General features: G+C 43.5%; 47 protein-coding genes and 1 riboswitch (2 of these 48 running past the window's edge). Of the genes, 26 read left to right on the top strand and 21 right to left on the bottom strand.

What is annotated here, in order from left to right; genetic code table 11:
* From FE810_RS06180 to FE810_RS06155, 6 genes are all read right to left on the bottom strand, one after another.
* Window positions 1-876, bottom strand: partial view of a cupin domain-containing protein gene (locus tag FE810_RS06180; protein ID WP_138319160.1) — the 5' portion only. It extends 270 nt beyond the left edge of the window; only the first 876 of its 1,146 coding nucleotides appear in the window; it begins with the start codon at window positions 874-876; its stop codon lies beyond the left edge, outside the window.
* A gap of 689 nt (window positions 877-1,565) precedes the next feature.
* The gene (purB, locus tag FE810_RS06175) at window positions 1,566-2,933 is read right to left on the bottom strand and encodes an adenylosuccinate lyase (RefSeq protein WP_138319159.1); all 1,368 of its coding nucleotides are present in this window, start codon (window positions 2,931-2,933) and stop codon (window positions 1,566-1,568) included.
* Between the two features lie 13 nt (window positions 2,934-2,946).
* Window positions 2,947-3,564 carry a high frequency lysogenization protein HflD gene (hflD, locus tag FE810_RS06170; protein ID WP_138319158.1) on the bottom strand — a complete coding sequence of 206 codons (618 nt, stop codon included), beginning with the start codon at window positions 3,562-3,564 and terminating at the stop codon, window positions 2,947-2,949.
* Window positions 3,565-3,641: 77 nt separating this feature from the next.
* Window positions 3,642-4,772, bottom strand: a complete 1,131-nt coding sequence (gene mnmA, locus FE810_RS06165) for a tRNA 2-thiouridine(34) synthase MnmA (RefSeq protein ID WP_281278326.1) — start codon at window positions 4,770-4,772, stop codon at window positions 3,642-3,644.
* 500 nt (window positions 4,773-5,272) lie between these two features.
* On the bottom strand, window positions 5,273-5,734 hold the full coding sequence (locus FE810_RS06160) for an NUDIX hydrolase (RefSeq protein WP_281278325.1): 462 nt from the start codon (window positions 5,732-5,734) through the stop codon (window positions 5,273-5,275).
* Window positions 5,727-6,479: a pseudouridine synthase gene (locus FE810_RS06155; RefSeq protein WP_138319157.1), complete on the bottom strand. Its 753-nt coding sequence runs from the start codon at window positions 6,477-6,479 to the stop codon at window positions 5,727-5,729. Before FE810_RS06155 ends, FE810_RS06160 begins: the two co-directional genes overlap by 8 nt.
* Before the next feature lie 476 nt (window positions 6,480-6,955).
* On the opposite strand from FE810_RS06155, the gene FE810_RS06150 reads away from it, so the two are divergent.
* Window positions 6,956-9,187 (top strand): NADP-dependent isocitrate dehydrogenase, encoded by a 2,232-nt coding sequence (locus FE810_RS06150; protein ID WP_138319156.1) that lies wholly within the window; start codon window positions 6,956-6,958, stop codon window positions 9,185-9,187.
* Between the two features lie 490 nt (window positions 9,188-9,677).
* Here the strand turns inward: FE810_RS06150 and cspD are convergent, their stop codons facing one another.
* Window positions 9,678-9,902, bottom strand: coding sequence for a cold shock domain-containing protein CspD (gene cspD / locus FE810_RS06145; protein ID WP_138319155.1), 225 nt, complete (start codon window positions 9,900-9,902; stop codon window positions 9,678-9,680).
* Between the two features lie 220 nt (window positions 9,903-10,122).
* Here cspD and clpS point away from each other — a divergent pair, with 220 nt between their 5' ends.
* Both clpS and clpA read left to right on the top strand, forming a co-directional pair.
* Window positions 10,123-10,443, top strand: coding sequence for an ATP-dependent Clp protease adapter ClpS (gene clpS / locus FE810_RS06140; RefSeq protein WP_138319154.1), 321 nt, complete (start codon window positions 10,123-10,125; stop codon window positions 10,441-10,443).
* A 30-nt stretch (window positions 10,444-10,473) separates the two neighbouring features.
* Window positions 10,474-12,732, top strand: a complete 2,259-nt coding sequence (clpA, locus tag FE810_RS06135) for an ATP-dependent Clp protease ATP-binding subunit ClpA (RefSeq protein WP_138319153.1) — start codon at window positions 10,474-10,476, stop codon at window positions 12,730-12,732.
* Window positions 12,733-12,915: 183 nt separating this feature from the next.
* Here clpA and infA read toward each other — a convergent pair whose 3' ends face one another.
* From infA to ald, 5 genes are all read right to left on the bottom strand, one after another.
* Window positions 12,916-13,134: a translation initiation factor IF-1 gene (infA, locus tag FE810_RS06130; protein WP_011043571.1), complete on the bottom strand. Its 219-nt coding sequence runs from the start codon at window positions 13,132-13,134 to the stop codon at window positions 12,916-12,918.
* 85 nt (window positions 13,135-13,219) lie between these two features.
* Window positions 13,220-13,930, bottom strand: coding sequence for an arginyltransferase (locus FE810_RS06125; protein WP_138319152.1), 711 nt, complete (start codon window positions 13,928-13,930; stop codon window positions 13,220-13,222).
* A 139-nt stretch (window positions 13,931-14,069) separates the two neighbouring features.
* Window positions 14,070-14,783 (bottom strand): leucyl/phenylalanyl-tRNA--protein transferase, encoded by a 714-nt coding sequence (gene aat, locus FE810_RS06120; RefSeq protein WP_138319151.1) that lies wholly within the window; start codon window positions 14,781-14,783, stop codon window positions 14,070-14,072.
* Between the two features lie 13 nt (window positions 14,784-14,796).
* The gene (gene trxB, locus FE810_RS06115; RefSeq protein WP_138319150.1) at window positions 14,797-15,759 is read right to left on the bottom strand and encodes a thioredoxin-disulfide reductase; all 963 of its coding nucleotides are present in this window, start codon (window positions 15,757-15,759) and stop codon (window positions 14,797-14,799) included.
* 206 nt (window positions 15,760-15,965) lie between these two features.
* Entirely contained in the window at window positions 15,966-17,081 is a 1,116-nt protein-coding gene (gene ald / locus FE810_RS06110) for an alanine dehydrogenase (protein ID WP_138319149.1), read from the bottom strand.
* 140 nt (window positions 17,082-17,221) lie between these two features.
* Here ald and lrp point away from each other — a divergent pair, with 140 nt between their 5' ends.
* The 6 genes from lrp (at window position 17,222) to serS (ending at window position 24,207) form a co-directional block, all read left to right on the top strand.
* Complete coding sequence (lrp, locus tag FE810_RS06105; protein WP_370738918.1) at window positions 17,222-17,695, top strand: leucine-responsive transcriptional regulator Lrp; 474 nt, start codon at window positions 17,222-17,224, stop codon at window positions 17,693-17,695.
* Between the two features lie 215 nt (window positions 17,696-17,910).
* Window positions 17,911-20,472 carry a DNA translocase FtsK gene (locus FE810_RS06100; RefSeq protein WP_138319147.1) on the top strand — a complete coding sequence of 854 codons (2,562 nt, stop codon included), beginning with the start codon at window positions 17,911-17,913 and terminating at the stop codon, window positions 20,470-20,472.
* Between the two features lie 99 nt (window positions 20,473-20,571).
* Window positions 20,572-21,189, top strand: a complete 618-nt coding sequence (gene lolA / locus FE810_RS06095; RefSeq protein ID WP_246036955.1) for an outer membrane lipoprotein periplasmic chaperone LolA — start codon at window positions 20,572-20,574, stop codon at window positions 21,187-21,189.
* The gene (locus tag FE810_RS06090) at window positions 21,176-22,534 is read left to right on the top strand and encodes a replication-associated recombination protein A (RefSeq protein ID WP_138319145.1); all 1,359 of its coding nucleotides are present in this window, start codon (window positions 21,176-21,178) and stop codon (window positions 22,532-22,534) included. Before lolA ends, FE810_RS06090 begins: the two co-directional genes overlap by 14 nt.
* On the top strand, window positions 22,527-22,913 hold the full coding sequence (gene crcB, locus FE810_RS06085; RefSeq protein WP_138319144.1) for a fluoride efflux transporter CrcB: 387 nt from the start codon (window positions 22,527-22,529) through the stop codon (window positions 22,911-22,913). The genes FE810_RS06090 and crcB overlap by 8 nt, the downstream gene beginning before the upstream one ends.
* A gap of 13 nt (window positions 22,914-22,926) precedes the next feature.
* Window positions 22,927-24,207: a serine--tRNA ligase gene (gene serS, locus FE810_RS06080; RefSeq protein ID WP_138319143.1), complete on the top strand. Its 1,281-nt coding sequence runs from the start codon at window positions 22,927-22,929 to the stop codon at window positions 24,205-24,207.
* A 313-nt stretch (window positions 24,208-24,520) separates the two neighbouring features.
* Here serS and gap read toward each other — a convergent pair whose 3' ends face one another.
* The gene (gene gap / locus FE810_RS06075) at window positions 24,521-25,531 is read right to left on the bottom strand and encodes a type I glyceraldehyde-3-phosphate dehydrogenase (RefSeq protein WP_138319142.1); all 1,011 of its coding nucleotides are present in this window, start codon (window positions 25,529-25,531) and stop codon (window positions 24,521-24,523) included.
* 238 nt (window positions 25,532-25,769) lie between these two features.
* Here gap and gnd point away from each other — a divergent pair, with 238 nt between their 5' ends.
* From gnd to FE810_RS06030, 9 genes are all read left to right on the top strand, one after another.
* Window positions 25,770-27,299, top strand: coding sequence for an NADP-dependent phosphogluconate dehydrogenase (gene gnd / locus FE810_RS06070; RefSeq protein WP_138319141.1), 1,530 nt, complete (start codon window positions 25,770-25,772; stop codon window positions 27,297-27,299).
* Between the two features lie 37 nt (window positions 27,300-27,336).
* The gene (gene msrB / locus FE810_RS06065; protein WP_138319140.1) at window positions 27,337-27,720 is read left to right on the top strand and encodes a peptide-methionine (R)-S-oxide reductase MsrB; all 384 of its coding nucleotides are present in this window, start codon (window positions 27,337-27,339) and stop codon (window positions 27,718-27,720) included.
* Window positions 27,721-27,970: 250 nt separating this feature from the next.
* Window positions 27,971-29,419, top strand: coding sequence for a glyceraldehyde-3-phosphate dehydrogenase (locus FE810_RS06060; RefSeq protein WP_138319139.1), 1,449 nt, complete (start codon window positions 27,971-27,973; stop codon window positions 29,417-29,419).
* Window positions 29,420-29,675: 256 nt separating this feature from the next.
* Entirely contained in the window at window positions 29,676-30,191 is a 516-nt protein-coding gene (locus FE810_RS06055) for a peroxiredoxin family protein (RefSeq protein ID WP_138319138.1), read from the top strand.
* Window positions 30,192-30,382: 191 nt separating this feature from the next.
* Window positions 30,383-31,510, top strand: coding sequence for a M14 family metallopeptidase (locus FE810_RS06050; RefSeq protein WP_138319305.1), 1,128 nt, complete (start codon window positions 30,383-30,385; stop codon window positions 31,508-31,510).
* A gap of 115 nt (window positions 31,511-31,625) precedes the next feature.
* Window positions 31,626-33,104, top strand: coding sequence for an alanine/glycine:cation symporter family protein (locus tag FE810_RS06045; protein ID WP_138319137.1), 1,479 nt, complete (start codon window positions 31,626-31,628; stop codon window positions 33,102-33,104).
* Between the two features lie 77 nt (window positions 33,105-33,181).
* A complete protein-coding gene (locus FE810_RS06040) occupies window positions 33,182-33,505 on the top strand; it encodes a hypothetical protein (protein ID WP_138319136.1) in 324 nt (107 codons plus the stop codon).
* A 2-nt stretch (window positions 33,506-33,507) separates the two neighbouring features.
* Window positions 33,508-33,831 (top strand): YeaC family protein, encoded by a 324-nt coding sequence (locus FE810_RS06035; protein WP_138319135.1) that lies wholly within the window; start codon window positions 33,508-33,510, stop codon window positions 33,829-33,831.
* Window positions 33,828-36,650 carry a DUF349 domain-containing protein gene (locus tag FE810_RS06030; RefSeq protein WP_138319134.1) on the top strand — a complete coding sequence of 941 codons (2,823 nt, stop codon included), beginning with the start codon at window positions 33,828-33,830 and terminating at the stop codon, window positions 36,648-36,650. The genes FE810_RS06035 and FE810_RS06030 overlap by 4 nt, the downstream gene beginning before the upstream one ends.
* 418 nt (window positions 36,651-37,068) lie before the next feature.
* On the opposite strand, the gene FE810_RS06025 is transcribed toward FE810_RS06030, so the two are convergent.
* Window positions 37,069-37,359 carry a hypothetical protein gene (locus tag FE810_RS06025; protein ID WP_138319133.1) on the bottom strand — a complete coding sequence of 97 codons (291 nt, stop codon included), beginning with the start codon at window positions 37,357-37,359 and terminating at the stop codon, window positions 37,069-37,071.
* A gap of 227 nt (window positions 37,360-37,586) precedes the next feature.
* Here FE810_RS06025 and FE810_RS06020 point away from each other — a divergent pair, with 227 nt between their 5' ends.
* Window positions 37,587-37,832: a DUF2164 domain-containing protein gene (locus FE810_RS06020; protein WP_138319132.1), complete on the top strand. Its 246-nt coding sequence runs from the start codon at window positions 37,587-37,589 to the stop codon at window positions 37,830-37,832.
* Window positions 37,833-38,010: 178 nt separating this feature from the next.
* Here the strand turns inward: FE810_RS06020 and FE810_RS06015 are convergent, their stop codons facing one another.
* The 4 genes from FE810_RS06015 to elyC form a co-directional block, all read right to left on the bottom strand.
* On the bottom strand, window positions 38,011-40,494 hold the full coding sequence (locus FE810_RS06015) for an ABC transporter permease (protein ID WP_138319131.1): 2,484 nt from the start codon (window positions 40,492-40,494) through the stop codon (window positions 38,011-38,013).
* 38 nt (window positions 40,495-40,532) lie between these two features.
* Window positions 40,533-41,216, bottom strand: coding sequence for an ABC transporter ATP-binding protein (locus FE810_RS06010; protein ID WP_138319130.1), 684 nt, complete (start codon window positions 41,214-41,216; stop codon window positions 40,533-40,535).
* A 75-nt stretch (window positions 41,217-41,291) separates the two neighbouring features.
* On the bottom strand, window positions 41,292-42,545 hold the full coding sequence (locus FE810_RS06005; RefSeq protein ID WP_138319129.1) for an efflux RND transporter periplasmic adaptor subunit: 1,254 nt from the start codon (window positions 42,543-42,545) through the stop codon (window positions 41,292-41,294).
* Window positions 42,546-42,873: 328 nt separating this feature from the next.
* The gene (gene elyC / locus FE810_RS06000) at window positions 42,874-43,629 is read right to left on the bottom strand and encodes an envelope biogenesis factor ElyC (protein ID WP_171022275.1); all 756 of its coding nucleotides are present in this window, start codon (window positions 43,627-43,629) and stop codon (window positions 42,874-42,876) included.
* 223 nt (window positions 43,630-43,852) lie between these two features.
* Window positions 43,853-44,023: riboswitch (Lysine riboswitch) on the top strand.
* A 145-nt stretch (window positions 44,024-44,168) separates the two neighbouring features.
* Between elyC and lysC the strand changes: the two genes are divergently transcribed.
* Window positions 44,169-45,512: a lysine-sensitive aspartokinase 3 gene (gene lysC, locus FE810_RS05995; RefSeq protein ID WP_138319127.1), complete on the top strand. Its 1,344-nt coding sequence runs from the start codon at window positions 44,169-44,171 to the stop codon at window positions 45,510-45,512.
* Window positions 45,513-45,678: 166 nt separating this feature from the next.
* Here lysC and FE810_RS05990 read toward each other — a convergent pair whose 3' ends face one another.
* Window positions 45,679-46,161 carry a glutathione peroxidase gene (locus FE810_RS05990; protein ID WP_138319126.1) on the bottom strand — a complete coding sequence of 161 codons (483 nt, stop codon included), beginning with the start codon at window positions 46,159-46,161 and terminating at the stop codon, window positions 45,679-45,681.
* Between the two features lie 73 nt (window positions 46,162-46,234).
* Between FE810_RS05990 and FE810_RS05985 the strand changes: the two genes are divergently transcribed.
* The 3 genes from FE810_RS05985 to FE810_RS05975 all read left to right on the top strand — a co-directional run bounded on the left by FE810_RS05985 (window position 46,235) and on the right by FE810_RS05975 (window position 48,426).
* Window positions 46,235-47,113, top strand: a complete 879-nt coding sequence (locus FE810_RS05985; RefSeq protein ID WP_138319125.1) for an NAD(P)-dependent oxidoreductase — start codon at window positions 46,235-46,237, stop codon at window positions 47,111-47,113.
* Between the two features lie 57 nt (window positions 47,114-47,170).
* Window positions 47,171-47,569 carry a hypothetical protein gene (locus tag FE810_RS05980; RefSeq protein WP_138319124.1) on the top strand — a complete coding sequence of 133 codons (399 nt, stop codon included), beginning with the start codon at window positions 47,171-47,173 and terminating at the stop codon, window positions 47,567-47,569.
* A gap of 206 nt (window positions 47,570-47,775) precedes the next feature.
* Window positions 47,776-48,426 (top strand): DsbA family oxidoreductase, encoded by a 651-nt coding sequence (locus tag FE810_RS05975; protein WP_138319123.1) that lies wholly within the window; start codon window positions 47,776-47,778, stop codon window positions 48,424-48,426.
* A gap of 15 nt (window positions 48,427-48,441) precedes the next feature.
* Here FE810_RS05975 and sbcB read toward each other — a convergent pair whose 3' ends face one another.
* Window positions 48,442-49,872, bottom strand: a complete 1,431-nt coding sequence (sbcB, locus tag FE810_RS05970; protein WP_138319122.1) for an exodeoxyribonuclease I — start codon at window positions 49,870-49,872, stop codon at window positions 48,442-48,444.
* Between the two features lie 58 nt (window positions 49,873-49,930).
* Window positions 49,931-50,632: a DUF2982 domain-containing protein gene (locus FE810_RS05965; protein WP_138319121.1), complete on the bottom strand. Its 702-nt coding sequence runs from the start codon at window positions 50,630-50,632 to the stop codon at window positions 49,931-49,933.
* Between the two features lie 138 nt (window positions 50,633-50,770).
* Here FE810_RS05965 and FE810_RS05960 point away from each other — a divergent pair, with 138 nt between their 5' ends.
* The 3 genes from FE810_RS05960 to recB form a co-directional block, all read left to right on the top strand.
* Window positions 50,771-51,100: a DUF4870 domain-containing protein gene (locus tag FE810_RS05960; protein WP_138319120.1), complete on the top strand. Its 330-nt coding sequence runs from the start codon at window positions 50,771-50,773 to the stop codon at window positions 51,098-51,100.
* Window positions 51,101-51,378: 278 nt separating this feature from the next.
* Window positions 51,379-54,990: an exodeoxyribonuclease V subunit gamma gene (gene recC / locus FE810_RS05955; protein WP_138319119.1), complete on the top strand. Its 3,612-nt coding sequence runs from the start codon at window positions 51,379-51,381 to the stop codon at window positions 54,988-54,990.
* Window positions 54,980-57,671: the 5' portion of an exodeoxyribonuclease V subunit beta gene (recB, locus tag FE810_RS05950; RefSeq protein WP_138319118.1), read on the top strand. Its footprint extends 1,127 nt past the window's final position; the window shows 2,692 of its 3,819 coding nt (coding positions 1-2,692); it begins with the start codon at window positions 54,980-54,982; its stop codon lies off the right edge, out of view. Before recC ends, recB begins: the two co-directional genes overlap by 11 nt.

The following is a 57,671-nucleotide window of genomic DNA, read 5'->3' as shown; positions in this document are numbered from 1 at the left end:
GATGGAGATAGGATCGTCGGGCAACCCTACATCGAGGGCGTGATGGACACTCGTTAAATGTTGACCAAGAAAGTCTTCTAACATATCTTCATTATTTAACACATGCTGCATTTGATTTTTTATGTGTTGGAAGTCTTTTGTACTTAAATGTTCAGGACTGTCAGTGTAGCTACGTTGACTATCGTCAAGGCGTTTACCGTACAGGTCTTCATCAAGCATGTAATCGGCGAGTCCTCCAAACAATTCCTGAGGATTTGGCGCTTGAAAGCCTATGGAATAGTTCATTGCATTATCAATGGCCACGCCGTCGTGGGGATGGTGTGGTGGGATATAGAGTAAATCCCCAGCCTCCGTTGTAACATCAATACAACTGCTAAAAGCGGATACCTGCTTTAGATCTGGGTGTGGCAATAGGTTTTGTAATCCATGATCTGGTTTACCGACGCGCCAATGACGTTTACCACTACCTTGAATAATAAAAACATCGTACTGATCGAGATGAGGTCCAACACCGCCACCCGGGGTTGAGAAACTTACCATAACATCGTCTATGCGCCAATTGGGAATGAATCGAAATGGCGTGATGAGTGAATCAACATCTTCAAACCAGTGATTTACCGCTTGCACAAGCAAAGTCCAATTTTCGTCACCAAACGGTTCAAAATCGGGAATCGGACCATGTTCGACGTTCCATTCATTTCCTAAGCGCTGAACGATACGAGATTCAATCATATCTTCCATGGCGAGCCCAGCAAGCTCGTCCGGATCTACTGGATCATTAAAATCGGGAAATGCTCCCTTGATTAGTAATGGCTTTTTCTGCCAATACTGCTCAAGAAAAAGTTCAGGGGTAAGATCTTTCCATTCGATGATCATGGTTTTACTACAACATTAAAAATCAATGGCTATAGGATACACGTCAACGTTAAAAAAATCAGGGACGGAGAAGATATTTATGCCGTTAGCAATTATGCCAAAACCCGATTCGTACAAATGAATATTCAATTCAAGCAAAGACCGGCTTCTATCCGTAGAAGGCGACCTGTGCCTCAAATTACTCTTAACGCACGCTAACAAGACACCCACGCTAACAAGACACCCACGCTAACAAGACACCCACGCTAACAAGACACCCACGCTAACAAGACACCCATATCAATTGGGGCGGGCAATTTGGAGAATTCCACTAGGCATAGGAGGAGGGGGAATAGTTAATTCTTCTGCTGTAGAGCAGTTAAAATGTGCTATCTACGATTTTTGTTCGAATATACTCGGACGTTGTTCTTTGAGTTCTCCTTCTAATTAATCGCCTATTTGGTGAGAATAGGCCGATTTTTATGGTGGGTGTCCTGTTAAGGTTGAAAGCCTAACCCGGTGTTCAAGTGCCATTTTTGGGTATCTTGTTAGTGATGATTAGTGATTTGGTAGTGGAAATTTTTAAAGCGTGGTAGGTCGTTGAGTCTTTCGATTCTTTGTAACTAAGTCTGCATATGTGGTTGGGGGATCAGAGCATAAAAAAAGGCTATGATGATTCATAGCCTTTTCGTGATGTCATTTTTGACGATTTATAATTCGTCAATAAAGCTAATCGCACGACCGATATAGCTTGCCGGTGTCATGGCAATCAATTCGTCTTTTGCCTGTTGAGGCAATTCAAGATTTTCGATAAATGCACGCATTGATTCGCCGTTCACGCGCTTGCCTCGTGTTAACTCTTTAAGCTTTTCATAAGGCTTCTCGATACCGTAGCGACGCATAACGGTTTGTACAGGCTCTGCCAATACTTCCCAGTTTGAGTCCAGCTCGTTAAGTAGGCTTTGCTCGTTAACTTCCAGTTTACTGATACCTTTTAACGTGGCTTGATAAGAAATCAAAGAGTGCGCAAAACCCACACCCAGATTACGAAGCACAGTAGAGTCGGTAAGGTCACGCTGCCAGCGAGAAACAGGAAGTTTCTGCGCTAAATGGGCAAACAACGCATTGGCAATACCTAAGTTACCTTCTGAATTTTCAAAATCAATAGGGTTAACTTTGTGTGGCATGGTTGAAGAACCAATTTCGCCAGCAATGGTTTTTTGTTTAAAGTGACCCAGGGCGATATAGCCCCAAATATCACGGTCGAAATCAATCAAAATGGTGTTGAAACGAGCCACTGCATCGAAAAGCTCTGCGATGTAATCGTGCGGTTCGATTTGAGTGGTAAATGCGTTCCAGGTAATACCTAAGCTGTTAACAAAGCTTTCTGAAAACTCATGCCAATCTAACTCAGGGTAGGCAGATAAATGCGCGTTGTAGTTACCAACGGCACCATTGATTTTTCCAAGAAATTCAACCGCGGCAATTTGATCACGCTGACGTTTCAAACGCACGTAAACATTGGCCATTTCTTTACCCATTGTACTTGGGCTTGCTGGTTGACCATGGGTACGACACATCATTGGGATCGATTTGTATTCTATCGCTAGGTTCTTAATCTCATTTAAAATTTCATCAAGAACCGGTAACAAGACCAATTCACGACAATCTTTGAGCATTAATGCATGAGACAGATTATTGATGTCTTCTGAAGTACAAGCAAAGTGAATGAATTCAGACACTGCATTTAGCTCAGCATTATCCGCGACTTTTTCCTTTAAAAAGTACTCAACCGCTTTAACATCGTGATTCGTTGTCGCTTCAATATTTTTCACGCGCGCCGCATCTTCTTCACTGAAGTTTGCAACGATTGCATCTAAAACGGCATTTGCGTCGGCAGAGAATGCTGGCACTTCAGCAATCTCTGCAGTAGCAGCAAGTTTTTGTAACCAACGTACTTCAACCGTTACTCGGTATTTAATCAAACCGAATTCACTAAAGATCGGGCGTAAGGCTTTAACTTTACTGCCATATCGACCATCTACCGGAGAAATAGCACTGATGCTTGAAAGTTCCATATCAGGTTCCTAATTAATGTATAGACTTTAATAATTTTTGAGCTTCTGCCACTACCTGGCGTCGGCGAAATAAAATAACTCGGCGTTTACCGCCCATTTGTCGCCAAAGTACCGCAGCTCGGATACCTGACAGGAGCAAAGCACGAATACGGTTTTGGTTACCGACCTGCTTTAAAATTGATTGTTCACCAGCGATTTGGATGCGAGTTGCTAAAGGACTGATCACGTCAATATAAACATTGGCGAAATTGGCAATCATAGTGTCGCTGGTAAGTTCAAAGTGATCTAACTGGCGTTGACATTGATCAATGCGGCTACCAAGACTGGCGAGATCTTTCTTCTTGTTTTGCAATCGTCGCTCTAAATTAAGCATGCTGACGATATAACGAGTAATCTCTGGATCTTTTTCAGCAGTTGTATCGCCAAGTTGGCTGACGATGAGTTGCAAGCCTTTTTTCAAATGCGCGATATCGGAACCATAGACTTCCAGGGAATCTTTGGGATCTGTGATCACAATAGAGTTCAGCATCAACTCAAACAAAGGCTCGTCCAGTTGATTTTTTCGGGCAATACCTTGGATCATGGCAGCGGCCTGACATATTGCAGCGAATGTTAAGGTTTGTTGTCTCATATAACCTACAGCGTAATTGTTATGGTTTATCTTCTATCATGTTGAAAATACGTGTTAATTATTCGTGGGTAGACGGTTCATTCTACGGCATCAAAATCCCGGATCAAGATATCAATAATGCCGCCGCCTAAACACACATCGTCCTGGTAAAACACAACCGATTGCCCTGGCGTCACAGAGCTTTGTTGTTCATCGAACATGATTTCGTACTCGTCATTATTTACACGAGTTACAAGACACGCAACATCATGTTGGCGATATCGAGTTTTTACCGTGCAACGAAAACTTTTACCAACCTCTATTTGCTCGCGATCAACCCAGTGTAATTGATTTGCGATTAAGCCTTTGGAAAACAGGCGAGGGTGATTGTGCCCCTGACCGACAATCAGCACATTGCGCTTCATATCTTTTTCAACAACATACCAAGGTTCATCACCAGCATCTTTTAAGCCACCGATTCGTAAACCTTTGCGTTGACCAAGCGTGTGATACATCAAACCATCATGTTCACCTATTGCCTGTCCCTCGCAATTTTCAATGACTCCGGGTTGAGCAGGTAGATAACGGCCGAGGAAATCTTTAAATTTGCGCTCACCGATAAAACAAATTCCGGTAGAATCTTTTTTATCATGGGTGATCAAACCTTCTCGCTCAGCAATTTCCCGAACTTCTGGTTTTTCCAGATGGCCTACAGGAAACAGTGTATGCGCAACCTGTTGATGACTTAATGTATATAAAAAATAGCTTTGATCTTTGTTGTTATCCAGACCACGTATCATTTGAAATTTGCCATCGTGTTCGCGACGCTGAACATAATGACCCGTGGCGATATAGTCCGCCCCTAGATCTTCGCAAGCAAACTCTAAAAAGGCTTTGAATTTGATTTCTTTGTTACACATGATATCTGGGTTTGGAGTGCGACCCGCTTTGTATTCTTCAAGAAAATATTCAAATACATTGTCCCAGTATTCTGCGGCAAAGTTAATGGTGTGAAGCTCTATCCCTAATTTTTCACAAACCGCTTGTGCATCTTGCAAATCTTCCGCCGCTGCACAATATTCGTCGTCATCGTCTTCTTCCCAGTTTTTCATAAACAAGCCTTCCACCTGATAGCCTTGTTGCTTCAGAAGATAGGCCGAAACGGAAGAATCAACGCCGCCGGACATGCCGACGATAACTTTAAGATCACGGTTAGCTGTTGTACTCAAGGACTGTAATTCCCAACCAGTTAAAAAATGGCGCGAATTTTAACATGAAATAACGGCTAACGCATTATTATTGCTAAATCTTATTGAACGATGAAAAATTAAAAAATGTGTTTACGGCTTTCACAATCAATCGACGCACTAAGTACTCGTATAGAGTCGTTTTTTTCCATCCGGATAAAGGCCAATTTTTTGAAACATTATCGATAAAATGTCTCGATTTTTGTCTCGGCCACCCCGTGAAAATGTAACGAATTTGCAAACGATCCTGTTTACTCAAAACTTGGCGCACTATCGACAAATGTACGAACGAAATACCTTTGTCAGTGGTTAAATTTAGCTCGTTTGAGAAAGCTTGTTTGAGTTAGAACGTTTGAATTCGCTGGTTGTATTCGGTTCGTTAGATGAAGGCTAACAATACGGAACGCAGTTTAGTCTTTGTTATACGTCTTTTTTAATCACCTTTGTATATCGCCTTTGCATATCGCCTTTATGCATCGCGACTAAACATAGTTTTTTAACAGGGATAAAGGGTAAGTGTTTCCTGCAAGGTAATCGTTTATCCCATTAAGTACCATAGGACTACGTAATTGTTCAGATTTTGCACGGATTTCTTCAAAACTCATCCAAATCGCTCGATTAATTTCGGCATCTTGAGGTTGTGTTTGCAGCCAGGCATCCAATTCGACAACAAAACAAAATCGTAAATAAAACAGATCTGAACGTGGTAGATGAAAATAGTAAATTCCGCACAACGCATCCGGGCAAACGTGTAATCCGGTTTCTTCGACGACTTCCCGTTTTAAACCATCGAGTATCGATTCATTGGCTTCTAAATGACCTGCAGGTTGATTGTACGCCCATTGTCCATCCTGCCATTCTTCTACCATTAAAAATTTACCGTTATGATGAATGATTGCAGCGACTGTGGTATTGGGTTTAAATTGCAAATGATGATCATCCACGGGATTTACTTCCTGTGTTGGTTAATGGTTGGTGACTGGTTGTTGGTAATTCCACGTACTGCCCGGGCTTAATTGATCCTAAAGGCGCAATATCCGTTAAAGAATAGGGGCCCATCGACACACGAATCAAACGCAATGTTGGGTTTCCAACATGGGCTGTCATGCGCCTTACCTGGCGATTCTTACCTTCTGTAATGATAACTTCTAACCAGGTCGTGGGAATGTTTTTTCGTTCGCGAATCGGGACGCTACGTTCCCATATCTCGGGCGCTGCAATTTGCTTAACCTTGGCGGGGCGGGTTAACCCGTCTTTTAACTCAACACCATTTCGCAATGACGCTATTGAATCTTTAGTTACTTCACCTTCAACCTGTACCCAGTAGGTTTTGGCTTTGTTAAATTTTGGGTTGGCCAATTTGTGCTGCAGTTCACCATCATTGGTAAGCACAAGCAATCCTTCAGAATCTTTATCTAATCTTCCCGCCGCATAAACATCGGCAATCGGAATAAAGTCTTTCAAGGTTGCGCGCTTTTGATCATCGGTAAACTGAGTTAATACATCATAAGGCTTGTTAAACAGCACAATGATGCTCTGTTCTGGTTTTGGGCGAGATTTAACTGACTTTTTATCAACAATACGGCCACGAAATTTGTTGTGTGGCTTTTGCTGCGTTGAGCCACCACGTTGGTTTCGTTTTTCGTTACGCTTTTCGTTTAGACGAGCGTTAGTTCTTGGCTTTTCCATAGAAGTTTACTTGGGTATTGATTGGCGAATACTAAAGAATCTATGGTAGCAAATTACACAAAGTTAGGGTTATAAGTTCTTCCAAATTGTTTTAAACCTGGAGCAAAGTTAAGGCTATGTTAATTAAATGCATGCTGATATACTAACGCGCGCTCGCCATATAAACCCGAACTGAAATGCCTGTTTTGGCTCTCCTGTATCACAACAGGGCAGTTTAATTGTGTCCGATCACCATATTGAAATGACTGGAACTGGGGTTTCGCGGCGACAGAAAAAGGGCTGGTTTAGTTTTTTGCCAAAGGCGTTTTAAGATTCACTCAACGTTTGGGCAAGGATATCTCTCTGCGTAAAAATGAATATAAAGGGATAGACTTGTTTCGCAGTTTTTGAATCGAATCAAAGCGGTACGCAACACTTAGCAGACCTAACTCGTTTAAAGTAGCGCCTGGAAAAAGGCGTTAAACAAAGGACAAGGTATGACCTCCGAGAATTCTAAAATAATCTACACTATTACCGACGAAGCGCCGGCACTAGCGACTCAATCTTTCTTACCTATCGTTCAGGCGTTTGCTGGCACAGCAGGCATTGAAGTAACGACTAAAGACATTTCTTTAGCGGGTCGAATTATCTCAAATTTCCCTGAGTATTTAACGGATGAGCAACAAATTGGCGATGCACTTGCTGAATTAGGCGAGTTGGCAAAAACTCCGGAAGCAAACATTATTAAGCTGCCAAATATCAGTGCGTCCATCCCACAATTGCAAACAGCGATTAAAGAACTTCAACTTAAAGGTTACGCGTTACCTGATTTTCCCGAAGAACCCACTTCGGATGAAGAGCAAACCATTCGTGCCAAGTATGCGAAAGTGCTGGGCAGTGCCGTAAACCCGGTATTGCGCGAAGGTAACTCTGATCGTCGTGCGCCAGGTTCTGTAAAACAATACGCAAAGAACAACCCACATTCGATGGGCGCTTGGTCTGCGGATTCAAAATCTACCGTTACGAGCATGACCGATGGTGATTTCTTTGGCAGTGAGCAATCTGTCACCGTGGATAAGGCAACAACGGTAAATATCGAATTTGTTGCTGCATCCGGTGATGTCGAAGTATTGAAATCGGGTCTTGCATTGCAGGACGGAGAAGTGATCGACTCTTCATTTATCAGTAAAAATAAGCTTCGTGCATTTTTAGCAGAGCAAATTCAAGTCGCTAAAGAGCAGGGCGTTTTATTCTCATTGCACATGAAAGCAACCATGATGAAGGTTTCTGACCCAATTATTTTTGGTCACTGTGTATCCGTTTTCTACAAAGATGTATTTGCGAAATATCAGGATGTTTTCGACAAACTTGGTGTTGATGTTAACAATGGTATTGGCGATGTTTATGCAAAAATTGAACAGCTAGAACCTGCGTTAAAAGATGAAATTATTGCCGCGTTAGATGCGGTTTATACCGACGCACCGGATTTAGCGATGGTGAACTCCGATAAAGGTATTACCAACCTGCATGTGCCAAGTGATGTGATCATTGACGCATCAATGCCGGCAATGATCCGTTCTTCTGGTCAAATGTGGAATAAAGACGACCAATTACAAGATGCAATCGCAGTGATCCCGGATCGTTGTTATTCTGGCGTTTACCAGGAAACGATTGAGTTTTGTAAGAAACACGGTGCGTTTGACCCGACGACTATGGGGAGTGTTCCGAATGTTGGCCTGATGGCGCAAAAAGCCGAAGAGTATGGTTCACACGACAAAACGTTTGAAGTGAAAGCTAATGGTACGATGCGTGTAGTAAATGCTGCCGGTAATGTATTAATGCAGCATGACGTCGAAGCGGGTGATATCTGGCGTATGTGTCAGGTGAAAGATGCACCGATTCAAGATTGGGTGAAGTTAGCGGTTAACCGTTCACGTGCTTCCAATACTCCTGCGGTATTTTGGTTAAACCCTGAGCGTGCGCACGATTCGCAACTTATCGAAAAAGTGAATGCCTATTTGCCTCAGCACGATACTGATGGTCTGGATATTCGTATTCTTGCTCCTGTCGAAGCGACTCGTTTTACGTTAGAGCGTATTAAAGAAGGTAAAGATACGATTTCTGTGACAGGTAACGTTTTACGTGATTATCTAACGGATCTGTTCCCAATCCTTGAACTCGGTACCAGTGCGAAAATGCTTTCCATTGTCCCACTAATGAATGGCGGTGGCTTATTTGAAACGGGCGCTGGTGGTTCTGCCCCGAAACATGTGCAGCAGTTTGAAAAGCAGAATTATCTGCGTTGGGATTCATTAGGTGAATTCCTGGCATTAGCGGCTTCCTTTGAGCATTTAAGTGGTTTTGCCAACAATGCCAAAGCGAAAGTGCTCGCGGATACGCTTGATGCGGCGACTGCAACGTTCCTTGCGGAAAATAAGTCACCTGCTCGTAAAGTGGGTCAGATTGACAACCGTGGAAGTCATTTCTATTTGACGATGTATTGGGCACAGGAACTTGCAGCGCAAACTCAAGATACTGAGTTGCAGGCTATCTTTGCGCCAGTGGCTGAAAAACTTACGTCAGAAGAAGCGACAATTGTTAACGAGCTTAACTCTGCACAAGGTGTTGAAGTTGATGTACAAGGTTACTATCAACCGAATGCCGCTTTAGCGAGTGACGCAATGCGCCCAAGCGCAACGTTAAATCAAGTGGTTGACTCTCTTAGCTAAGAGGTACAGCAACGGATAACAAAAAGCCTGCGATTGCAGGCTTTTTTTTCGGTCAAATAAATTAGTGCGGATGTCGCATATCACTGATTTATAACACATTGCAATATTCAGGCTTGTAATCAAGGCAAGTCCGCCTTATATAGTTTTAAGAAGTCGTGTGAATCGGCCGGCATTAGGAAATCATAGGGATCGCGGTCATTACGTTAATATTGCAGCGATTATTGAGGACGCGAAAAGTGGGGGCTTTTCTGTTTTTACGTGAGACACACATATTTTGTGCTCACTTGGTGACAAGAAGCGAAAGGGGCTTTTACTGCGAAAGCCGCAAAACAGAATAAGGCAATAATCTGTTTTATGTGTCATTCCTGAGTGTTTGCACCAAAGCTTTGAGGCTTGTGCATTTCCAGGAATTGATTACAGTAGTTAGCGTTAAATCAGGATTCAGCAAAGAGAGGTTCGCTCTCCTGCTGTATATCACTGAAAAGCTCGACTAGTGTTGTTCGCCTTCCATATCAAGAGGGCGGATACTTGCAGCATGATGTCCTTTCGGACCTTCATTTAGTTCGTAGTCAACACTTTGGCCAGCTTTTAGAGTACGGTAGCCGTCCATTTGAATTGTAGAATAGTGTGCGAAGATATCTTCTCCACCGGATTCTGGACGAATAAAACCAAAACCTTTGGCGTTATTGAACCATTTCACTGTACCATTAGCCATACTTCCACTTCCTTCTTAAACATTGGTATTTTTGTTTGAATCGATCTCACATGATCATTAAAGTATTTCTATCAGTAAATTACTGGTAGGGGGCGTGGCGAAAAAGTAGCCACAATTAAAAATTTAGATTATTCAAAAAATTAGTCAAGATAAATTGTTGGTTTTTTTGATTTTTTAAATCTTTCTTATAATAGATATAGTAAAGGCAAATATATTTTGTATGAGTAAAGCTAAAGAATTCGACGACACTGATAGTGTCGTAAAGGAACAACAGCGAGAGAAAATAAAGCGTCCATCCATGTATCGTGTCATGATCTTAAACGATGATTACACGCCAATGGATTTCGTGGTTGAAGTTTTAAGTAAATTTTTTAACATGGATACTGATCAAGCGACGCAAATTATGCTAACAATACATTATAAGGGTAAAGCAAGTTGCGGCATATTTACCGCAGAAGTGGCCGAAACAAAAGTTGATCAAGTTTGTCGCTTTGCCCGTAAGCATGAACATCCACTAATGTGTACCATGGAACAGGTGTAATATTCCCCCAAAGTATGGAGCAAGACGTTAATGTTAAATAAAGAACTAGAAATCTCCTTAAATCTGGCTTTCCGTCAAGCTAAAGATTCTCGCCATGAATTTATGACGGTTGAACATTTATTGCTTGCTTTGCTGGAAAATCCAGAAGCGATTGAAGCGATTAAAGCGTGTGGTGGTGATCTCGACAAGCTAAAATTGGAATTAAACACCTTCATTTCCGAAACCACACCGGTGATTCAGGAGGGAGAGGAAGATAAAGAAACGCAACCAACCCTCGGGTTTCAGCGGGTGCTACAGCGTGCGGTATTCCACGTCCAGTCTTCGGGGAAAACGGAAGTCAACGGTGCCAACGTTCTGGTTGCGATTTTTAGTGAGCAAGAATCCCAGGCGGCATACTTCCTGAAAAAATCTGACATTACGCGTTTAGATATCGTCAATTTTATTTCCCACGGTATTTCTAAAGGCCATTCTGCTGAGCCAACAATTGAACATGATGATGCGATCAGCATTGATGAAGACAATAAAAATGTCGATGCCTATGCAGAAAACCTTAACAAAGCCGCGCAGCTAGGGCAGATAGATCCGATGATTGGTCGTTCACTTGAATTGGAACGTGCTGTGCAGGTATTGAGTCGTCGTCGTAAAAATAATCCATTATTTGTTGGCGAGGCAGGTGTCGGTAAAACCGCGATTGCAGAAGGCTTAGCGAAGCTTATCGTTGAAGAAAAAGCACCGGAAGTGTTGTTGGATGCGACTATTTATTCGCTCGATATGGGAGCATTGCTTGCCGGGACAAAATATCGGGGTGACTTCGAGAAGCGCTTTAAAGCACTGTTAAAGGAACTTGAGAAAGATCCGCATGCGATTCTATTCATTGATGAGATTCATACCATTATCGGCGCAGGAGCGGCTTCTGGTGGCATGATGGATGCCTCTAATCTGATAAAACCTTTGTTGTCGTCCGGTAAGTTGCGTTGTATGGGCTCAACTACCTATCAGGAATTTAAGACAATCTTTGAAAAAGATCGCGCTTTGGCTCGTCGTTTTCAGAAAATTGATATTAATGAACCTTCGATTGATGAAACCACAAAAATTTTGCAAGGTTTGAAAGAACGTTATGAAAAACACCATAATGTGAAGTACACGAATAAAGCGCTAAAAGCCGCAGCAGAATTATCGGCCAAATATATTAATGACAGGTTCTTGCCGGATAAAGCGATTGATGTGATCGACGAAGCTGGTGCGAAACAACAACTTGTCCCCGCCAACAAACGCAAAAAAACCATCAATATTGGTGAGATTGAAGCCATTGTTGCGTCTATCGCTCGGATCCCGGAAAAATCGGTATCTTCGACAGAAAAAGACAATTTGATGAACATTGATCGTAATTTAAAAATGGTTGTGTTTGGTCAGGATGAAGCGATTGATGGATTAACTTCGGTTATTCGTTTAAACCGAGCGGGTTTAGGCAATGAAGAAAAACCGGTAGGTTCGTTCTTGTTCTCAGGTCCTACCGGTGTCGGTAAAACCGAAGTGACCAATCAATTGGCGAAAATCCTCGGGGTTGAATTGCTACGATTTGATATGTCCGAATATATGGAAAAACATGCGGTCAGTCGTTTGATTGGTGCACCTCCAGGCTATGTGGGTTATGAGCAGGGTGGGTTGTTAACGGATGCTGTGATCAAACATCCGCATTCGGTTGTATTGCTCGATGAAATCGAGAAGGCCCACACTGACATTTATAATATTCTGTTGCAGGTGATGGACCATGGCACACTGACCGACAATAACGGCCGTAAAGCGGATTTTCGCAACGTCGTCCTGGTATTGACAACCAATGCAGGTGTACGAGAAACAACACGTCAGTCGATTGGTTTCCAACAACAGGACCATAGTTTTGACGCGATGTCTGAAATTAATCGGGTATTTTCACCGGAATTTAGAAACCGTCTGGATTCAATCATCTGGTTCAATCATTTACAAACGGACGTGATAGAACAGGTTGTCGATAAATTCATTGTTGAACTTCAGGCACAGCTTGATCATAAAGGTGTTTCTTTAGAGATCAGTAAAAAGGCTCGTGGCTGGTTAGCTGAGCATGGCTATGATAAAGCGATGGGTGCTCGTCCGATGGCGCGATTGATTCAGGAGCAGCTGAAAAAGCCGCTTGCTAATGAATTGCTGTTTGGCCAACTGATGCAAGGTGGGGTCGCAAAAGTTGATGTCGACAAGAAGAAAGAAAAGCTCGTGTTTAACTTTGAAGAGAAAGAAGAGCTTGTTTCTTGATCGCGAGATAGTGCCGACGCGATGTTTTGGTTCGTAGCATAAATGGCCAAGGCATCAAAAAGCCCAGGATATTGTTCCGGGCTTTTTTATTGCAGCTAAAAAATTTAGTTATGTGATAAACAACAAAAACCCCGCAATTGCGGGGTTTTTAAATTTTCTACTTCAGCCGTTCTGGCCGTGGGATTATCTGGCGCGGAAAATAATGCGACCTTTAGATAAGTCGTATGGTGTTAGTTCAACAGTAACCTTGTCACCAGTTAAAATACGGATATAGTTTTTGCGCATTTTACCTGAGATATGTGCGGTTACAACGTGGCCGTTTTCTAATTCAACACGAAACATGGTATTTGGAAGCGTGTCCAAAACCGTACCTTGCATTTCAATATTTTCTTCTTTCGCCATCTAAGCGTTAATCCTCTAAAAAGTCTGCATAAAAATTTGCTGCGCAGATCATGCCCAAAAGCGAGCTGTTTGTAAAGTCAATGCGCTATTTATTTATCTTTTGCCAGCGCTCTTGATTAAGTCGTTGGTGGGGAAAGTATTTATTTTTGTAGTTCATTTTCGAACAGGCGTCGATTTGGTAACCGAGATAAAGAAACTCTTTCCCCAATGTTTTAGTGACTTCGATTTGACTCAATATGGATAACTTCCCTAAAGAACGCTTTGGAAAACGGGGATCGTAAAAGGTGTACAGTGCAGAAAGAGCGCCCGGCAGGTGATCCGTGACCGCGACACTCACCAGTTCATCGTCCAGATAGAGCTCGATAAATAATTGGGAAATTTTGTTACTGAATATAAAATTGTCGTATTGGTTTTTATTGGCTGGATACATGCCGCCATCGGTATGTACCGTGTTGATATAACGCTCATAAAGTGGGTAATAGTGCTCTTTTTCGGTCGAGCTGATATTCACCTTAATGTCTCTATTGGTCGTTAAAATACGCTTCTGGCTTTTTGACAGGGTGAAGTCTTTGACTGGGACTCGAAGCGATTCACAGGCATCGCAACGCTGGCAATGGGGACGATAAACTTGATTACCACTGCGCCTAAAACCAGCTTCCAGCAATCTTTGGTAGTTTTCATTGGTCAATAACTCTTGATTCATAACAACCATGAGTCGTTCTTTTTGCTCAGGCAAATAATTGCAGGGGAAGTGCTGGGTTAAACCAAATTGAAAGAATTTCTTTTGCTCGTTCATTAACTTGCTCTGTTTAAGTGCCCGGCGGCGCGGTGTCAGTCTATCATGGGCCCAACTCTATGGTGATCGACCGCAATGTTCCCACGCGGAAATAGTCGCTAGTAAAAGTGACAATACCTTCACTATAAAGAATCACGGCTTAATTTTCGAGTTTCAATGTTTTCGGGAGCCAGCAATCATCACTGATATCACATTGTATGGCGTGTTTAAGGAGCTTCGAAAAGTCTTCTCTTAGAATTTCCCTTGACCCCATTGATTGTAAAAATGGATTTTGGATCTGACAGTCAATAAAACCAATGTTTTGCTTCATTAAATGCCGTTGCAGCGCGATTAACGCCACTTTCGAGGCATTTTCAGCGGTATAAAACATGGATTCACCGCTAAAAAAACCGCCAATGGCGATACCATATAAACCACCCACCAATTGACTGTCATGCCAAACCTCTACGGAATGGGCAATTCCCTGACGGTGCAATTGTTGGTAAGCCCACATCATTGACGGGACTATCCAGGTTTCTTCATTCCGAAAAGGCGCATCGGAACAATATTCAATCACTTCATCGAAGGCCTGATTGAGTGTCACTTGATAGGGCGATTTTTTAAGAAATTTTCTTAATGAACGATTAATGCGAAGTTCTTTGAGGGGCAATATTGCTCTGGGATCTGGGCTCCACCATAAAATTGGGTCACCTTCTGAAAACCAGGGAAATATGCCTTGAGAATAGGCATTAACAATTCTTTGAGGAGATAAGTCGCCGCCAACCGCCAGTAAACCACTTGGCTCGGTTAATGCCTGATTGATTGGCGGAAACGAAAGATCCTGACTCGACAGGCGATGCAGGATCTGTTGCATAGATTAACTCGACCTACTTACTTGATGCTAAAGCATCTAAGTATCGCTCGGCATCAAGGGCGGCCATACAACCCGAGCCCGCCGATGTAATTGCTTGACGATAAATGTGATCCGCGACATCACCCGCAGCATACACACCTTCGACACTGGTCTGTGTCGCATTGCCTTCGGTACCAGATTGAATGGTGAGGTAACCATCTTTCATATCCAATTGGCCGGCAAATATTCCGGTGTTTGGCTTGTGGCCAATCGCGATGAAACAACCGGCAACTTCGATTTCATTGGTAGCGTCAGAATTTGTGTCTTTTAAACGCAAACCGGTAACGCCCATATTGTCACCAAGAACTTCATCTAATGTGCGGTCCAGATGCAATACGATATTACCATTCTCAACTTTGTCCATTAAACGCTTAGTGAGAATTTTTTCACTGCGGAATGTATCGCGACGGTGAATTAAGTGTACTTCTGACGCAATATTCGATAGGTACAAAGCTTCTTCAACAGCCGTGTTACCACCACCCACGACGGCAACTTTCTGATTACGGTAGAAGAAACCGTCACAGGTTGCACATGCAGAAATACCTTTACCCATAAAGGCAGTTTCGGACTCTAAGCCTAGGTATTGCGCAGATGCCCCGGTGGCAATGATTAGCGCGTCACAGGTGTATTCACCACTACTGCCTTTCAAACGGAAAGGGCGGTTAGAGAAGTCAACGTCATCAATGTGATCAAAAATGATTTCTGTATCAAATTTTTCTGCGTGCTTTTGCATGCGTTCCATTAGCAGTGGACCTGTAAGATCGTCTGCATCACCCGGCCAGTTCTCGACCTCGGTCGTTGTGGTTAACTGACCACCTTGCTGCATACCCGTAATCATTACTGGACTTAAGTTGGCGCGCGCAGCGTATACTGCGGCGGTATAACCAGCAGGACCTGAGCCTAAGATCAAAAGAGGGCAATGCCTTACATCACTCATGTAATACTCCATGGAATTTGAGAAAATTTTAATATACGAGTTATAAACTAATTATGTTGTCTTGATTGGGGTCGCCGAAGACAAAAACAAGGCTATAAGATAAAAAAAACGCCGTTAGATTAACAGCGTTTTTATCAATTTGTTAACACTTATGGTGTCAACGTGCATATACAGCCTTTGGGTTTTCTCGTTACCCAGTTGCCGCATTAAGCTAGTGCAATTGCAGGTTCAACGTAATCGAAGCCTAAGTTTTCAGCAACGCTTTGGCAAGTCACTTTACCAGCAATAACATTCAAGCCGTTTAACAAGTGCTTATCGTCAAGCAACGCTTGTTTATAACCTTTGTTGGCTAATTGGATGATGTATGGCAATGTTGCGTTGTTTAGCGCGAACGTCGAAGTGCGTGGCACTGCGCCTGGCATATTTGCGACACAGTAATGAACCACGTCATCAACGATATAGGTTGGATCAGCGTGGGTCGTCGCTTTTGAGGTTTCAATACAACCACCTTGATCGATGGCAACGTCGACGATTGCCGAACCTGGCTTCATCGCTTTGATGTGCGCTTTGGTGACAAGTTTCGGTGCAGCAGCGCCTGGAATAAGCACACCACCAATCACTAAATCGGCCTCTAGTACATGCTTCTCTAGCGCATCTGCGGTTGAGTAAATGGCTTTTATTTTATTACCAAACTGAGCATCTAAACGACGCAATACATGGATGTTGCGATCAAGAACGACAACTTCAGCACCCATGCCTACCGCCATTTGTGCAGCATTATTACCAACCATGCCACCGCCGATAACAACAACTTTTGCAGGTTCTACGCCCGGTACGCCACCGAGTAGCATGCCGCGACCAGCATTCGATTTTTCAAGTGCCTGAGCACCCGCCTGAATCGACATACGGCCAGCAACTTCAGACATTGGTGCCAATAAAGGCAAACCGCCATGATTGTCCGTTACAGTTTCATAAGCAATACAGATTGCATTCGATTTAACCAAATCTTCTGTTTGTGGAAGATCTGGTGCCAGGTGAAGATAGGTAAATAAGATCTGTCCGTCACGTAACATGGCACGTTCTACGGCTTGTGGTTCTTTCACTTTAACAATCATTTCAGCGTCGGCAAACACTTGTGCTGCGGTAGTTAATATACTGGCACCTGCATCTACATAATCTTGATCGGTAAAACCAATGCCCATACCAGCCTGGGTTTCAACAATCACTTTATGGCCGTGATTAATTAACTCACGAACACTTGCCGGTACCATACCCACGCGATATTCGTGGTTTTTAATCTCTTTAGGAACACCAATAATCATTAATCTATCTCTATATTGTTAAATACATAAACTATTCAGCTAGTATAATGTGAAATAGTAAGATTAATTGATTGTATTTTTCCTATTTAAAGATAAATATATTGCAATATATCAATAACACAGATTAATGGTCTTTTATTGTGACAAATGAACGAAAATTAGACAGAATCGATAAAAATATCCTGAGTGAGTTACAAAAACATGGTCGATTATCCAACGTTGAGTTATCCAAACGTGTGGGATTGAGTCCGACGCCATGTTTAGAAAGAGTAAAAAAGCTTGAAGTGGATAATGTCATCACTGGCTATAGTGCCAACTTGAATCCTGACTACCTGGGCGCTTCTTTATTAGTGTTTGTGGAAATCACTCTAAGTCGAACATCACCCGATGTTTTTGAAGAGTTTTCAAAAGCGGTGCAACGTCTGGATGTCATCCAGGAATGTCATCTGGTTTCGGGTAATTTTGATTTCTTGTTAAAAACCCGAGTGTCTGACATGCAAGCGTATCGAAACTTATTGGGAGATACGTTATTAACACTGCCGGCAGTGAGTGAGAGTCGCACCTATGTGGTAATGGAAGAAGTGAAGTCAAACAATCACTTGCCGATCCGCTAGTACACGTCGCCAAAGCCAGTCGTTAAAGCAAACGGCTAGTGGTTGTCGATAGTAACTCTCGCTGGCGATTGACTGTCCTTTATTGCTGTTTAGATAGTGATTGTAACGGTCATAGATTGTTCAATTTACGAGTAATTTATCCGGTATGCCGGATAAATATTTTCAGCGACCTAAATGTTTGCTATTTTAGGCCTTAATAACAACAAAGATTTTCCATGGATTCGAATTTGTCTGAACCAGCAAAGAAAACCCTGAGTGGTGGCCAACGCCTGCTCGAAGTGGGATTGATATTTACCACCGTATTCGCCATTTTTCTGGTCGTCGCGTTATTGACCTTTGATCCCCGTGATCCGAGTTGGTCGCAAACCGGTTACCATGCTGCTGTTAATAACGCTGGTGGAGCTATCGGTGCATACCTTGCGGACGTTATTTTATTCAGTTTTGGACGCATCGCTTACACGCTGCCGTTTACCGTTGCCCTGATTGGTTGGTTATTGTTTCAACGTATCCGTTATTTGCTGGAAATCGACTTTTTCACCCTAGGTCTAAAATTTATTGGCTTTTTGATGCTTTATATTGGTTTAACGTCAATTTGGAGCATGAATAGCGCTGACATTTATGAATTTTCTGGTGGCGGATTGATTGGTGATTTAATTTCCAATGCATTGCTGCCTTATTTAAATTTTGTTGGCACCAGTTTGTTTGTTGTGTTGTTAACCACATCGGGATTTGTATTCCTCACCGGTGTGTCATTTTTAACCATGATCGATTGGCTTGGGGCGAGAACCATCAGTGCGATTATGGTACTAACGAGTGGTTCAATGCGATTAAAACACTCGTTCTCTTCTTCTCCGCTTGAAATCGACGTTGAAGAGTCATTGGTTGAAGAATCGGTCAAGCCTCGAAACAGCAAGCGCAATAAAAGCAAAGAACAAGCACCGATACTTGAAAGTATTGACACAGATCCAATGGAGCCGGCGTCGCTTTCTCCTTCAGATGAAGAACTTGCCGCCAGGTTTTTTGCCCCGGACCCACAACAACGATCTGAATTTACACAAGAAACAGAGCAAGAGCCGTTTCTAGATATCGATGATATTCTAGACGAGCCACTTGTTGGTCATATTGAACCCGATATTTCGGTTGATGAAATTGATGCGGCATTTTCGCCGGCAAATCCAATCGAGCCATTTGATGATCAACCACAGCCTGTCGCCAAACAACCGCTATCAGCAATCCCGGACCCTTCAGCGCCGACACAAGCCAAGTCGGGCTTTGATAAATATGTTGGCATGCCGTCGATTGAGTTACTCGACAGAGCCGACAAAAATGAAAATCCGATCAATCAGGAAGAGCTGGATATGGTCAGTCGTCTGGTTGAATCCAAATTATTAGATTTCTCGATTCAGGCTCAGGTTGTGAATGTATTTCCAGGCCCGGTTATTACCCGTTTTGAATTAGATTTAGCGCCGGGTGTTAAAGTCAGTAAAATCTCCAATCTATCGAAAGATTTGGCCAGGGCTTTATCGGCAATCAGTGTTCGTGTTGTCGAAGTGATCCCAGGTAAATCGGTAATTGGATTGGAACTTCCAAATAAGCATCGTGAAATTGTGCGCTTAAGTGAAGTAATCTGCAGTGATTCGTTTACCAAATCTGCATCACCACTAACCATGGTCTTAGGCAAAGACATTGCCGGCGACCCAATTGTGGTCGACTTGGCAAAAATGCCACATTTATTGGTCGCAGGTACAACTGGCTCAGGTAAATCGGTTGGTGTAAATACCATGATTCTGTCTTTGCTTTACAAATCAACGCCTGAAGATGTGCGATTAATCATGATCGATCCTAAGATGCTTGAGCTGTCAGTTTATGAAGGTATCCCACATTTATTGGCAGAAGTTGTCACCGACATGAAAGAAGCGGCGAATGCATTGCGTTGGTGTGTTGGTGAAATGGAACGTCGTTATAAATTGATGTCAGCAATGGGCGTTCGAAACTTAAAAGGCTTTAACCAAAAAGTTAAACAAGCAATTGCCGAAGGTAGTCCTCTTACGGATCCGTTATGGAAACCAGGCGACAGTATGGACGAAACCGCACCGTTATTAGAAAAATTGCCGGCAATTGTTGTTGTCGTTGATGAATTCGCCGATATGATCATGATCGTCGGCAAGAAAGTGGAAGAACTCATTGCCCGAATCGCCCAGAAAGCTCGTGCTGCCGGAATTCATTTGATTTTGGCAACTCAGCGTCCTTCTGTGGATGTGATCACAGGCCTGATTAAAGCCAATATACCGACCCGAATGGCATTTCAGGTGTCATCTCGCGTTGATTCGAGAACCATATTGGATCAACAAGGTGCGGAGCAGCTATTAGGGCAGGGTGATATGTTGTACTTACCACCGGGCACTGGTGTTCCAACTCGTGTTCACGGTGCTTTTGTCGACGATCATGAAGTTCATGCTGTCGTAAATGACTGGAAAGCGCGTGGCAAACCCAATTATATTGAAGAGATCCTGTCTGGGGAGACCAATGCCGATAACCTATTGCCTGGTGAACAATCAGAAACCGAAGAAAGTGACTTGGATGCCTTGTATGACGAAGCATTGGTGCATGTCACCGAAACACGAAGAGCGTCTATTTCTGGTGTTCAGCGCAAGTTTCGAATTGGTTATAACCGTGCCGCACGCATTATCGAGCAGATGGAAGCGAGCGGTGTCGTGAGCTCGCCAGGTCATAATGGCAATCGCGAAGTTTTGGCACCACCGCCAGTAAAAAACTAAATTCCAATTAAACTTTATTGGTTTTTAACGTTCCAATTTAATTGATTCGTCAATTCCGCGAATCATTGATGAATAGATAAGGTCGTAATTTTGATCACAGTGAAAAAATGGTTGTTATCCGCTTTCTTGATTGCCACTGCAACCGCAGTGCTACCGGCGAATGCGGAAGATGTGAAGCAGAAATTGATTGATAAGTTAGAGATTGTCGGTGGCTTTAGTGCTGATTTTATTCAGGTTGTAAGTGATGCAGACGGTAATGAATTGCAACAGCAAAGCGGTATTTTGAAGGTTCGTCGACCAAATTTAATCTATTGGGAAACGGTAGAGCCAGACGAAACACTAATTGTCAGTGATGGCCAAACCCTGTGGTTTTACAACCCGTTCGTTGAGCAGGTGTCTGCATTTGAAGTGAGCAATGCGGTCGCCAATACGCCAATCTTATTGCTTAGCGATACCGATAAAGCCTTATGGCAGGATTATCAAGTAACGTCGCAAGATAACTCCTCCTATGCGATAACGTCCTTAGATGAAAATGCTCAGGTCAAAACACTGGCATTAACCTTTGATGGTGATGTACTAAGTGCGTTTACCATAGAAGATGCGACAGGTCAGTTTAGTCGTTTTTCTTTATCTAACGTCAGCACCAAACCGCTTCCAGCATTGGACCAATTTAACTTTGCCCTGCCTGAAGGGGTGGACTTTGATGACCAGCGATAGCGGTAATTTTAGCTTTGACCTGGATTCAGAAGACCTCTTTGCGCCGCTCGCCGCTCGCATGCGGCCAGCGCATCTCGATGAATATATCGGCCAGGAACACCTTTTAAATCCCAATAAACCTTTGCGTCAGGCAATTGAGCAGGGGCTTTGCCATTCTTTAATATTCTGGGGACCTCCGGGTACCGGTAAAACCACATTAGCGGAGTTGATCGCCCGGTATGCAGATGCCGATATTGAGCGGTTGTCGGCGGTAACCTCCGGGGTAAAAGACATTCGTCTTGCCATTGAACAGGCAAAGATCCGAGCCCAGGGACAACAACGCCGGACAATCTTATTTGTCGATGAGGTGCATCGCTTTAATAAAAGCCAACAAGATGCGTTTTTACCCTTTATCGAAGACGGAACCATTACGTTTATCGGTGCAACGACAGAAAATCCCTCGTTTGAGCTCAATCAGGCATTGTTATCCAGAGCTCGGGTTTATGTTTTAAAGTCATTAACCCCAGAACATCTGGGTAACGTAGTTTCTCGAGCCTTAAGTGATAAAGATAAGGGGTTTGGTAAACTCGATATCGAATTGCCCGAAGACGCCAAGTCGAATTTAATTGCTCTGGCAAATGGTGATGCCCGACGGGTTCTGAATCTTCTGGAAATATGTGTGGATTTGGCGGATAAGGGTGAGTCAAAAAAGGTTATCGATGTTGCTACCGTGCAACAGGTTGCTGGTGATAAACAACCACTTTATGATAAATCGGGCGATCATTTTTATGATTTGATATCGGCTTTTCATAAATCCGTTCGCGGTTCCGATCCGGATGCTGCCCTATATTGGTACTGTCGAATATTAGAAGGTGGTGGCGACCCCTTATATGTTGCACGTCGCTTGTTGGCAATTGCCAGTGAAGATATCGGTAATGCCGATCCGCGGGCCTTGCAAATTGGTCTGGATGCTTGGGATACGTTTCATCGCGTCGGCCCTGCAGAGGGTGAGCGCGCGATTGCTCAGGCTACGGTTTTTATGGCGTTGGCACCGAAAAGCAATTCGGTCTATCAGGCGTTTAAACAAGCACGGCAGTTAGCAAAAGACACCGGCGATTTAACTGTACCCTTGCATCTTCGTAACGCAACCTCAAGTATTACCCGTGAGCTTGGCCATGGGAAGGAATATCGCTATGCCCATGATGAACATGGCGCATTTGCCGCTGGCGAGGTGTATTTTCCAGAGCCATTATCAAATACTCGTTTTTATCACCCAAGTGATCGTGGTCTGGAGAAAAAGCTTAAGGAAAAACAAGCATTTCTTGATTCGTTAAACCATCAATCGATTAGGCGTCGCTATGATTAGTACGTGGCAAACCTACTTGTTTGTAGCGCTCGGTGGTGCATGCGGCGCGAGTTTACGCTATTTTATTTCACAAATGGTGTTGATTTGGCTCGGAAAAGGATTCCCTTTTGCAACGTTGCTGGTTAATATCACCGGTTCATTATTGATGGGGTTCCTGTATGGGTTGATCCAACAGGGGATCATTGAAGTTGTGGTATATCGAACGTTACTCGGTATCGGCTTTCTTGGCGCCTTCACAACGTTTTCAACTTTTTCGTTAGATACTTTGTTGTTACTGCAACAAGGTGAGATAATAAAAGCAATGTTAAATGTCATTTTGAATGTCGCACTGTGTATATTGGCGGCGGCATTAGGAATGTACTTAGTCGTAAATAAATAACAAGTGAACAATTATGCTTGATGCAAAACTGTTAAGAACAGATCTTGAACATACCGCCGAATTACTGGCAAAACGTGGATTTAAATTAGACACTGAACAAGTCGAAGCGTTAGAACAACAGCGCAAAGAAATTCAGGTGAAGACTCAGGAATTACAAAGTCAACGTAATGCCCGTTCGAAATCGATTGGCCAGGCGAAAGCGCGTGGTGAGGATATTCAGCCACTATTAGCAGAAGTCGGGCAACTTGGCGCCGATTTAGACGCGGCCAAAGAAGCACAAGATGTGATCTTGTCACAATTAAATGACATTGCCAGCAGCATTCCCAATCTGCCACATGATTCTGTACCTGCGGGCGAAAGCGAAGACGATAATGTTGAAGTGCTGACCTGGGGTGAACCCAAACAGTTTGATTTTGACGTAAAAGACCATGTGGATCTGGCAACGGCGATTGATAAAGGCCTGGATTTTGAAAGTGGCGCCAAATTATCCGGTACCCGGTTTGTGGTAATGCGTGGCCAAATCGCCCGATTAAATCGTGCGGTAGGGCAGTTTATGCTGGATATGCACACAGAACAACATGGCTATATGGAAACCAACGTGCCGTTACTGGTAAACCATGATTCTTTATATGGTACTGGTCAGTTACCTAAGTTTGGGGAAGATTTATTCCACACCGATCTAGGCAGTAAAAAATTCTCGTTGATCCCAACAGCAGAAGTACCGCTAACCAATCTTGTACGTGATGAGATTCTCGATGAGAAAGAGCTACCAGTAAAATTAACTGCGCTTTCTGCGTGTTTCCGCTCTGAAGCGGGTTCTTCCGGTCGCGATATCCGCGGTTTGATTCGTCAACATCAGTTTGACAAGGTTGAACTTGTGCAATTGGTAAAACCGCAAGATTCCTTTGCGGCATTGGAAGCGCTGACATCCCATGCTGAAAATATATTACAGGCATTAGACTTACCGTACCGGAAAGTTGTTCTGTGTATGGGCGATATGGGTTTTAGTGCGACGAAAACCTATGATCTCGAAGTCTGGTTGCCGGCTCAACAAACATACCGCGAAATTTCATCCTGTTCAAACATGGGTGACTTTCAGGCGCGACGTATGCATGCGCGTTTTCGCAATAGTGAAACCAACAAGCCTGAACTCCTGCATACACTAAATGGCTCCGGTTTGGCGGTTGGCCGAACGTTAGTTGCCATTTTAGAAAACTATCAGCAAGCAGACGGTTCCGTGTTAGTACCAGAAGCGCTGAAGCCTTATATGGGCGGAATCGAAAAGATCGGCTAAAGCGATTAGTGTTGTTTGAAAGAGGGCATTTGCCCTCTTTTTTTTGGTTTGTTTTTAGCGCTCGCTAGTACCCAAAAGCAACTAAATACGTATTGCTTTTATTTCCCATTTTGGCCAGCTATATTTTAATGCCAGGCGACTACTGGGCACTTTAGGTGTTGGGAGGTTGTGGCGTCGGCGTGATCCTGCATGATACTGCATGGGGGGATTGTGTTCGGGGGTCTTAAAAAGATACATCTGCGGTTGAGCGGAAGTAGACACCCACAAAAAAGGGAGCAATGATTGCTCCCTTAGTGGATGTTTTTATCGACTATTATGCCGTCGCATCACGATAAGCAATGATATGCTCAGCAAGATCCAGGACTTTATTCGAGTAACCCATTTCATTGTCATACCAGGACACTAGCTTGACGAATGTGTCGCTCATTGCAATACCGGCTTTGGCATCAAATACCGATGTACAAGTTTCACCAATAAAGTCGTTTGAAACAACTTGTTCTTCGGTGTAATCAAGAATGCCTTTCATTTCATTCTCAGACGCGGCCTTAACGGTTGCGCAAATATCATCGTAGCTTGCGGCCGTTTTAAGGTTTAAGGTTACATCCACAACGGAAACGTTTGGAGTCGGTACGCGAAACGCCATCCCGGTCAGTTTACCGTTTAGTTCCGGAATAACACGACCAACGGCTTTGGCTGCACCCGTTGATGAAGGAATGATGTTTTGACCTGCGCCACGACCACCACGCCAGTCTTTGGCACTTGGACTGTCAACTGTCTTTTGCGTTGCCGTTGTCGCATGAACCGTGGTCATTAATCCAGTTTCGATACCGTACTTATCGTTGATAACTTTAACCAGTGGCGCTAAACAGTTAGTGGTACATGAAGCGTTTGATACGATTGCTTCGCCTTTGTAATCATTAAAGTTAACACCAGCAACAAACATTGGTGTGCTGTCTTTCGATGGTGCCGACATGATTACATTTTTTGCGCCTGCTTCGATGTGCTTGCTTGCCGTTTCTTCTGTTAAGAATAAACCGGTTGATTCAACAACAATCTCAGCACCAACTTCGTCCCATTTAAGGCTAGCAGGGTCGCGTTCCGCAGTAACACGGATCGTCTGACCGTTGACAACTAATGAATCACCAGACACTTCCACGGTGCCATTAAAACGGCCATGGGTTGAGTCATACTTCAGCATATATGCCATATACTCGATATCAATCAGGTCATTAATCGCCACAACCTGCAGGTTTTGACGCTCCATTGCAGCACGAAATACTAGTCTGCCGATGCGACCGAAACCATTAATAGCAATTTTTTTCATTACGGTATCCTTAGATAAAAACATTATGTTGTAAAATTACAACAATTTGAGCTTTATTCAAGTGTTTTTTACATTTGTAGTATGTTTTGTTGTTATTTTATTAAATTAATAAATATTTATTCGTTAACAATTACATAAACTAAGACTTTTATGGCAGAATACGCCCCATTTTTAGGCCAGTGAGCTTTAATTATAGGTATTGCTGGCAATGCATCCCCAATTAGGAATGGATAAATACATGTCTGACGATTCAATGAAATGTGACATCGGTTTTGTAGGCCTTGGTGTAATGGGTAAAAACCTGGTTTTGAACCTGGCTGATAATGGCTTTAAAATTGCTGCCTTTGATTTAGACTTTGAAAAAGTTAACGCGGCGATCGAGCAGGACGCAGAAGAAAATAAACATGGTAATCCACGGGTTATCGGTTGTTCTTCATATACTGAGCTACTATCAAAACTAAAAGCACCGCATTTGATTGTATTGAGCGTTCCTGCGGGAGATGTTGTTGATCAAGTCTGCCACAATCTCATTGGCGCTGGCATTCAGCCGGACGACATTGTTATCGACACAGGCAACTCGTTGTGGACCGATACCGTCGAACGAGAAAAGCGCTATAACGAAAACTTTATCTTTTTCTCTTCGGCTGTTTCCGGTGGTGAAGTTGGCGCTCGATTCGGGCCAGCATTGATGCCAAGTGGCAGTGCCTATGCATGGACACGCGTTAAGCCAATCTGGCAATCGATTGCCGCAAAAGTTGATGGTGATACCGGTAAGCCGCTTGAGCGTACAGAGCCTGGCCAAATTATTCCTCACGGAGAAGCGTGTGCGGACTATATTGGCCCAGCAGGCGCCGGTCATTATGTGAAAATGGTTCACAACGGTATCGAATATGCCGATATGCAAATCATTTGCGAGGTTTACCACGTATTGCGCGAGGGGCTAGGGCTTGATTGCGAGCAAGTTTCTGATATTTTTGCCGAATGGAATGCGGGCGATCTTAACAGTTACCTGATGGAAATCTCCGTTGAAGTATTGCGCCATAAAGATCCAGAGTCGGGAGCCGCCTTAGTTGACTTGATTCTGGATAAGGCCGGTCAAAAGGGCACAGGCTTATGGACAGCAGTAAGCTCACTGGAAGTCGGGTGTCCGGCACCAACCATTTCTCAAGCGGTTTATGCCCGTTCCATTTCTTCATTTAAAGAGCTTAGAATCGCAACGGCGAAAAAATTAACGCGTCCACAAACAGAAACGCTTTCTGAAGAACAGAAACAGGCGTTAATTTCAGAGCTGCATGATGCCCTGTATTGCGCGAAAATCTGTGCCTATGCGCAGGGGTTTCAATTGATGAAGCTGGCTTCAGTTGAACACAACTGGAAACTTAATTTTGCTTCAATCGCCAGAATTTGGCGTGCGGGCTGTATTATTCGAGCGTCTTTTTTACAGTCAATAACCAAAGCGTTTGAACGTGACAGTGATTTGGAAAATCTACTGTTAGATTCTTATTTTTCGGATCAACTGAGTAAATATCAAAGTAACTGGCGTCAAGCCGTCGCAAAAGCAACGCTAATGGGGATCCCGGTAGGCGCGATTTCAGCATCGTTAAGCTACTATGATTCGATGTGTTGTGAGACGTTACCGGCGAATTTATTACAAGGCCAGCGCGACTACTTTGGCGCCCATACATTTGAACGTGTCGATAAAGCCGCGGGTAAAAAATTCCATGTTGAATGGTCAAAGCAAGGTCGTCCGATTAAGCCGTTAAACTAGGTCTGCTAAGTAGCCATTTAACATACAAGGTGCCCCGATGAGTGACTCAAATGATGATTACAAACAAAAATTGTCGCCAGAGGCTTATCGGGTCTGTCGTTTAGGTGCGACACAGGCGCCTTTTTCAGGCAAATATTGCGACCACTGGCAATTGGGTACCTATCTGTGTGCCTGTTGTCAGCAACCTTTATTCCATTCCGATACCAAATTCGAATCTGGTTGCGGTTGGCCCAGCTTTTACGCATCTGTCTTTGGCAATGTATCCTACCTGCCTGATAATTCACATAATATGGTGCGCACTGAAATCCAGTGTCGCCACTGTCAATCGCATTTAGGGCACGTATTTGATGACGGCCCGGCACCTACTCATAAGCGTTATTGTGTCAATTCGTTGAGCTTAACATTTAAATCTGACGACTAACCCCATAACTTACATCGCGCTTTCATAAAATTCCGTTTATTGGCCTCGAAAAGCCGATTGTCTGGATGATTATCTGCTGTTTTCTAGGCTTTACACCGGTTCTATCACTTAATTTACTGTTTTGGGTGAAATCGCTAGTGTAAGGTTACATAATTAATTACAATGTCGCCGCTAATTGAGAGCAGAATAATAACGCTAAATACTGCTCATTTGCTTTGTTTACTTATTTTAATACCAAAAGGGTTATCGCATGAGTTATCACAACGAGGAAATTTACCAGAAAAGCTGGCAGGAACGTCAGGACTTCGCAGAAAAAATGTTGCCGATTATTGGTCAACTCTACCGTAATTACGGCGTAGAAATTTCCGTTTATGGTCGTCCAATGGTGAATGCTTCAGCAATCGATATTATCAAGGCGCACAAGTCTGTCGCCATTCACGAAGCGACAAAACTGCGTTTAAGAGAAAGCTTTCCGTTTTTAAAAGCGCTAAGCGAGATACCTCTAAAACCCTGTAATATTGATGTTGGTAAGCTTGCCTATCGTTATTTGTTTCATGGCGAAGCCAATGGCCTGAGCATTGCAGAATATTTAAGTAAAGAATTAACCCCTCTAAAAGAAAACCTTACCCAAAATGGTCCTCAGGATGTTGTGCTCTATGGCTTTGGTCGTATCGGTCGTTTATTGGCTCGTTTACTAATCGAACAGACGGGTCCTTTAGCAAACCTGAGATTACGAGCCATCGTGATTCGCCCCGGTAAAGACGGTGATCTGGAAAAACGTGCTAGTTTGTTACGTCGCGATTCTATCCATGGTGCATTTAACGGCAGTATTTCGATTGATGAAGAGATGGGTGTGATTAAAGCCAATGGTGCTTATATCAAGATTATCTATGCCAAATCTCCATCGGACATTGATTACACCGAATACGGTATTAATGATGCGTTAGTCGTCGATAATACGGGTATTTGGACGGATGCAGCAGGTCTTGGTCAGCACCTTGAAAGTAAAGGCGTTAAACGAGTGTTGTTAACGGCGCCCGCGAAAGGGGATATTAAAAATATCGTGTTTGGCGTCAATGAAGACATGATAAAAGACGATGATAAAATCGTCAGTGCCGCCAGTTGTACCACCAATGCGATTACGCCGGTACTAAAAGCGGTTAATGATCAATTTGGGATCCGCAATGGCCACGTTGAAACGGTACATTCCTATACCAATGACCAAAACTTGATTGATAACTACCACAAGTCTGAGCGCCGTGGCCGTAGTGCACCATTGAATATGGTTATCACATCTACCGGTGCGGCAAAGGCCGTTGCCAAAGCTTTGCCAGAGCTTAAAGGGTTATTAACGGGTAATGCGATTCGAGTGCCAACACCCAATGTTTCGATGGCGATTATGAATCTGAATCTTAAAAAAGCGACAGATCGTGACACGTTAAACGATTATCTGCGTTCAGTTTCACTTGATTCGCCATTGCGCCAGCAGGTAGATTACACCGCTTCTACGGAAATTGTGTCAACGGATCTTGTTGGCTCGCGATTCGCCGGTGTGGTTGATTCTCAGGCAACGATCGTTGAAGATGACAGAGCCGTTCTTTATGTCTGGTATGACAACGAGTTTGGTTACAGTTGTCAGGTGGTAAAAGTCATGAATAAAATGGCTGGCGTTAGGGTATTGAGTTTGCCTAAAGCTTAATAACCAAAAACCAGGTTAAAAAATACCGGTTAAATACGAGCGGGGCATGATGTCCCGTTTTTTTTTCTTTTTTTTAGCTTTTTTTTGGGGCAGGCGAGTAGATTCGTTAGCAAACGATGAGTTCCTTAAACATACCGGTGATATTTGTGGCAATGATTGTGGTTTGGTACTTTTGTTGAGGGTTGCAATGATTTGTGAAATAGTGCGTCATCGAATTCGGTCTTACTAAACGTTCAGGATTAACACTCGAAATATAATGTCTACATTTATTCAAATTATTAAAAGTTTACTATTACAAGCGTTGATAATCGTCATTGTTTTTAATGGGGTTTCGGCGCTTCGCGAAAGTGGTATGTTGTCAAGCTGGCAAAAGCAAGAAGCGCCGGACTTTCATTTAACGTCCGTTAATTCAAAAATCATAAATCTAAATGACGCGATGGGCACTGAGAAAACTGTGTTGTATTTTTTCGCGCCATGGTGCTCCGTTTGTAAATACAGCATTGGTAATCTTCAGGCACTATATGAGAGCCATCCAGGAGAGCAGGTGCAAGTGTATGCCATTGCATTAGATTTTGTCGAACCACTGGAAGTAGAAGAGTTTGTTGCCGGCCTAGATCTCACGATGCCGATATTACTTGGAAACGAAGCCCTTAAACAAGCGTATCAGGTTTCTGCTTATCCAAGTTATTATGTTCTGGATCAAAATCAGCAGGTAGTGCATCGTTCGATGGGATACTCCACTGAGCTTGGGTTAATATTAAGAACCTTATAATGTGAATAGGGTAAATATTTGCACTAAATTTGCACTAAGTTTGCCCTGCAATTGCCGTATATTCTTTGCAGATCCGTTAAAGCATTCAATTTTCACGGTGAACAACTTCAGTTAATTTAATCCTTTGTGTAAACTCAACAGAATCATTCTGAGTTTGGATAAAGACCATGACCAACAGTAATCCATCAACCATTCAAATAAGCTGTGCATTTGACAGTGGTAACATTCGTGTCAATGACGCATCTAGCCCGACCAATATAAAGCTGGAAATTGTCAAAGATAACCAATCTGAGTTTTATCAATGGTTCCATTTTAAGCTTCACAATCCCAATTTGGGCGAGCATGTAATGGCCATTACCAATGCCGGTCAATCCGCCTATGTAGAAGGTTGGAAAGATTATCAAGCTGTAGCATCTTACGATCGCGAAACCTGGTTTCGAGTGGAAACCGAATTTGATGGTCAAAATCTGATCATTAAACATCACCTCGAACACGCGTCAGTGTATTTTGCGTATTTTGCTCCTTATAGCTACGAGCGCCATCAGGACTTGCTTCACCAAGCCCAGGATACTGATATGTGCGATTTAAGCGTACTTGGTCAGACGCTCGATGGCCGTGATATGAGTCTTTTAACTGTTGGTGAGCCGGGTGAAGGGAAAGCCAATATCTGGATCACTGCTCGTCAGCATCCAGGGGAAACCATGGCAGAATGGTTTATGGAAGGTTTTATCGAACGCCTTCTCGATTTCGACGATGGTGTTGCCAATGCACTGTTGCAAAACGCGGTATTTTATCTTGTTCCGAACATGAATCCTGATGGCAGTGTGCGAGGTCATCTTCGTACCAATGCGATTGGCGTCAATCTGAATCGTGAATGGCAAGAGCCAAGCATGGAAAGAAGTCCGGAAGTATATCTGGTAAGAGAAAAAATGCAGCAAACTGGCGTAGATTTGCATTTGGATATTCATGGTGACGAGGCATTGCCGGTTAACTTTGTTGCCGGTTGCGAGGGTGTACCAAACTACGATGCGCGTCATAAAGCTTTGGAAGACAAGTTTAAAGAGCTGCTTTGTACAATCACTCCAGAATTTCAGGATGAAAAAGGCTACCCCAAAGACGAACCCGGTAAGGCAAATCTAACCGTTGGTTCAAGTTGGGTTGGCAACCATTTTAAATGTCTGGCCTTTACGGTAGAGATGCCGTTTAAAGATAATGAGTTATTACCGGATTTGATTTTTGGCTGGTCAGATGCGCGCTCTGCCATCCTGGGCAAAGATACATTAACGGCTATCTATCACGTAGTAGATGATTTAAGATAAGGTCAAATTCGTAGGTTGAATTACCCTAGCGTTCGACCTATTGAAGTGAATCATTGCGTTTTAAGCCAGCAACTGCTGGCTTCTTTATAATAATAAAATCTATTCAGGGGTCATTGTGCTTGAATTTGTAAACACTCTTAACGGGATCATCTGGAGCCCGGCATTAATTTATCTGTGCCTTGGCGCAGGTTTGTTCTATTCCTTTTTCACACGCTTTGCTCAAGTTCGTCACTTTCGCGAAATGTGGCGTCTGCTTTTATCCGGAAAAAGCTCTGATAAAGGGATTTCTTCCTTTCAGGCATTAGCCGTTTCGCTTTCTGGTCGTGTAGGCACCGGTAATATTGCCGGTGTTGCAGCGGCAATTGGTTTTGGTGGCCCAGGTGCCGTTTTCTGGATGTGGGTTGTGGCATTTTTTGGTGCTGCAACGGCCTATATCGAATCGACATTGGCGCAAATCTACAAAGAAGAAAATGAAGGTTTGTACCGTGGTGGTCCAGCGTATTACATTGAAAAAGCCTTAGGGCAAAAATGGTATGCATGGATATTTGCCATTGCAACGATCCTGGCTACAGGTTTATTGCTTCCGACCGTACAATCCAATGCGATTGGTGCTGCGGTTGAGCAGGCTGTGGGCGCTGGTAACATGGTAGAAACTGCCATGGGTACATTTAGTTCAACCAAATTGTATACCGCGACTGCAGTTGTGTTAGTTCTTGGTTTTATCATTTTTGGTGGTATTAAGCGTATCGCTCGTTTCACCGAACTGGTCGTTCCGTTTATGGCGCTTGCTTACATCATTATTGCGCTCGTTATCATTGCCCTTAACATTACCGAATTACCCGGTATTGTGATGCTGATCCTATCCGATGCGTTTACACCGATGGCTGGTATTGGTGCGGCGATAGGTTGGGGTGTTAAACGTGGTGTTTATTCCAACGAAGCAGGTCAGGGCACAGGCCCACATGCGGCAGCAGCGGCAGAAGTACAACATCCAGCCCAGCAGGGGTTGGTTCAGGCATTCTCTGTTTATGTGGATACATTATTTGTTTGTACCGCAACGGCATTCGTTATCTTGATCACGGGTCAATATAACGTGGTTGGTGAAGGAGCGGCGATGATCCAGCAAAACATTGCCAATGTCGATCCAAACAGCCCAATGTTTACCCAGATGGCTCTTGATTCGGTGTTTGCCGGTGCTGGTAGTCCATTTGTGGCACTTTCATTGTTTTTCTTCGCCTTTACGACGATTTTGGCGTATTACTTTATCGCTGAGAATAATGTGACTTATATTAATCGTCATGTGCATATTCCAGGCCTTACGTTTGTGCTGAAAGTAATGATCATGGCAGCAACCTTATTTGGTTGTTTACGTGAAGCCGGTATCGTATGGACATTAGGTGATATTGGTGTCGGTTTGATGGCCTGGTTGAACATTGTAGGTATCTTGATTATTTTCTTAGCGGGTCGCCCGGCGATCAAGGCGTTGAAAGATTACGAACGTCAGCAAAAACAGAAAGTAAAAGAGTATACGTTTGACCCAGAATCACTTGGCATTAAAAACGCCAAGCTTTGGGAAGACAAGCTGAAAAAATAATTTATAATTTCATGAAAAAAACACCCGCAATGGGTGTTTTTTTTTGTAAAATGCAATTTCAAATTAAAGAGGTGTCTATGGCTTTAGTGAATTGCCCAAATTGTTCTAAGAAAATTTCTTCCTTGGCGAAGTTGTGTGAACATTGCCAAATCGAACTTGGTGATATGGATTCAGAGCAACGCTTGAATGTAGAGCGCATGAAGAAGATTGAACGATCGCAAAAATTAATGACTCAATCAATGATTGCGATGTTGTTATTTTGTGCCGGGATAGGTTCAATGTTCTGGGGTGAACCAGAACCCGGATCGATTCAACACAATCTAGCCACGGGTTCTGCGGTGATCGGCTTTGTATGGTATCTGGTTAATCGGGTACGAATGATGATTATAAAACGAAAGTAAGCATGAATTTAATTGAAATTGTCGACTCAATGTCGAAAGAAATGTATGAGCGGATGAAAACTGCGGCGGAAACCGGAAGATGGCCTGAGGGTACATTGGTCGATGACGCTACACGTCAATCGGCACTGCAAATTACGATGGCGTATCAGGCTCGACATTTAAACAGCGACGAGATGATGACCGTTGGCTCCGATGGTGAATTGATTCACAAGAGCAAACGTGAATTGCGTGCGGACCTTGCGAAAGGCGCACAGCAATCTCGTTCACAAAACCCAAAACAGGAACAAAAACCAGGCGATGATATCGCTCGATTTAAAGACTTATGATTTTTAAAAAATGGCGTAAAGCGAAGTGGCAACATCAGGATGCGAGTATTCGTGTTGAAGCAATTAAGGAACTTGCCGGGCAAGGGGATACAAAATCCATTTTGTCAGAGCTATTAGCGACAGATCCTGATCTGCGGGTTCGTAAACAGGCGCTACTGGCATTAGAGTCACCCTCAACGTTGCTTGCCATTGACTCAGCGCAGTATCCTCAAGCGTTAGTAGACTTTGCACAACGTCGTATTGAATCGTTTTTAATTCACCCAGAACATGATTTTGAATTGAGCCAACAGCAAAGTTATTATCAAAGGATCCGGGAACAAAAAGGCTGCTCGCAATTTTTGTTGCAATGGTTTCAAGTGCAACCCAACGAATCGTTTGAATTAGATTATGCCGCCATAACTGATCATCTGCCAACATTGCATGCGTTATTTCAACAAACTTCATTTGCCGCGGTTCAATGCGTCATTATCGATAAAGTCAATGAACAAAAGTCGTTGGCTAAATTAGCCAAACATGTCATAGATGAAACAGCAAAAGAAGCCGTTATTGAAAAAATGGATGGGTTAGCTAAATTACGAGAGCGACCGGGTAAAATCAAAAAGAATGCGCAATTAGTGCTGTCTAAATTACTGGCTTTACGTGATCAACAACAAGCTGAAATTGTTATCGAGCAACATCAACGAATGAGCGTTGAATGGCAACAGTTGATAGAACAGCTATCGTTGCTATCTGCTGAGGAACAACAACTACTGATTCAAAAGCACAGTTTGATTGAATCTAAACTGTCCGAGCATCTTGCGAAAATGCACGAGCGGTTGGCGCATCACAAAATGCAACGGCTACACCAGCAACAACTCAACCAGCAGCAGGTTGAACTTAAAGGTTTACTTACTACGTTAGCAGAGACACAAAATAGGGTGATTAGCGAAGATGCGCCTCTTGAACAGGTGCGTGTCGTTGTATCTGAGATAGAACAACTTATGGCGCTAATACAAGTTCCAAACGATTCTCAAAAGCAAGTAACCATTGCGCTGCAACGGGCAGACAACTTATTGACTCAGGCAGAGACAATCAGAGAGCAAATCGTCTGTGCAACTCGTTTAATTTCGCAATTGTCAGAGCACAAGTTGCCTGATAGCCAAGCTGACTTAGAACCCGCGGAACTGACGTTTAAACTATGGCGCGAGCAATGGCGTCTATGTACCGAGAATATCGAAAATTGGTTACCACAGTCCATCAATGAAGCTGCACGTGCATTGAACCGCCAATGGCAATCGTCATTAAAACCATTACGCCTGAAAAAGCGAGAGCAACAGCATTGGTTTAAACAACGCTTCGCTGAGTTTGAACGGTTGGATAACGCCGGAAGATATCGTGCGGCTATGGCTGTGTATCGAAAAATTCAAACGGCCTTAGGTGATTTCTCTGGTGCGGAACAAACGTTTAACCCTGATGACCTGCAAAAAGTTCAGGCACGGGTAGAAGAACTTAAAGCCCTCGAATCGTTTGTCGTGGTGCCAAGAAAGCAGGAAGTTTTGGCGCAACTCCAACAATTAGTCGAGTCTCCATTGGTAGATCTTAACGCACAAGCGGCGCACGTTAAACAATTTCGTCAACGCTGGTTGGCGCTAGGAAAAGCCGAGGGTGAACAGGAAGGGCAGCTAAACCAAACATTCAATCGTTTGTGCGAACAGGCATTTGCGCCATGCAGAAGCTACTATGCACAACAGTCTGAAATTAGAGCAACTAACTTAGCGACCAAGCAAGCATTACTTGGCGAGTTTGCAGAGCTTGCTGAAAAGCTTCAGCATGCTCAGGGGAAATCGTTGAATGTGCTAAATACTCAGCTAAATCAGCTTATGAGCCGATGGAAACAAGCGGGTGAAGTTGAACGAACACAATATCAATCGTTACAGCAAAGCTATCACAACGTCGTCGATCCGATTAAAGCTCAAATAAGGCTTTATCAACAAGAAAATGCCGTAGCTAAGCAGGCGTTGATTAGTGAAGCAGAACAAATCCTTGCGACAAACGATTTTAATCGCGCCACTCAGGTGCTTAAAAAGTTACAGAAACAGTGGCGTGCCATTGGCTTTGCAGGTGCACCGCAAGACAATCAATTGTGGCTACAATTTCGTGCCATTAACGATTCGGCGTTTGCAAAAAGAGATGAAGAGATTAAGGATAATAACGCGCAAATTGCCAAATTACAGAGTGAGTGGGAAACTCGTTTTAAAGCATTATCGCATGACATAGAAAAAGCAGACGCAAAATCTCTGCATGCACTAAAATCCGGGGTTAATGCCCTTGTTGCTGAAATTAAAAACCATCGCCATGATGGCGTTAATTCGGACAAAAACAACCTTAGTTTAAGTCGTAAAGTCGGGCTGTTAGAAGAAAGGATCGGTAAGCGAGAACAATGGTTGCGCAAACAGAATCAACAGCGACAGTATGATAATCTGTTCAATCTATTTCAAAGCATGAGTACTGAGGACTGTGATCCACAGGCGATTCAAGATGAACCGACGTATCAAGAGCTGAATAAGGCCAATCAACGGGCTCTGAACTCGGCGTTTAAAGGCGAGTTGCATCAGGATGAACGGAATAAATTAACCCTGGAAATGGAAATTATCGCTCAGGTAGAATCTCCTAAAGAGGAGGCACATTTACGCCAGGCGCTGCAGGTTTCTATGTTGAGTGACAAACTCAGTGGAGCGGAAGTGAATCTAAATGAAAAGCTGTACCAGTGGCTATCGTGTGGACCTCTGACTACGGAGCAAGAGCCTTTGTTAGCGCGGGTAAAACCATTGTTTATGTAATACCCATGGCTATTGTTAAACCGAAAGCTAAGGTCTTAGATTTTTCTATATCGAATGATGATTAAACTAAGACAAAACTAAGACAAAATTGAGACAAAACTAAGACAAAACTAAGACAAAACTAAGACATTAACGCTAAGGCTGTATTCGTGCGGCTTAACGGAAGTTGTTGAGTCAGCCTGAAAACCATCAAAGAGCTCGCAGTTGGTAACCTGGAGCTCTTTTTTTTGATTGTTGTTTTTTCTAAATATTATGTCGAGTTGCCAATGTTGCCGAGTTAGCGACAAACAAAACATCAAGCAATTGTTCAAACAATTCACTCGTCAATTTATCAATAAATTTAACAAAAACAATACAATAATCAATCCAATAAACATTCACGCTTTAATGTCAGGCGAGAACCAGAATAGCGTAGCGCTCATTTTTGTCGACGCAAGTTAATCAGCCATGAAGACTGGTTTCTTTTCGCATCGTAAAAAACAGCCATTGTGAAGAAAAACATCAGAAGCACGATGGAGTGAGCGGCAAGGCTGATACCAAAATAAATGATATTGCCAAGATAAACAGCGATAGTGAAACTCCACATTGCCGCTAAAATAGTCATGATATAGAAGCGACTGACAGGATCGGGAATGTGTCGCAATGGGCTTTTATCCGAGTTAAAAACGTATTCGTAAGTGTCATAGATTCTAAGTGCAAGAGTCTTCATAATGTCCTCAGCGAATTAAGGCGGATGGTTTAACAAGTACGATAGCATTGCGTATTTAGATCAAAAATTGTGCGTTTTCAAACAAAACATAAAATGCAATTTTGTATAAACACACGGTAAGTTATTCTAACCGGTAAATTAACCGCTTGTCGTTTTGCCTAACCTTGTCATCCACGAATTTCATTGCCTCATTAAGGCCACAATATAACTAAAGGTTGATTTTAAAAATGTCAGAAATTTCATTCACAAACCATGAAAAAGCATTGATGGTAGCTAAGTTACAATCGTATTTTGAGAATGAACTAGAGCAAGATTTGGAGCAGTTTGACGCTGAATTTCTGTTAGACTTTTTTTCCAAAGAAATCGGCGCGTATTATTACAATCGCGGCTTGCATGATGCCAGAGCGATTTTTGAAACGCGAGTTCAATCCATTGATGATGATATTTATGCCATAGAACAGCAAACTCGTTAGTATTTTCTCGTCTACCTATGTGGATATTTTTGGAAAATACTTGTGATATTTTTCTGTTTGTTGGGGGAAGGGCGATGTCTGATTGTACTGTGAATGATAGCGAATTGACACGCAAAGACACGGCTAAGATGAATTAAAATGGGGTCAGCACTAAATCCCTCGGCTGACCCCGATATTATTATTCGTAGCGCAGGGCTTTAATCGGGTTGGCACGCGCAACCCGGATGGAATTGCTGGCAACGGTAACCCAGGCGATGCAAAGCGCGAACAAGGCTGCAACAATTGACAAACCGATAATCACACTCGTATCAATACGATAGACAAAGGCTTGCAACCAATCATTCATAAAATAAAATGCGACAGGCCAGGCGATTAAACTTGCGATCATTACAGGCTTAGTGAATTGCCACATCAGCATTTTGACAATATCAAACACACCGGCCCCCATAACTTTGCGTACACCAATTTCTTTAGTGCGTCGATCGGCGGTAAAACTAGCCAAACCGAATAGCCCCAAAGATGCCACCAGGATCGCAAGGCTTGAGAATACCGCAAACATCGTTGCCTGACCTTGCTCGGCCTGATAAAGTTCGGCGATATTATCTTCGACAAAACTGTGGGAGAAGGGGATACCCGGAACTTCCTGACGCCATAAATTTTCTACATCTTTAACCAGTTGCTCCGGAGCACCGGTAAAGCGCACACTGATGCTATTGGCGAATTCTGCGGATAATGGGTAGACTTCAGGGCGAATGGTGGCGTGCAAACTATTAAAATGCACATCTTCTACCACGCCGATAATCAAAAGCTCAACGAACATGTCTTCGCCTGGATCACCGCGACCAGTAATTAAGGTTTGGCCTAAAGCGCTTTTTGCATCGGTAAAGCCAAAACGTCTGAGCGCCGATTCGTTAATCACGATACTGCCGGGGAATTTCTCTCCTGCTCGCAATTGTTCATCGGTTGGCGATATGTCACTGCGTGTTTTATCATAGCCACGACCCGCAATTAGATTGATTTCATACGCCTCGAAAAAACCATAACCTACGGCTCTTTGTCCCATGATCAATGCATCTTCTTCTGACATATCTGGCGTACGCATCGAAGTATTGTTTTCGTTGGTATTGCCAGGCGTTTCATTCGAATAGGTGATTGCAGTAACCTGTGGGTGTTTACCAATTTCCTGTAACAACAACTCGCGCTTATTACTCGCTTCCTCACGGCTTACCCGGTTAATAACCATCATATTATCTTTGTTAAACCCAGCATCCATTTGTTTGGCGTATTGCATCTGACTGTATACAACACTGGTTGCTACAAACAGACCTATCGATACGGCAAACTGAAAGATAACCAGTGCAGCTCTGAGTTTTAATGATGCCCCAGTTTCGGCTGATTTATTGGCCTTAAGCACTGTTGCCGGGCGAAAGCCGGACAAAATTACCGCAGGATACATGCCGCTTAGTAAACCGACACCGGTTGCTAATAGCAGCAAGGTCGCGATGGTATTGATGTCGTAACTTACTACCAATTCTTGATTCAGGGTGTCGTTGTAAAAAGGTAATGCTAACTCAACCATAATAAATGCGAGCAGGACTGAAATCAGTGTCATTAATATCGATTCGCCTAAAAACTGGGTAACCAGATTGGTACGAGTCGCACCTAACACTTTACGCAGAGATACCTCTTTCGCGCGTTTCGCAGCATGGGCGGTTGATAAGTTCATAAAGTTGATGCAGGCAATTAGCAATATCAACACGGCGATTGCTGAAAAGGTAATAACTGTGGTTTTACTGCCCTGAGGACGCATTTCACCAAAGCCAATGGCGTTCAGGTGTAAGTCCTGAATATTCATCGCTGACAATTTAATAAAGTCTGAGGCCTTTGCATCGTCGCCACCGATCGGCATTTGCGGAAAATTTCGATTGGCAAATTCATCAAACTGACGATTGATCTCAAGCAGATCTTCGGCACGGTGAGTGGTAAAAAATAATTGCGAATTTACCGAAAACCACGCATGGAACATATAATTTTGTTCTTTCCAGGTGTTCTCGTCAATGACAATTAGCGCCGGCAAATCAATTTGGCTGTTGCCCGGAATATCGGCAATAATTGCCGCGACTTTATAGTCCTTTTTAAAGAAGTTAAAGTCCAGGGAGAGCACTTGTCCTAATGGGTCTTGTTCACCAAAGTACTTTTTCGCCAGACTTTCATTAAGAACAATGGATGAATTGTCCTGTAACGCCAATTCAAGGTCGCCTTTGAGCACATCAACACTGAACATTTTTGCAAAATCGGCATCAACCAACTTAATTTGCTCAACAAATACTTGTCCGTTGTGATCGATGGTCGGTCCCCAACCACCAATACGAGAGGCATACTCAACCTGCGGAAAGTCTTTTTTCAAGGCATGTATCAGTGGCCCAGGGGCGCTGGATGCATGCATAGGATCCCGCCCAGGTATGGCAAATGTAATATGCGAGCGATGAATGCGATCGGCATTGTTCCAGAAATTATCAAAACTGGTTTCGTGTTTTACAAACATCATGATCAAAGCACAGGCGGCAAGTCCTATGGCTAAACCAATGATGTTTATCATTGAAAATAATTTGTTTTTTAGCAGGTTACGCCAGCCAGTCTGAAAATAATTTGTCAATAACATAGTATTCTTCCTGTAATTCTATTGCTAACGTCCGTAACTTAAGATACTGCCCGCAAATCCTGAACAACGATTTCACCGTCAAACAGGTTAATGACGCGATCAGCGTATTCCGCATGCTCTGGCGAGTGAGTCACCATAATGATGGTGGTGCCTTCTTTATTGAGTTGCTGGAGCATTTCCATGACTTCTCGTCCATGTTCGCTGTCTAGGTTACCGGTTGGTTCATCGGCCAGGATCAGGCTTTGTTTACCGACCACTGCGCGTGCTACTGCAACGCGTTGTTGCTGTCCACCGGATAGTTGGCTTGGCATATGGTTGCTGCGATGAGAAATACCGACTTTATCCAGAACTTCGGCAACCCGTTGTTTGCGTTCTACTTTTGATATGTTGTGATAGAGCAGGGCAAGTTCGACATTCTCGGCAACGTTCAACTCGTCAATCAGATTAAAGCTTTGAAAAATGAAACCGATGTTCTTTTTACGAATATTTGCTAACTGACTCTCGCCATATGTTGCGACATCTTCTGAATCAAAAAAATAGTGACCTTCGCTTGGACTATCGAGCATGCCCAGAGTGTTTAGCAGGGTTGATTTACCACAGCCTGAAGGTCCCATAATGGCAACAAACTCACCCGGTTTTATCGCAAAGCTAATATTGTTTAATGCGGTGGTTTCGACTTCTTCGGTCGTGAATCGCTTACTTAGGTTTTCAATGGTGATCATGGTTGTTGTTCCTTTTAATAATTCTGTTGTTACGGCGATAAGGTTTAAAGCTTGTTAATTTTTAAGTGACATGATTTAGGATTTGAGATTCAACCTGTCCATATCGAGAAAACTTGCATAGGGTGAAGTAATAACTTTTTCATTGACTTCCAGACCTTCAATGACTTCAATAAATCGATTGTTTCTTCTGCCTAAACGAACATTTCTGCGAATTGCACTGCTGCCATCTTCGCTTACCACAAACACCCAATGGCCACCGCTGTCTTGATAGAAGGCACCATTTGGGATCAACGCAACCTCGGCAGGATCTCCGAGCGTTAATTTGGTTTGCAATGTTTGCCCACGGCGAATGCCAGAAGGTTGATTTTCGCTAAATACTAAATCGATTCGAAATTGGCCGTTGTTTACTTGCGGATAAATCTTAGAAACGCGCAATTTGTAGTTTTTCCGGTTGCGAGTAATGACCGCGGTCTGTCCAAGATCAATACGTTCAAGATAAAATTCGTCAATCGAGGCTTGTAATTTAAAGCTGTCCGGATCGTCAATTTGACCGATTCGTTCGCCCCGTTCAATGGATTGACCGACTTCGATATCGAACCCGGATAACTTGCCTGCAACCGGGGCGGCCATATTGAGGTTTTCCATATTCTTGCGAGCAAATTGCAGACTATCGTTCAAGCGCTTACCGGTTTCCTGTAAAAACGCCAGTTGTTGCTCTTGTAATCGGGTATCGGTGGTTTGGCTCTCTAATGTCACAACTTTTCGTTGCTGATAATATTCCAGCAGATCTTCATTTTCTTTCAGCACACTTTCGGAAATACTGCCTTTTTGGTAAACAATGCGCTCGCGCTCAACCTGCCGGGTGAGTCGTTTTAACTGGTAGTTAATTTCAATAAGATTGCGCTTATGGCTGAGTTTATTTTGCTCCAGAGAAAGTTCGATGCTGCGCATATTATTCAGTTGCTCCGTTACCGCGGCTTCATTGCGCATCACATCGAGTTGCAATTGGGTATTGGATAGTTTCACGATCGCCTGACCCGGCTCGACCAGCGCGCCATCTTCAATGAGTACCTGTTCAACGCGACCACCTTCAACGGCATCTAAATACACCGTTTTTAATGGTGTGACTTTGCTGCGAATCGGAATATAGTCTTCGAAGATACCGGTCTCAACCGATGAAATGGTAAGGTTTTGAGGGCTAACGGCTAAAGATTTACCGGATTGTTGGGCCGAATAAAGCCGACCAACAAAGGTGACGGCGGCAATGGCAATGATCACCATTGCGGCTTTTTGCCAAGAGTAAGACTTACGTTCTATTTTTCTGTCCATGATGCAATCTATTTCAATGATTATTGGTAATTAGTGAGTAAAATATTCACTAAGGCGAATTACTTAAAATAGATAGCACCTTATGTGCCAATATTTTTATTCGAGGTATTACAAGGGGTTGAGGAGAGATCCGTGAGTTTTCAATTATCAAACTCATGTAAATATTGTGATATACACTAATAATTGGTGGTTTTAACTAACGAAATTTTTTGGGGAAGTGTTGTCGATTTCATAGGCGTGGCGCTACACAGTAGCAAAGTGGGAGTAACATAAAAATCAACGCTAGGAGCAACATGCTAGGTAAAGCAAAGAGCCAAACCTTACGATGCTAATTGCGAAGCCATTGCCAAAGGCGTCCCAGTGTTTCATGCCATGCCCGTTCTGTTTTTGAGATATTGGCCGCGTCTGGAACCAGATTAAACCAAACACTGGTGCCTTCCGGATCTTTGACTAAAAAGCCGGTTGGGGCCGGGATCGGCTGGACCCCTTGATCAATAAAATACTGCATCGCCCGGGGCATATGATTGGCATTGGTGACCAGTACAAAGCTAGTGCCTTTAACCAGAGGCGCAAGCATGGCCGCTTCGTCAGCGGTATCTCTAGGATCAGAAACCGTTACGATCTTATCTGCTGGCAGGCCAAGTTCAATTGCTGCCTGCTTCAATTTTTCGGCATTTGAAACCGTATCGTATGGGTTGTAGCCGGTGGTAAATAATGTTGCTTGTGGTTGGTCGCGCAGTATTCTCATCCCCTCCGTTAAACGTTGTAATGCGCAATGTTTTAATTCCTGGGAGGGTTTTAATCGCTCGTCAGCGGTATGACCGCAACCGAGGACAATGATACTGTCGATTTTTCCATATTGGTTATTAAAAACCGGATACTCTTGTTCGTACAAGACCAACAGTTTGTCCGCTATTGGCATAAATGAAATAACCGCCAGTAACAAAGTTGCGGCGATGGCAAATTTTTTGGCAAGTTTAGGGCGCTTATTGATTAACGCGATGCCGATAAATAATAAAATGAATACTATGGGCAACGGCATAATTACACCGGCAATAATTTTTTTTAGTATAAAGAAATCCATTTTATTCCTTTCCATTTCATTTGATTAAACTATATGTAATTGCGCATGTTTTTGCCATTTTATCGACTAGGAATGGAAAAAATGTTGTGAATACTCAATCATTTTTAAATTTTTTGTTTAGACGTCTATCTGTCTATTGCAATCGGGATTTATATCGGTTTTAATAGGCTCGTTATTTACAAAACAACGCCAAACGGCCGATTTATATCATTTGTTCTTGTAAACAACCAGAAGAGGCGCATTCGCCAGGTAGATGATCTGAGGAACCATATCCTTTGACGATTATTGAGGGGGCGCAATGCCGAGGGCAACGACAGTGATGGAACTGTCTTGCTCGGGTGTTAAGGTTGAATCCTTGCAACTGTCACCATTGTGGTGGAGGGCTTCTGGCTGAAAGGTAAACTCATATTCTATTCGTTTTCTCTGCTCAGTCATGCTCTTCCTTGCTGTATTAGCTAATTAGGGAGATTTTCCATGAATAATAACATTGCTCTGGCTCCAGTATTTTTTACTTGTGAACCGAATTTTGGGGGGTTGCTATCATGTTAACCGTCGCAAAGTTTGGTGGCACAAGTGTAGCGGATTTTGACGCTATGGTACGCTGCGCCAATATCATTATTAATCGTAGTGACATTCGAGTTGTGGTGGTTTCCGCCAGTGCTGGCGTTACCAATCATCTCGTCACATTGTCACAGCAATTGCTCTCAGGCATTGAACAACAACAAATCATTCAACAAATTTCTGATATTCAGTATGCCATTATTAACCAGCTTCACGAAAAGCAAGAAGCCGGCAATGAAATTGAAGAAATTCTGGCGCACCTGACAGAATTGGTAGGTCAACAAAATACTCTGCAAACTGCAAAAACCGCCGATGCAATCTTATCTTGTGGTGAACAAATGAGTTCACGTTTGTTTGCACGCGTTCTTCGTCAACGAAATTGTGCGGGTGCGTATTTTGATGTGCGTGATGTGATGGCCACGAATAGTTTGCATGGTAAAGCGGTTGTCGATACCGATGCTCTGCAAATCAATAGCCAAACCTTATTGGGCCCACAATTACAAGATGTGGTGACGGTGACGCAAGGTTTTATTGGACGTGATGGTTTGGGTAATACGACAACACTAGGCCGAGGTGGTTCGGATTATAGCGCGGCGCTGCTGGCGGAAGCGATCAATGCCGATGATTTGCAAATTTGGACCGATGTTGTCGGTATTTTTACTACTGATCCGCGTATCGCTAAGCGAGCTCACGCAATCGGTGAAATCAGTTTTGGCGAAGCGGCGGAAATGGCGACATTTGGTGCTAAAATTCTCCACCCTGCAACCCTTATCCCAGCCATTCGCAGTTCTATTCCCGTGTTTGTTGGTTCCAGTCGTGAACCGGAAGCCGGTGGTACGCGGATAATGGAAACCGTTGCGTCGAAACCGACCTACCGTTCAATTGCATTGCGCCGTCAGCAGACTCTGGTTACGGTTAAAAGCCCGGCGATGTTACATGCAAGTGGCTTCCTGGCAAAGGTGTTTGCGATACTGGCGAGTCACGAACTAAGTGTTGATTTGATCACCACGTCTGAAATCAGTGTGGCGCTAACGTTTGATAACCCGCAGGGCTCTACCCAGGCGGTGATTACCGAAAAAGTGGTTGAAGAGCTGGAACAGTTGTGTGATGTCCAGGTGGAAAACAATCTGTCTCTGGTTGCGGTCATCGGCAATGAGTTGTTGCGCAGTCGTGGCGTTGGTTCGCGGGTGTTTGATACGATCCCTGATGCCAATGTGCGGATGATTTGTCATGGTGCCAGTGATAATAATTTGTGCTTCCTGGTTCCAGAAGGGGAAGGGGAGCAAATCGTACAAACTCTTCACGATACCTTGTTTGTGTAATTTGTAATGACAATCTAAATAGATGGAGTCAAGACAGAATACGTTTTGAGGGTGGAGTTTCAGCTTTGCTGAAATGAACTGTTTTTGCGTTCGACAACTATCTGATCCTTGAACGAAAAAGGGAAGCGAGTGAGCTTCCCTTTTTGTCTGATCACGAGGTATTCACCTACGCTAAAGCGTGTTTGATATCGTCTTCGATTTGTTCTGGCTTTACCATGCTGCCATAACGTTTTAGCACCTTGCCATCTTTGTTGACTAAGAACTTGGTAAAGTTCCATTTGATCCCTTTTGAACCCAACAGACCTTTCGCTTCATTTTTCAAATAGGTGAACAACGGGTCGGCATTGTCACCATTTACATCAACCTTCGAAAACAAATCAAAGCCGATATTAAAATTTAAATCACAAAAGCCTTTGATCTCTTCATCACTGCCGGATTCTTGTTTGCCAAATTGATTGCAGGGAAACGCTAGCACCTCAAAGCCCTGCTGCTGATACTTTTTATACAGTACTTGTAACCCCTGATACTGTGGAGTAAATCCACAAGCACTGGCGGTGTTAACAATCAAAAGCACCTTATTTTGATAATTTAACATTGGCACGGTTTCACCTTTGTTATTGGTGACCGAGTAATCGTAAATTGCTGACATAGCATTCCTTTAGACAGATATTTTCTTTACACTATCACCTTTTATCATCAAGTGAAAAGAAGTGGTAGATACCATGACGATACGTAACGTTGCATTTATTGGATTAGGGGTGATGGGTTATCCCATGGCCGGTCATTTATCAAAGGCCGGTTATTCGGTGAATGTGTATAACCGAAGCGCTGCAAAGGCTGACTCATGGACAAAAGAATATCAGGGAAGTGCCTGTCCAACACCTCGCCAGGCCAGTATTAATTGCGATATCGTATTTGTCTGTGTGGGTAATGATGATGACGTCCTTGCGGTGTGTAACGGGGAAGATGGGGTTTTGGCAGGATTAAAGCCAGGTGCCATTTTGGTCGATCACACCACCGCGTCTGCAGAGTTAGCTACTAAGCTGGCAGCATTGTGTGAAAAACAGGGAAATGGCTTTATTGATGCGCCGGTTTCAGGCGGTCAGGCTGGCGCCGAAAGTGGCGTGCTTACGGTGATGTGTGGTGGCAAACCCCAGACATATGCCAAGGTTTCGCCGGTTATGGCAGCGTATTCGCGTTTTAGTCAGCTGATGGGACCGGTTGGTGATGGTCAAAAAGCGAAAATGGCCAATCAAATCTGTATTGCAGGTATCGTTCAGGGGCTATCGGAAGCGCTCAATTTTGCTTCTCGTGCCGGTCTTGATACGGAAAAATTAGTGGAAACCATATCAAAAGGTGCGGCGGGCTCTTGGCAAATGGAAAATCGCTCCGCAACTATGGTTAACGGTGAGTTTGAATTTGGGTTTGCGGTCGACTGGATGCGCAAGGATCTTGCGATTGCTTTTCGTGAAGCAGAAAAACATCAGGCGCAATTACCAATGACCACGATGGTTGATGGCTTTTATGAAGAAATTCAGGAGCTTGGTGGTAACCGTTGGGACACCAGTAGCTTGATCGCGTTACTACAAAATAGAAAATGAAGAATCTAAAGCAGGATATTGTAAGAAACTAAAAACATAACAATAAAAGGAATAATTATGACAGAAATATATACAGCACCAGAATCAGATTTAGTTGTTGCTGAAGAGAATAATTCAGGGCAGGGCAAAGTTGAAAAATTACCTGAAGGTATTAAAGGCTGGAGTTGGGGCGCATTTTTATTGAATTGGATATGGGCTCTTGGTAATCGTACCTGGATTGGACTATTGGCATTTATCCCTTATGTGGGCTTGATAGTTGCCATCGTCCTCGGCTTTAAGGGCAGGCAGTGGGCATGGGAAAATAAACGTTGGGATAGTGTAGAGCATTTTCAGCGTGTTCAGAAAAGTTGGTCGATTTGGGGGCTTGTGCTTATTCTCGGTATCTTCGTCTTAGGAATTGTTGCTGCCATTGCAATTCCTGCCTATGCAGAATATCAACAAATGGCAAACGGCTGATGATTTTAACAATGGCCGTTTGCATATTAGTTGCCATTTAACGTCATAAATGTCGTTACACCCTAGTTAGAGCGTCCAGTGAAATCGGGCGCTTTTTATTGCCCGACTTTTGTAAAAGCAATACGCCAAAAAAAACTAGCTGATCATGCACCAATACGATAAATCGCATTTAAACTTAGTAAATCACATCTCTATTGCGTACTTCTATGAAGATTAAAATTGACTATTTCACCGATGTCTTGTGTGTTTGGGCGTATATTAATGAACGTCGAATTGCCGAGCTTAATCAAGACTATTTAAAACAAATAAATTTATCGCATCATTATGTCGAGATCTTCGCGTCGGTTGCAGATAAAATGGCAAGTCAATGGCAAGCTAAGGGAGGATACGGTGGCTTTCGAGAGCATGTTGTTCAGGCCGCAGAGCAATTTCAGCTCAGTGTTCACTCATCAATCTGGCAAACCTGTAAACCTACCTCATCAGCGCCGGCTCATCTGTATGGCAAGGCTTTCCAAATTGTTTTTGACGATAACGCCGAGCTTAAATGGTTGTCTGCGGTACGTCAGGCCTTTTTTATCGACGGCAGAGATATTAGTCAGGTGGCAGTGCTGGATGAAATGGTTAACGAACAAGGGGTTGAATCTGGTCAGATTAAGGTAGCGATTGACAGTGGTGCAGCAATAGCTGCGCTAATGTTGGATCGAAAAACCTGTGAAAGTTGGAAAATTAAAGGCAGCCCATCGTTAGTGATGAATCAGGGACGACAGATCCTGTTTGGGAATGTTGGCTATGGGATCATTCGCGCCAATATTGAGGAGTTACGGCAAAATAACTCCTCAAAAGCAAGTTGGTGTTAGTTAATACTATGGTGGTTAACTTGCTACGTATTGATACAAGGCTTTGAGGATCGCGAGCTTATGGGTGTCTTGCTCGTGCTCATGGGCAAGGTTTTCAATGGTTAACATGTATTCGTCGTAACTTAAGCCATTTTCACCATTTGCAAGCTTATTCTGGCAATACTGTTGCCATTGCTGTTGTTCGTCTGCCGTCAGAGTTTGCGGGTAATTCCGGGCTCTGAATCGAAAAAGCAGGGTGGTAAGTCTCGGATCTTGAAATTTAAACGGGTAAGTCGCGAGTTGCTCAACCGGCATTTCATGAATTAACTGCATCTGTGCTTTATCGCTGTCGTTAAAAAAGTTTCCGCTATACAGCGCAACTTCCGCATCTTCGCTACTATTTTCGTAACGTTGATCAAAAACAGATGATAATTTTTCACGAATTTCAGCGGTGTGCTGTTTCAGTAAACGCCAATTACTCAGACATTTTTCACGATCAATCCCTAATCGCTGCGCATCTTCTTGAGTTAACGTTTTGGCCGGCGCAACAATCGGACATTTGTTAATGTGGATCAGCTTAATGCCTACCGGTAACTCATCGTCTGCCAAGTCGGAGCGCTTGGTATACAACCGCTGTTTTAATTGTTCCGCATCCAATTCAATAATTGGCTTGGCATCAAAGCCTAAATCTACGGCAATCACCGCATTTTTATTGGTGGGGTGATATTCCACCGGTGCAAACCAACTGGTGCAACCGTGCTCCGCCGATATTTTCGAAGAGGTATGCACGATAGGGGTCATCTCAAAGACTTCGAGGAGCTTTTGTACTTCGCGCTTATTACGAAGATTAAACACGAAATCATAAAGCTTAGGGTGTTTATCTTTGATTAACTTAGCCATCGCAATCGTGGCATATACATCACTCATGGCATCATGCGCCGCTTCGTGACTGATACCATTAGCTTGCGTTAACAGCTCAAGTCGAAAACTGACATTACCAAGTTCATTGCGAGGCCAGTTGATACCATCGGGGCGCAGGGCATAACATAGTCGCACCATATCAATAATGTCCCAACGGCTGTTTCCGTTTTGCCATTCCCGGGCGTAGGCATCGTAAAAATTTCGATAAAATAAATAACGGGACACTTCATCATCAAAGCGGATTGAATTGTATCCGGCAACGGTCGTATTTGGGACCGTGAATATTGCTTGAATGCGACGCGCAAATTCAGCCTCATTGACGCCTTCTCGTTGCGCTTTTTGCGGGGTGATACCGGTCACCAAAGCGGCACCTGGATGCGGCAGGTAATCCTGAGGCGGCTGACAGTAAAAGACTTCCGGTTCACCAATGATATTTAAATTAAGATCGGTGCGTATGGCGGCGAACTGTGATGGGCGATCGTATTTCGGAGAAACGCCCCAGGTTTCATAATCGTGCCAGAGAATGGTCGGTTGATTGGCTTGCATTCAATTCGTATCGGTTATTTTTTATGGGCTGATGATAACACCCACACAACCGGTTTGCCTATACCGAGGTCGTGGGTTGGTCATTTAATTTTTGTTGGGTCTCAATTGTCTGTTTGAGTAACTGGATAAATTCATCTGGGTCGCGATCCAGAGTGTCATCGGCGAGGAACAAATGATAGCCATAGGCTTTATGTAACGCCTGACTACGGTGCAAAAACGCCCCAAGGGGGCCCCGATAAAGCTTGCCATTGAGCGGATAAGGATCAAAGTTGATGATTGATTCTTGCATATCCAGTTGTCCATGGCGCAAGGCAACCATAAGTAAAGGTTTTTGTTCGTGTAATAACCGATTCGCAAGTCGCGGCGATATCCCATCAGCAAGCGCTTGAATGTCTTTTAGTTTGACGCCGGTATAGCTTAGGCGTTGTTCCATCGTAACCTGATCGGGTTTTACCAGACCGACTCGTTGAATGTTATCCCAGTAAATTTTCCAGCTACCGCAACGATGAAAATGTATAAGCCCATCTTCATCCAATTGATAACTGTAATCAGGCTCTTTTAACTTTAAAACGCCAAGGAAAAACACCACGAAACAGGCCATAAAAAGAAAGATAAGTTGAATTTTAAAGCTATCCCACCAAAAGCTGGCAACGACCAACAATAATAAAAATAGCAGAATGCCCAATACGGTTAGAAATAGGCCGTTGCGCTTACTCATTGCTCGAATCAATAGATTTTTCGGTTTTTGTGCATTTGCCATAAAAATTTGTTTTAAATCTAGGTCTAATTATCTTGAAAATTCGCTGTAATTTTCCATAGTTAATAGTGTACCAGAGCTTGTCGACCGTCTCTGGTCGAAATTGGCTCCATAACTGTTTATTACTCTGTAGGAAGTGATGTGTCAAATCAGGTGATTCAACAAAAACCGGTGAGTAAACATGGTAAAAACGTGGCTATCATTGCCTATTTTACCTTAGTTGGCTGGATTATTGCGTTAATTATGTTTGGACAAAAACCCACTCGTCTTGGCGCGTTTCATCTGCGCCAATCTCTAGGGCTCTTTTTAACTGGCGTCGTCTTGGTGTTTATACCGTTAGTTGGCTGGGTACTTGTTTTTCCACTTTTGGTTTTATGGGCGGTAGGCTTAGTGCAAGCGTGTGAAGGGGAAGCAAAACCATTGCCAGTTGTGGGGAATTTTTATCAGCAAACCTTGCAGTATGTGATCTAGCAATTTGGTATTGGATAACGATTGCTTTAACGATTGTTTTACTGATTGGTTTTATTGTGGATAAAGTGACTGCAGTTACTTGTGTTCTAGGTGTGTTCTAGGTGTGTTACTGCTTTTATCAAAACAACGAGTGCCTAAGCGGGACATTTTACCGGCAAATAACTCGCAATCGAGCTAAGTATCTGTAACCCATTTCTCACCCGACTCTATTTCTTTACTGCCTGCTTTGTGATTAAATCAAAGACTAGATTTTCTGGTACATTTCTGATGGATTAGCCTTGTTATACCTCTATCCCGCCAATCGAATGGAAGACTTGTTGCTGTTGTTTGCTAAAGTTCAGCAGATATCGCCATTACCTGTAATGACTGAAGAGTTGGTTCTGGTTCAGAATCAGGGCATGCAGCATTGGCTGAACATGCAACAAGCCCATGCCCATCGTATTAGTATGAATACGCGATTTTCCCTACCGGCGCAGTTTTTTTGGCAAACATTAAGAACGTTATGCTCTGAACAGTTACCAGAGCAGTCACCGTATTCCAGAGATGTGCTTACCTGGCGAATTGAATCGATTTTGCAGGATGAAGCCATCATTGACGACAGTCGTTGCGATTCGCTTACTCACTATTGGCAAGCGGCAACGGGTCAACAACAGGATTTGCGGCGTTATCAATTGGCGAGAAAAATCGCCGATATTTATGAGCAATATTTAATCTATCGCCCACAATGGATCCACGCATGGAGTCAGGGGCAATCGATTCAGCTGGATAGTTCTTCGGCAGAAGGCATTGCCCAATGGCAGGCAGTGATATGGCAAAGACTGCATCAACAAAGTCCTTATGATCCACAGCACTTGATTAAACAGGCGATTAACAGTCTGGATAGTAAGGCAAGCATTTTGCCGCAAAGAATATCCTTATTTGGCCTCAATGCCATCGCGCCGATCTGGATGGAGTTTTTGGCGGCGATCGGCAAACATATCGACGTACATTTTTATCAACTTAACCCTTGTATCGAATACTGGGGAGATATTAAATCGGAAAAGTCTCAGGCTCGTCAGGAATTTCAGCAATTGCTGTCCGGTTGGCCAGATGTTGAAGAGTTAAGCACGCAGGTAAATCCACTGTTGGCAAATCTCGGTCAGCAGGGCAAAGATTTGTTAAGCCAGTTACAACAATTTGACCATATCGAAATCCCTGTCTATGAGCGTCTAGGTGAGTCTGAACGCAAAGGATCTTCGGTGTTGAGCCAACTACAGGACGACATTCTTACCCTGCAAGACAGACGCATTGATGAAGGAACGAATCACCAACCGCAATTTGACGACAGTATTGTGATTTGTAGTGCGCACAGTGCGCTAAGGGAGGTTCAGGGTCTGCACGATTATCTGTTGCACCAGTTTAATCAGGATCCGCAATTAACTCCCAAAGATGTGTTGGTAATGTGCCCTCAAGTAGAGGACTACGCCCCGTATATCGATGCGGTTTTTGTGCGCGGCTGGGAAGATATCGGTGAGAATATCCCGCCTTTGCCTTGTTCAATCGCGGATCGGGTCAGTAAAGACAGTGAACCGCTGGTAAATGGATTTAATGAATTATTAAATTTGCCCGACAGCCGCTTTGAAGTGTCTAAGCTAATTTCCTATTTGCAACTTAAACCGGTACAAAAACGTTTCAAATTTAATGATGCAGATATAGAACTTATCAGTTTTTGGGTACAGCAGGCGTGTATTCACTGGGGATTAGATGCACATCATAAAGGTGTACACATAGGCTCAGACGAGGTCAGTGCGCAATTTACCTGGAAACTTGGTTTGCAACGTTTATTACGTGGATTTGCCTATAGCGATCAATTCTCAGTGTCTGAGCACGATCTCTACCTTCCTTGGGTCGAGGGAGATAACAGTGTACTGCTGGGTAAATTCATTTTATTTTTGGAGCAATTGCAAGCCTTGCAACGTGAGCTTGATCGTCCCAGAGCAGCGGAAGATTGGCATCAGTTACTGATGGATTGGCTGGCGCGTTTGTTTGAAGAAGATGAACAAGACCAAGATAATGGCCTGATAATTGTGCGTCAGGCGATAGATAGCTTGTATGAGCACTGTCAGCAAGCCAAGCATCAAGGCGAAATTAAATTATGGCCAGTTCGCGAATACCTCAATACGCATTTCTCTGAGCCAGATCCCGGGCGGCAATTTATGATCGGGCAGATCACATTTTGCTCAATGTTACCAATGCGCAGTATTCCCTTTAAACTGGTGGCGATATTGGGGTTAAATGATGGTCAATTTCCGCGCCAGCGCCAACCCATCGGTTTTGATCTGATGTCAATGACGCCGAGCAAGCTTGGCGATCGCTCCTTACACAAAGATGATCGTTACTTATTTCTTGAGGCTCTGATTTCGGCGCGTCAGCACTTATATCTGAGCTATCAAGGGCGTGATATTCGCAATAATGGTGAGCGTCAGCCATCAATAGTGCTAAGAGAACTAATGGATTATCTGGCAGCAGGGTTTGGCTGGCAACTGTCAGGTGATGAGCACATTCGACAGCTTCCAATGCAGGCGTTTTCGAATGAAAATTATGCGGTTGATAATTTGTGGCCGAGTTTTGATAAGAAATGGCTGAACTTATCAACGGATCCTGCGCAAATACAGAATGTCAGCCAAGTTGACACCATATATCCGCACCAAGGGGAATTGATAGAGCAGGCCAGTGCAGTTATTAATGATGCGGATTTAATTGAGTTACTTCGCCACCCAGCAAAATTGTATGGTAGCCGAGTATTAAACTTATCATTCGCTTATCAACAGGAACCTTTACAAGATACCGAACCTTTCACTGTCAATGCCCTGGAAAAATTCTCCTTTAAGCAACAAGTACTTGGCCTAATGCTACAACGCGCAGACGCGACGGATCCCATCATAAGTCAACAGTTAGACTTTGATATCAATCAATTACAACGTCGACATTTTCTTAGCGGGTCTTTTCCGGATCGCAGTGATACCTATGCACAGCTTACAGAATGGCGGGCAATGGTTGAATTTTTTGCATCCCATGTACAGGGTATTCAGCAAGCCATTGATGACAATGGTACGGCTGTGGAGTTACCGATTCGTATTACTCTGCCTGCTATCGCCAGTATTTTACCTTCTGCGACCTTGTCTACGGATCCAAGCGAGACAATCGCAACGGCGACAAGCCAAACGACAGGGCAGGCAAAGCAGCAACAACCGGGGCAAGTGATCGCTCAGAAAACCTTGATGCAACACTTTGTTGAACATCAACAGGGTTTCACTTTGATGTATGCAAAAAGCTCAAGTGCCAATGAGGGTGACCTGTGTCAGTTCTATATTGGTCACTTGCTGGCTTGTGCCTATGCCATCGAGAAACAAAAAACGGATGCCAATGCGACAATGCCTAAGGTTACAACGTTGGCAATGTACCTTAATGAAAACAAAAAAACGATAGAGCAGTACCAGCTAGAATTCTGGCCAGATGCCTTCGAGATATTAATGGATTTAGTCGGCGGTTTTTTAGCGGCTTTAAAACAACCTTTTCCGGTTTCTATGGCCATTGCTCGTAAAAACTATTGGTCGCGAAACAAATTTCATCCGGGCTATTTGTCACAGGCAAGTTTAGAAACCTTATGGCATGAAGAAACCTTTGGCCGAAGTTTAGCAACCGATCCTTATTTGCAATATTTTTTCCCACAATGCCCCGACTTAGACACACTTAATGCAACGCTGGGGCAGACCTATCAAGTATTTTTTGAACGCTTAAGCGTAAAAAGCAATAAGTTCAGCGAAGACGAACTATCGCTAACGCCGGGGACTGCTGGCGCTAATACTCGCAACAAGATGGACAAAAAGGACAGCAGTAATGGTAAATGATACGGTGCCAACAGACTTACAATCAAATTCAGTGAATCACCTTGAACGCCCGGATCAACATCCAATCGCTACGCCTGAATTTTTACCGTTGCACGCAAGCAGCATTCCCTTGCACGGTAGCCATCTGATTGAAGCAAGCGCTGGGACCGGTAAAACCTTTAATATCACCCGGATATACCTGCGTTTATTGCTTGAAAAACAGCTTAATGTTGAAAATATTCTGGTGATGACGTTTACCAAAGCGGCGACAGAAGAAATTCGTGGTCGTATCGATGGTTTTCTGAGGGAGGCCTACAGTCACTGGGACCAATGGACCGCAGACCCAGACAATCAATTGTTCTATCAATTGGGGCAAAACGTCGATGCCGGCAAAGCAAAACTTGCGCTTAAACTTGCGCTGTTGCAACTGGATGATGCAGCAATTTTTACCATTCACGGGTTTTGTAAAAGAGTACTGTCGCAGTATGCATTTGCCAGTGGGGTGAGCTTCAACGCGGCAATGGAAACCGATGATCAAGAATACTATCTGCATAGCATCGAAGATTTGTATCGACGTCTTGCTGCATCACCTTGTGAACAGCAACAATTTTTGACCATGACTGAATTCTGGCCATCTCCAGAGGCGTTTTATCAGACTTTTATCGGTGTATGTCGGCGCGATATAGAGCCTCAGGTACAAAGCGAACAACAAAAGCTGGAATCTGTGCAAGCCCTAATGAAAACCTGCCTGACATCGTTGGATAACAATGAACCTTTGATTTTTGAGCATTTAGTCAACAGCAAAACAGGTAAGGCAAAATCTCAACGGGAAGACGAATTCTCGGAACTAAGACAGCAGTTGCAACAATCAATTAGTCTTTGCACTACAGCAGAGACATTCGGTGGGATCTTGATTGATTTTGCGTTTTGTGGGGCCGCGAGACTCCCAAAAAGTAAGGATAAAACAGAGCAGAAGCTGGCATTACAACGTGCGTTTCAACCCTTGTATGAATTGAAAACCTTATTGACTGAATTACCCAAACAAATTCAACGCATCAAAGCGTACACCATGGTCGTTCCACATCTGAGCGAGATCCGCAGCAAAGTCAAACAAGCAAAGTCAGAGCAGCAAATTTTAAGCTTTGATGATTTAATAAGTACCCTTGAATCGGCACTAGTCAGCGGAACTCACCGGCAAGCGTTATTAGAGCAATTAAGGCAACAGTACCCAGCGGCGTTAGTAGATGAATTCCAAGATACCGATCCCGGACAGTTTAATATTCTGTCGAGTCTCTACTTTGATCCATCACAACCGGATACCAGCAAAACTGCGTTATATTTGATCGGCGATCCGAAACAGGCAATTTATGGCTTTCGTGGCGGCGATATCTTTACTTATCTGCAAGCTGCACAGCAAGTGTCATTTCGCTGGGTAATGGATACCAACTGGCGCTCTTCAGCGGCGATGATCCACGCCTATAATGTGTTTTTTTATGGTAATGAATTGACCGAGCCAGGCCGTGATATTTTTGGTTATACAATTCAGTACCAACCGGTTAAAGCCTCGGTAAACGCCGGTAAACAAAGCCTGAGACTCAATGATAATCCTTGCAAGGCAATACAAGCCGTGCATTTTGAACACTCAGACGACGATTTGAGCCGTGGACAGTTAAGCAAAGAATTTAGCGCAAAGATGTCGATATGGCTTGCCAATCAAGTGGGTAAGCTCCTAAGCGAAGGGGTGATAGAGGATTCGGATACCGGCCAGGAACGTAACGTCAAAGCCGGAGATATCGCAATTCTGGTTCGTGATGGCGGCCAGGCAGGCTACGTGTTACAGGCTTTAAAAGCGTCGGGGCTGAGCGCCGTGTATAAATCAGAGCGCGCCAATTTATTGCAGCATCCGATTAGTCGAGCGCTTGTGGATGCGCTGCAAACCATAATTACACCCGAAGATGAGCGTCGCTTGTATGGTACGTTAGCGGGTCCTTTTTTCGGATTTACGCCAACACAAATTAGTGAACTACAGCAGGACGAAAAACACTGGGAACAATTGGTCCAACAACTCCAGAATTTGCATCAGGTGTGGCAAAAGCGTGGTTTTATGCCAATGGCAATGAAACTATTGCACGATTTTTTTCCGGCTCAATATCAATCACAACATTTTGGCAACCGCGAACGGGTGTTGACCAATAGCATCCATTTGTTTGAGGTATTGCAAGGACTATCGCAGCAACATCGACAGCCACTGCAGTTAATCAGCCAATTTGAATATTTATGTCAAAATCCACAAATGGTAGAAACCGAATTGCGATTGGAAAGTGACGCAGATTTAATTCAGGTGGTCACCCAACATGGTTCAAAAGGTTTGGAATATCCTATCGTATTCGTGCCGTTTGCCTGTATCCATAAAGATCCACTTAAAATAGGCAATCGCAGTCGTGACGTGTTCATTGCTCATAACGAACAAGGGCAGATCAATGTAGCCTTAGGTGAAAATGCATCGTTAGCCTTAGCAATGGCCAATGAACAATATGCCGAAGATAAACGATTATTGTATGTCGCGTTGACCCGGGCGAAATTACAATGCTATGTGTTTAGTGCCGATTTCAAACATTCGCAGCAATCGCCACTAGGGCATGTGTTAGAGTTGGCACAGCATTCGGATTACCCCAAAGCCTGGCAACACTTCAAGACGTTAG

Source organism: Thalassotalea litorea, assembly GCF_005843925.1.
Classification (GTDB): domain Bacteria; phylum Pseudomonadota; class Gammaproteobacteria; order Enterobacterales; family Alteromonadaceae; genus Thalassotalea_A; species Thalassotalea_A litorea_A.
This window is presented reverse-complemented; position numbering and strand designations above follow the sequence as displayed.

Bases quoted from the DNA above. Each gene is read 5' to 3' on its own strand.
- FE810_RS06035 (WP_138319135.1), top strand. From the start codon at position 33,508: ATGAATTTAATTGAAATTGTCGACTCAATGTCGAAAGAAATGTATGAG.
- clpA (WP_138319153.1), top strand. From the start codon at position 10,474: ATGTTAAATAAAGAACTAGAAATCTCCTTAAATCTGGCTTTCCGTCAA.
- FE810_RS06005 (WP_138319129.1), bottom strand. From the start codon at position 42,545: ATGGACAGAAAAATAGAACGTAAGTCTTACTCTTGGCAAAAAGCCGCA.
- gnd (WP_138319141.1), top strand. From the start codon at position 25,770: ATGTCTGACGATTCAATGAAATGTGACATCGGTTTTGTAGGCCTTGGT.
- FE810_RS06090 (WP_138319145.1), top strand. From the start codon at position 21,176: ATGACCAGCGATAGCGGTAATTTTAGCTTTGACCTGGATTCAGAAGAC.
- cspD (WP_138319155.1), bottom strand. From the start codon at position 9,902: ATGGCTAATGGTACAGTGAAATGGTTCAATAACGCCAAAGGTTTTGGT.
- serS (WP_138319143.1), top strand. From the start codon at position 22,927: ATGCTTGATGCAAAACTGTTAAGAACAGATCTTGAACATACCGCCGAA.
- FE810_RS06025 (WP_138319133.1), bottom strand. From the start codon at position 37,359: ATGAAGACTCTTGCACTTAGAATCTATGACACTTACGAATACGTTTTT.
- FE810_RS06155 (WP_138319157.1), bottom strand. From the start codon at position 6,479: ATGGAAAAGCCAAGAACTAACGCTCGTCTAAACGAAAAGCGTAACGAA.
- ald (WP_138319149.1), bottom strand. From the start codon at position 17,081: ATGATTATTGGTGTTCCTAAAGAGATTAAAAACCACGAATATCGCGTG.
- FE810_RS06040 (WP_138319136.1), top strand. From the start codon at position 33,182: ATGGCTTTAGTGAATTGCCCAAATTGTTCTAAGAAAATTTCTTCCTTG.
- FE810_RS06030 (WP_138319134.1), top strand. From the start codon at position 33,828: ATGATTTTTAAAAAATGGCGTAAAGCGAAGTGGCAACATCAGGATGCG.
- sbcB (WP_138319122.1), bottom strand. From the start codon at position 49,872: ATGCAAGCCAATCAACCGACCATTCTCTGGCACGATTATGAAACCTGG.
- aat (WP_138319151.1), bottom strand. From the start codon at position 14,783: ATGCAACAGATCCTGCATCGCCTGTCGAGTCAGGATCTTTCGTTTCCG.
- clpS (WP_138319154.1), top strand. From the start codon at position 10,123: ATGAGTAAAGCTAAAGAATTCGACGACACTGATAGTGTCGTAAAGGAA.
- crcB (WP_138319144.1), top strand. From the start codon at position 22,527: ATGATTAGTACGTGGCAAACCTACTTGTTTGTAGCGCTCGGTGGTGCA.
- FE810_RS05990 (WP_138319126.1), bottom strand. From the start codon at position 46,161: ATGTCAGCAATTTACGATTACTCGGTCACCAATAACAAAGGTGAAACC.
- FE810_RS06055 (WP_138319138.1), top strand. From the start codon at position 29,676: ATGTCTACATTTATTCAAATTATTAAAAGTTTACTATTACAAGCGTTG.
- purB (WP_138319159.1), bottom strand. From the start codon at position 2,933: ATGGAACTTTCAAGCATCAGTGCTATTTCTCCGGTAGATGGTCGATAT.
- FE810_RS06020 (WP_138319132.1), top strand. From the start codon at position 37,587: ATGTCAGAAATTTCATTCACAAACCATGAAAAAGCATTGATGGTAGCT.
- elyC (WP_171022275.1), bottom strand. From the start codon at position 43,629: ATGGATTTCTTTATACTAAAAAAAATTATTGCCGGTGTAATTATGCCG.
- trxB (WP_138319150.1), bottom strand. From the start codon at position 15,759: ATGAGTGATGTAAGGCATTGCCCTCTTTTGATCTTAGGCTCAGGTCCT.
- FE810_RS06060 (WP_138319139.1), top strand. From the start codon at position 27,971: ATGAGTTATCACAACGAGGAAATTTACCAGAAAAGCTGGCAGGAACGT.
- msrB (WP_138319140.1), top strand. From the start codon at position 27,337: ATGAGTGACTCAAATGATGATTACAAACAAAAATTGTCGCCAGAGGCT.
- hflD (WP_138319158.1), bottom strand. From the start codon at position 3,564: ATGAGACAACAAACCTTAACATTCGCTGCAATATGTCAGGCCGCTGCC.
- FE810_RS05980 (WP_138319124.1), top strand. From the start codon at position 47,171: ATGACAGAAATATATACAGCACCAGAATCAGATTTAGTTGTTGCTGAA.
- FE810_RS06010 (WP_138319130.1), bottom strand. From the start codon at position 41,216: ATGATCACCATTGAAAACCTAAGTAAGCGATTCACGACCGAAGAAGTC.
- FE810_RS06015 (WP_138319131.1), bottom strand. From the start codon at position 40,494: ATGTTATTGACAAATTATTTTCAGACTGGCTGGCGTAACCTGCTAAAA.
- FE810_RS06150 (WP_138319156.1), top strand. From the start codon at position 6,956: ATGACCTCCGAGAATTCTAAAATAATCTACACTATTACCGACGAAGCG.
- FE810_RS05965 (WP_138319121.1), bottom strand. From the start codon at position 50,632: ATGGCAAATGCACAAAAACCGAAAAATCTATTGATTCGAGCAATGAGT.
- infA (WP_011043571.1), bottom strand. From the start codon at position 13,134: ATGGCGAAAGAAGAAAATATTGAAATGCAAGGTACGGTTTTGGACACG.
- FE810_RS05985 (WP_138319125.1), top strand. From the start codon at position 46,235: ATGACGATACGTAACGTTGCATTTATTGGATTAGGGGTGATGGGTTAT.
- FE810_RS06125 (WP_138319152.1), bottom strand. From the start codon at position 13,930: ATGAACGAGCAAAAGAAATTCTTTCAATTTGGTTTAACCCAGCACTTC.
- FE810_RS06100 (WP_138319147.1), top strand. From the start codon at position 17,911: ATGGATTCGAATTTGTCTGAACCAGCAAAGAAAACCCTGAGTGGTGGC.
- gap (WP_138319142.1), bottom strand. From the start codon at position 25,531: ATGAAAAAAATTGCTATTAATGGTTTCGGTCGCATCGGCAGACTAGTA.
- FE810_RS05975 (WP_138319123.1), top strand. From the start codon at position 47,776: ATGAAGATTAAAATTGACTATTTCACCGATGTCTTGTGTGTTTGGGCG.